55 protein-coding genes are annotated in these 55,712 nt (G+C 70.2%); 24 read left to right on the top strand and 31 right to left on the bottom strand.

The annotated features are described in order from the left end of the window. Positions 1–26: 26 nt before the first annotated feature. The 15 genes from ACFYSH_RS07430 to ACFYSH_RS07360 all read right to left on the bottom strand — a co-directional run bounded on the left by ACFYSH_RS07430 (position 27) and on the right by ACFYSH_RS07360 (position 15,453). Complete coding sequence (locus ACFYSH_RS07430) at positions 27–557, bottom strand: nuclear transport factor 2 family protein (protein WP_388751327.1); 531 nt, start codon at positions 555–557, stop codon at positions 27–29. A gap of 13 nt (positions 558–570) precedes the next feature. After that, positions 571–1,158 (bottom strand): hypothetical protein, encoded by a 588-nt coding sequence (locus ACFYSH_RS07425; protein WP_388751325.1) that lies wholly within the window; start codon positions 1,156–1,158, stop codon positions 571–573. Continuing rightward, a complete protein-coding gene (locus ACFYSH_RS07420; RefSeq protein ID WP_388751323.1) occupies positions 1,155–1,676 on the bottom strand; it encodes a hypothetical protein in 522 nt (173 codons plus the stop codon). The genes ACFYSH_RS07425 and ACFYSH_RS07420 overlap by 4 nt, the downstream gene beginning before the upstream one ends. Then, complete coding sequence (locus tag ACFYSH_RS07415) at positions 1,673–2,908, bottom strand: MCE family protein (protein WP_388751321.1); 1,236 nt, start codon at positions 2,906–2,908, stop codon at positions 1,673–1,675. Before ACFYSH_RS07415 ends, ACFYSH_RS07420 begins: the two co-directional genes overlap by 4 nt. Next, positions 2,908–4,062, bottom strand: a complete 1,155-nt coding sequence (locus ACFYSH_RS07410; protein WP_359464844.1) for an MCE family protein — start codon at positions 4,060–4,062, stop codon at positions 2,908–2,910. Before ACFYSH_RS07410 ends, ACFYSH_RS07415 begins: the two co-directional genes overlap by 1 nt. Further along, a complete protein-coding gene (locus ACFYSH_RS07405) occupies positions 4,059–5,186 on the bottom strand; it encodes an MCE family protein (RefSeq protein ID WP_388751318.1) in 1,128 nt (375 codons plus the stop codon). Before ACFYSH_RS07405 ends, ACFYSH_RS07410 begins: the two co-directional genes overlap by 4 nt. A 1-nt stretch (position 5,187) precedes the next feature. Next, a complete protein-coding gene (locus tag ACFYSH_RS07400) occupies positions 5,188–6,204 on the bottom strand; it encodes an MCE family protein (RefSeq protein ID WP_359464839.1) in 1,017 nt (338 codons plus the stop codon). Continuing rightward, entirely contained in the window at positions 6,201–7,232 is a 1,032-nt protein-coding gene (locus ACFYSH_RS07395) for an MCE family protein (protein WP_388751316.1), read from the bottom strand. Before ACFYSH_RS07395 ends, ACFYSH_RS07400 begins: the two co-directional genes overlap by 4 nt. Further along, complete coding sequence (locus ACFYSH_RS07390; protein ID WP_359464834.1) at positions 7,229–8,527, bottom strand: MCE family protein; 1,299 nt, start codon at positions 8,525–8,527, stop codon at positions 7,229–7,231. Before ACFYSH_RS07390 ends, ACFYSH_RS07395 begins: the two co-directional genes overlap by 4 nt. Then, positions 8,527–9,330 (bottom strand): ABC transporter permease, encoded by an 804-nt coding sequence (locus ACFYSH_RS07385; RefSeq protein ID WP_031094766.1) that lies wholly within the window; start codon positions 9,328–9,330, stop codon positions 8,527–8,529. Before ACFYSH_RS07385 ends, ACFYSH_RS07390 begins: the two co-directional genes overlap by 1 nt. A 3-nt stretch (positions 9,331–9,333) precedes the next feature. Beyond that, positions 9,334–10,182: an MlaE family ABC transporter permease gene (locus tag ACFYSH_RS07380; RefSeq protein ID WP_388751313.1), complete on the bottom strand. Its 849-nt coding sequence runs from the start codon at positions 10,180–10,182 to the stop codon at positions 9,334–9,336. After that, positions 10,179–11,162 carry an ATP-binding cassette domain-containing protein gene (locus tag ACFYSH_RS07375; RefSeq protein ID WP_359464827.1) on the bottom strand — a complete coding sequence of 328 codons (984 nt, stop codon included), beginning with the start codon at positions 11,160–11,162 and terminating at the stop codon, positions 10,179–10,181. The genes ACFYSH_RS07380 and ACFYSH_RS07375 overlap by 4 nt, the downstream gene beginning before the upstream one ends. Before the next feature lie 712 nt (positions 11,163–11,874). Continuing rightward, positions 11,875–12,831: a hypothetical protein gene (locus ACFYSH_RS07370; protein WP_359464825.1), complete on the bottom strand. Its 957-nt coding sequence runs from the start codon at positions 12,829–12,831 to the stop codon at positions 11,875–11,877. Positions 12,832–12,901: 70 nt separating this feature from the next. Then, a complete protein-coding gene (locus ACFYSH_RS07365) occupies positions 12,902–14,374 on the bottom strand; it encodes a DUF6801 domain-containing protein (protein WP_388751310.1) in 1,473 nt (490 codons plus the stop codon). A 440-nt stretch (positions 14,375–14,814) separates the two neighbouring features. Beyond that, on the bottom strand, positions 14,815–15,453 hold the full coding sequence (locus ACFYSH_RS07360) for a hypothetical protein (protein ID WP_359464819.1): 639 nt from the start codon (positions 15,451–15,453) through the stop codon (positions 14,815–14,817). A gap of 577 nt (positions 15,454–16,030) precedes the next feature. Here ACFYSH_RS07360 and ACFYSH_RS07355 point away from each other — a divergent pair. The 11 genes from ACFYSH_RS07355 (at position 16,031) to ACFYSH_RS07305 (ending at position 28,107) form a co-directional block, all read left to right on the top strand. Further along, complete coding sequence (locus tag ACFYSH_RS07355; RefSeq protein WP_359464816.1) at positions 16,031–17,245, top strand: helix-turn-helix domain-containing protein; 1,215 nt, start codon at positions 16,031–16,033, stop codon at positions 17,243–17,245. A 198-nt stretch (positions 17,246–17,443) separates the two neighbouring features. Next, positions 17,444–17,707, top strand: a complete 264-nt coding sequence (locus ACFYSH_RS07350) for a hypothetical protein (protein ID WP_359464814.1) — start codon at positions 17,444–17,446, stop codon at positions 17,705–17,707. A gap of 73 nt (positions 17,708–17,780) precedes the next feature. Beyond that, entirely contained in the window at positions 17,781–18,254 is a 474-nt protein-coding gene (locus ACFYSH_RS07345) for an SCP2 sterol-binding domain-containing protein (protein ID WP_359464812.1), read from the top strand. 4 nt (positions 18,255–18,258) lie between these two features. Then, on the top strand, positions 18,259–19,473 hold the full coding sequence (locus ACFYSH_RS07340; RefSeq protein WP_359464809.1) for an acyl-CoA dehydrogenase family protein: 1,215 nt from the start codon (positions 18,259–18,261) through the stop codon (positions 19,471–19,473). Positions 19,474–19,599: 126 nt separating this feature from the next. Then, positions 19,600–20,400 (top strand): hypothetical protein, encoded by an 801-nt coding sequence (locus ACFYSH_RS07335; RefSeq protein WP_388751307.1) that lies wholly within the window; start codon positions 19,600–19,602, stop codon positions 20,398–20,400. Continuing rightward, positions 20,397–22,688 (top strand): hypothetical protein, encoded by a 2,292-nt coding sequence (locus ACFYSH_RS07330; protein WP_388751305.1) that lies wholly within the window; start codon positions 20,397–20,399, stop codon positions 22,686–22,688. The genes ACFYSH_RS07335 and ACFYSH_RS07330 overlap by 4 nt, the downstream gene beginning before the upstream one ends. Before the next feature lies 1 nt (position 22,689). Beyond that, the gene (locus ACFYSH_RS07325) at positions 22,690–24,462 is read left to right on the top strand and encodes a hypothetical protein (RefSeq protein WP_388751303.1); all 1,773 of its coding nucleotides are present in this window, start codon (positions 22,690–22,692) and stop codon (positions 24,460–24,462) included. Positions 24,463–24,477: 15 nt separating this feature from the next. After that, positions 24,478–25,155 carry a hypothetical protein gene (locus ACFYSH_RS07320; RefSeq protein WP_359478125.1) on the top strand — a complete coding sequence of 226 codons (678 nt, stop codon included), beginning with the start codon at positions 24,478–24,480 and terminating at the stop codon, positions 25,153–25,155. 2 nt (positions 25,156–25,157) lie between these two features. After that, positions 25,158–26,459 (top strand): protein phosphatase 2C domain-containing protein, encoded by a 1,302-nt coding sequence (locus ACFYSH_RS07315; RefSeq protein WP_388751301.1) that lies wholly within the window; start codon positions 25,158–25,160, stop codon positions 26,457–26,459. Next, a complete protein-coding gene (locus tag ACFYSH_RS07310; RefSeq protein WP_388751299.1) occupies positions 26,456–27,511 on the top strand; it encodes a hypothetical protein in 1,056 nt (351 codons plus the stop codon). Before ACFYSH_RS07315 ends, ACFYSH_RS07310 begins: the two co-directional genes overlap by 4 nt. Next, on the top strand, positions 27,403–28,107 hold the full coding sequence (locus tag ACFYSH_RS07305; protein WP_388751297.1) for a hypothetical protein: 705 nt from the start codon (positions 27,403–27,405) through the stop codon (positions 28,105–28,107). The genes ACFYSH_RS07310 and ACFYSH_RS07305 overlap by 109 nt, the downstream gene beginning before the upstream one ends. A gap of 26 nt (positions 28,108–28,133) precedes the next feature. On the opposite strand, the gene ACFYSH_RS07300 is transcribed toward ACFYSH_RS07305, so the two are convergent. Further along, positions 28,134–28,832, bottom strand: coding sequence for a Crp/Fnr family transcriptional regulator (locus ACFYSH_RS07300; RefSeq protein ID WP_359478116.1), 699 nt, complete (start codon positions 28,830–28,832; stop codon positions 28,134–28,136). A 7-nt stretch (positions 28,833–28,839) separates the two neighbouring features. Continuing rightward, a complete protein-coding gene (locus tag ACFYSH_RS07295) occupies positions 28,840–29,349 on the bottom strand; it encodes a Pycsar system effector family protein (RefSeq protein ID WP_388751295.1) in 510 nt (169 codons plus the stop codon). Positions 29,350–29,662: 313 nt separating this feature from the next. Here ACFYSH_RS07295 and ACFYSH_RS07290 point away from each other — a divergent pair, with 313 nt between their 5' ends. After that, positions 29,663–30,499, top strand: coding sequence for a hypothetical protein (locus ACFYSH_RS07290; RefSeq protein ID WP_388751293.1), 837 nt, complete (start codon positions 29,663–29,665; stop codon positions 30,497–30,499). A gap of 55 nt (positions 30,500–30,554) precedes the next feature. After that, the gene (locus tag ACFYSH_RS07285; RefSeq protein ID WP_359478107.1) at positions 30,555–32,627 is read left to right on the top strand and encodes an MDR family MFS transporter; all 2,073 of its coding nucleotides are present in this window, start codon (positions 30,555–30,557) and stop codon (positions 32,625–32,627) included. A gap of 15 nt (positions 32,628–32,642) precedes the next feature. Here the strand turns inward: ACFYSH_RS07285 and ACFYSH_RS07280 are convergent, their stop codons facing one another. The 4 genes from ACFYSH_RS07280 to ACFYSH_RS07265 form a co-directional block, all read right to left on the bottom strand. Next, positions 32,643–33,092 carry a YchJ family metal-binding protein gene (locus ACFYSH_RS07280; protein ID WP_359478104.1) on the bottom strand — a complete coding sequence of 150 codons (450 nt, stop codon included), beginning with the start codon at positions 33,090–33,092 and terminating at the stop codon, positions 32,643–32,645. Between the two features lie 53 nt (positions 33,093–33,145). Continuing rightward, positions 33,146–33,955: an SAM-dependent methyltransferase gene (locus ACFYSH_RS07275; protein ID WP_359478101.1), complete on the bottom strand. Its 810-nt coding sequence runs from the start codon at positions 33,953–33,955 to the stop codon at positions 33,146–33,148. 62 nt (positions 33,956–34,017) lie between these two features. After that, complete coding sequence (locus tag ACFYSH_RS07270) at positions 34,018–34,254, bottom strand: DUF397 domain-containing protein (protein ID WP_030573999.1); 237 nt, start codon at positions 34,252–34,254, stop codon at positions 34,018–34,020. After that, entirely contained in the window at positions 34,254–35,114 is an 861-nt protein-coding gene (locus ACFYSH_RS07265) for a helix-turn-helix transcriptional regulator (protein ID WP_359478097.1), read from the bottom strand. The genes ACFYSH_RS07270 and ACFYSH_RS07265 overlap by 1 nt, the downstream gene beginning before the upstream one ends. Before the next feature lie 205 nt (positions 35,115–35,319). Between ACFYSH_RS07265 and ACFYSH_RS07260 the strand changes: the two genes are divergently transcribed. Together ACFYSH_RS07260 and ACFYSH_RS07255 are read left to right on the top strand one after the other, a co-directional pair. Further along, on the top strand, positions 35,320–35,778 hold the full coding sequence (locus ACFYSH_RS07260; RefSeq protein ID WP_359478094.1) for an ATP-binding protein: 459 nt from the start codon (positions 35,320–35,322) through the stop codon (positions 35,776–35,778). Then, positions 35,772–36,212 (top strand): hypothetical protein, encoded by a 441-nt coding sequence (locus ACFYSH_RS07255; RefSeq protein WP_359478091.1) that lies wholly within the window; start codon positions 35,772–35,774, stop codon positions 36,210–36,212. Before ACFYSH_RS07260 ends, ACFYSH_RS07255 begins: the two co-directional genes overlap by 7 nt. 143 nt (positions 36,213–36,355) lie before the next feature. Here the strand turns inward: ACFYSH_RS07255 and ACFYSH_RS07250 are convergent, their stop codons facing one another. The 9 genes from ACFYSH_RS07250 to ACFYSH_RS07210 form a co-directional block, all read right to left on the bottom strand. Then, entirely contained in the window at positions 36,356–37,702 is a 1,347-nt protein-coding gene (locus ACFYSH_RS07250) for a 6-phospho-beta-glucosidase (RefSeq protein WP_359478088.1), read from the bottom strand. 82 nt (positions 37,703–37,784) lie between these two features. Further along, positions 37,785–39,284 carry a cytochrome P450 gene (locus ACFYSH_RS07245; RefSeq protein WP_359478085.1) on the bottom strand — a complete coding sequence of 500 codons (1,500 nt, stop codon included), beginning with the start codon at positions 39,282–39,284 and terminating at the stop codon, positions 37,785–37,787. A 79-nt stretch (positions 39,285–39,363) separates the two neighbouring features. Next, complete coding sequence (locus ACFYSH_RS07240; RefSeq protein ID WP_359478082.1) at positions 39,364–39,978, bottom strand: ATP/GTP-binding protein; 615 nt, start codon at positions 39,976–39,978, stop codon at positions 39,364–39,366. Then, positions 39,959–40,327, bottom strand: coding sequence for a DUF742 domain-containing protein (locus tag ACFYSH_RS07235; RefSeq protein ID WP_351280604.1), 369 nt, complete (start codon positions 40,325–40,327; stop codon positions 39,959–39,961). The genes ACFYSH_RS07240 and ACFYSH_RS07235 overlap by 20 nt, the downstream gene beginning before the upstream one ends. Next, a complete protein-coding gene (locus tag ACFYSH_RS07230) occupies positions 40,324–40,731 on the bottom strand; it encodes a roadblock/LC7 domain-containing protein (protein WP_359478079.1) in 408 nt (135 codons plus the stop codon). The genes ACFYSH_RS07235 and ACFYSH_RS07230 overlap by 4 nt, the downstream gene beginning before the upstream one ends. Beyond that, a complete protein-coding gene (locus ACFYSH_RS07225) occupies positions 40,728–42,347 on the bottom strand; it encodes an ATP-binding protein (RefSeq protein ID WP_359478076.1) in 1,620 nt (539 codons plus the stop codon). Before ACFYSH_RS07225 ends, ACFYSH_RS07230 begins: the two co-directional genes overlap by 4 nt. 611 nt (positions 42,348–42,958) lie before the next feature. Then, positions 42,959–43,462: a MarR family winged helix-turn-helix transcriptional regulator gene (locus tag ACFYSH_RS07220; protein ID WP_388751287.1), complete on the bottom strand. Its 504-nt coding sequence runs from the start codon at positions 43,460–43,462 to the stop codon at positions 42,959–42,961. Then, positions 43,459–45,147, bottom strand: a complete 1,689-nt coding sequence (locus tag ACFYSH_RS07215; protein WP_388751648.1) for an FUSC family protein — start codon at positions 45,145–45,147, stop codon at positions 43,459–43,461. Before ACFYSH_RS07215 ends, ACFYSH_RS07220 begins: the two co-directional genes overlap by 4 nt. A gap of 287 nt (positions 45,148–45,434) precedes the next feature. Next, the gene (locus ACFYSH_RS07210; protein ID WP_359478070.1) at positions 45,435–45,902 is read right to left on the bottom strand and encodes a MarR family transcriptional regulator; all 468 of its coding nucleotides are present in this window, start codon (positions 45,900–45,902) and stop codon (positions 45,435–45,437) included. 175 nt (positions 45,903–46,077) lie between these two features. Here ACFYSH_RS07210 and pcaH point away from each other — a divergent pair, with 175 nt between their 5' ends. From pcaH to pcaD, 4 genes are read left to right on the top strand one after another with little or no spacing between them, the layout of a single operon-like run. Further along, a complete protein-coding gene (gene pcaH, locus ACFYSH_RS07205) occupies positions 46,078–46,863 on the top strand; it encodes a protocatechuate 3,4-dioxygenase subunit beta (protein ID WP_388751285.1) in 786 nt (261 codons plus the stop codon). Continuing rightward, positions 46,863–47,441, top strand: a complete 579-nt coding sequence (pcaG, locus tag ACFYSH_RS07200; RefSeq protein WP_359478067.1) for a protocatechuate 3,4-dioxygenase subunit alpha — start codon at positions 46,863–46,865, stop codon at positions 47,439–47,441. The genes pcaH and pcaG overlap by 1 nt, the downstream gene beginning before the upstream one ends. Then, a complete protein-coding gene (gene pcaB, locus ACFYSH_RS07195; RefSeq protein WP_359478064.1) occupies positions 47,441–48,814 on the top strand; it encodes a 3-carboxy-cis,cis-muconate cycloisomerase in 1,374 nt (457 codons plus the stop codon). Before pcaG ends, pcaB begins: the two co-directional genes overlap by 1 nt. Continuing rightward, positions 48,811–49,953 carry a 3-oxoadipate enol-lactonase gene (gene pcaD / locus ACFYSH_RS07190; RefSeq protein ID WP_359478061.1) on the top strand — a complete coding sequence of 381 codons (1,143 nt, stop codon included), beginning with the start codon at positions 48,811–48,813 and terminating at the stop codon, positions 49,951–49,953. The genes pcaB and pcaD overlap by 4 nt, the downstream gene beginning before the upstream one ends. Positions 49,954–50,012: 59 nt before the next feature. On the opposite strand, the gene ACFYSH_RS07185 is transcribed toward pcaD, so the two are convergent. After that, positions 50,013–50,900 carry a phospholipid scramblase-related protein gene (locus ACFYSH_RS07185; RefSeq protein WP_359478059.1) on the bottom strand — a complete coding sequence of 296 codons (888 nt, stop codon included), beginning with the start codon at positions 50,898–50,900 and terminating at the stop codon, positions 50,013–50,015. A gap of 71 nt (positions 50,901–50,971) precedes the next feature. Here ACFYSH_RS07185 and ACFYSH_RS07180 point away from each other — a divergent pair, with 71 nt between their 5' ends. From ACFYSH_RS07180 to ACFYSH_RS07160, 5 genes are all read left to right on the top strand, one after another. After that, positions 50,972–51,391: a hypothetical protein gene (locus ACFYSH_RS07180; RefSeq protein WP_359478056.1), complete on the top strand. Its 420-nt coding sequence runs from the start codon at positions 50,972–50,974 to the stop codon at positions 51,389–51,391. Positions 51,392–51,511: 120 nt separating this feature from the next. Continuing rightward, a complete protein-coding gene (locus ACFYSH_RS07175; protein ID WP_359478053.1) occupies positions 51,512–52,159 on the top strand; it encodes a DUF3105 domain-containing protein in 648 nt (215 codons plus the stop codon). 80 nt (positions 52,160–52,239) lie between these two features. Further along, complete coding sequence (locus ACFYSH_RS07170) at positions 52,240–52,803, top strand: DUF305 domain-containing protein (RefSeq protein ID WP_388751646.1); 564 nt, start codon at positions 52,240–52,242, stop codon at positions 52,801–52,803. Positions 52,804–52,985: 182 nt separating this feature from the next. Then, a complete protein-coding gene (locus ACFYSH_RS07165) occupies positions 52,986–54,284 on the top strand; it encodes a phytase (protein WP_388751281.1) in 1,299 nt (432 codons plus the stop codon). Positions 54,285–54,339: 55 nt separating this feature from the next. Beyond that, complete coding sequence (locus tag ACFYSH_RS07160; protein ID WP_359478047.1) at positions 54,340–55,596, top strand: ROK family protein; 1,257 nt, start codon at positions 54,340–54,342, stop codon at positions 55,594–55,596. Positions 55,597–55,712 lie beyond the last annotated feature (116 nt).

The raw sequence follows: 55,712 nt of genomic DNA, 5'->3' as shown, positions 1-55,712 counted from the left end.
CTCGAAGGCGGGGCGGTCGGGCGGAGTCAGCCGGCGGTGTTGCCGACGGGAGCCTGGCCGAGGGCACTGAGCTTCCACCCCTCGGAGGTGCGGGTGAGCTGCCCGAGCATCCGGCTCTCCTTGACCGCGGGCTTGCCCTCGGGGGCGGTCACGGTGACCCGCAGCGCCACCATCACTCCGGCCTTGCCTGCCCGGTCGTCCAGCTCCGTCACCGCCCCCGACAGGACCTCGGCGGTGCTGACCGTCCTGGCCGCCTCGATCTGCTTGACGAACGCGCCCCGGCCGTCCACGAGTTGCTTGTGCAGATCGCCGGTGGTGGAGTCCTCCCAGCTGTCGAGCCCTTCGGCGAGCCGGCCGTGGTCGAGCGTGTTCATGTTCTGCACGGCCTGCTCCCCCGCAGCCAGTGCGTCGTCGCGGGCCTGCGCGTAGGCCGCCGAGTCGTCGTGCGCGGCGTCGTAGCGGGACCAGCCTCCCCAGCCCGCGGCCACGGCGGCCGCGACCGTCAGCGCGACCGCCACCGCCACCAGCGGATTGGTTGTCATGGGTACCCGTGCCATGTGGTGCTCTCCCCTACCTGGAGGTGATGTCGACGATCCGCCAGTGCCCGCCCCGCAGTTCCGCGGTGACGGACAGCTGGGCCGCTGCCGTGGTGGCGGCCTTCCCCTCGCGCTCGTAGACCTGGTCGAGGAAGACCAGGAGGTGGGCGCTGCTCCCGGTGAGCCGGGTGACCCCGGCGCGTACGACCTGGCTGGTGAGCGTCAGCTTCTGGTCCGCGGTCTGCTTCTCGACCTGGCCGAACAGGGCCGCGTACTGCTTCAGCGCCCTGCCCCCGAGCAGTTGCTTCGCCGACTCCTTGGTGGCGGCGGTGGCCTGCGGGCTGTACGAGAAGACCTTGCCCAGCGCGCTGCTCACATCACCGGCGACGCGGCTGGTCGCTGCGGAGTCCGTCAGCGCGCGGTTGGACGTGGCAGGGGTGTCGCGCAGCCGCTGTCCCTGGACGAACAGGGTTCCGCCCACCCCCAGCAGGGCGAGGGCCAGTACCGCGGCGGCTGCGCGGTGCCACCGTCGGCGGGCAGGAGGAGCGTCCGTCCCGGGGCCCGTGTCCGGTACGGCTTCGAGGTCCGACGGGATCGTCGCTGTTCCCGTGCTCTGCTTCATGAGCCGCTCCCGACCGGTAGCGCGTCCAGGGCCTTGATCTTCCAGCCGTCCCCGGTCCGGGCGAGCGTCGCCTCGAAGCGTTTGCGCTCCGTACCGCCCTTGCCGGTGCGCGGGGTGACCTGGACGTCGACGGCCGCGATGAGCGCCGCCGTGCCGGCCCGGTCGTCGAGCGCGGTGAGCGCCGCGTCGGTGACCTTTCCGCGTGCGGTGGTGCCGGATTCGGTGAGTTCACCGGCGTCCTTCTTCCGGGTGCTCTCCAGCCGGTCGTGCAGGGGTCCGGTCGAGGCGGTGAGCCAGGCGGTGAGGCCGGACTTCACGCTCGCGGCGTTCCTGCCGTCCATGCTGGTCAGCCGGGCGAGCTGTCTCTTGCCGTCCGCGAGGGCGGCGTCGCGGCTCTTCGCGTACGCGAGTGTGTCGTCACCCCGCGCCTGGGCGTACGACCAGGTGCCGAGAGCGCAGAGCAGTACGGCGGCGAGCAGTGCCGCCCATCCGAGCCCCGTCCTCGTCCGGCCGCTCATGAGCCGCCTCCCAGGCCGAGCAGCCCGGCCATACCGCCGGACCGGGGCGCCGAGGTGTCCCCGATGGCGCCGGGCGCGTCCGGGAGGAGGCCGGTGCCCGGGGTGAACGGTTCCGGTACGGCGCCGCCCTTCGGGGCGTTGGCGCTGCCGCGGACGTTGATGCCGCTGCTGGGCGGGGAGGCGCAGCGGGTCCTGGTGTCTGTGGCGGGGGCCGCCGAGAGGTCGGTGCCGGGGCGGTAGGTGGTCGAGCCGTATCCGGCGGTGCAGGGCAGCGGTTCGAAGAAGGTGACCGACATGCCGAACCTGGCCCCCTCCTGGTCGATGGCGCTCGCACCGGCTGCCGCGACCGCGGGTACCTTCACCAGCAGTTCCTCCAGGCCGCGCTGTCGTGTGACGGCGACCTCGGAGGTGGTGAGGAGGTTGGCGACGACCACTCCGAAGGCGGGGTCGAGGTCGCGCAGAAGTCCGCTGATCTGTTCGGTGGCGTCGGGCGCCGCGGCGATGAGCCGACGCAGGTCGGTGTCGGACCCCTTGAGTTCGGCGGCGAGTTCCTCGGCGCCGGAGGCGAAGCCCTTGAGTGCTTCACCCTGTTCGTTCTGGGTGCGCAGCACGGTCTCGCCGTCGGCCATCAGCTTCGTGGTGGTGGGCAGGGCCTCGTCGGCGGCCTCGACGAACTCGCTGCTGGTGTCCAGCAGTACCTGGAGGTCGTCGCCCCGGCCGCTGAACGCGGCACCGAATTCGTCGACGACCGTGCGCAGGGCTTCCGCGTCGACGGAGGCCGTCAGGTCGTTGAGGCTGGTGAGTACGTTGGTGACGGGTGCGGGAATGGTGGTGTCGGCCTGGTCGATGACCGAGCCGTTCTCCAGGAAGGGGCCGTCCCCGCGGGTGGGCCGGAGGTCGATGTACTGCTCGCCGACCGCGGAGAGGCTGGCGACGACCGCCTGCAGGCTGTCGGGGATGCGTGGCGCGTCGTTCTCGATGCGCAGTTCGGCCTCGACTCCGTCGTCGGTGAGCTCGATCGGGCCGACCCTGCCCACGGACACGCCTCGGTAACTGACGTTGGAGTGGGTGAACAGGCCCCCGGTCTGCGGCAGTTGGACCGTGACGGTGTAGTGGTCGCGCAGCCCGACGTAGTGACCGAGGTCGGCGTAGCGCACCCCCAGGAAGCCGAGGACGAGCACGGCGATGACGAGGAAGGCGATGTTCTTCAGCCGGATGGCCAGGGTGATCATCAGCGGGTGCCCTCCGTTTCCGGCGTGGTGACCGAGGGGAGCGGCAGGGGAAGGGCCGCACCCGGATCCTGCCGGGCGCCGGATGCCGTGGGTGGCGTGGTGGGCGGGGTGAGTGCGGGGATGATCTGGGTGCCGGGCATGGCCGTCACGTCCAGGTAGACGTTGAGGTAGTCACCCTTCACCCCGCGGAGCACCTCGTCGGTGAACGGGTAGGTGAGCAGCACCTGGAGGGAGTCGGGCAGGTCGTCGCCGGAGTCGGCGAGCGCGGCGAGCGTGGGTGCGAGGGCCTTGAGGTCGGCGATCATGTCGGCCTTGCTCTTGTTGATCGTGTCCACGGCCACGGTGGAGAGCGTGTCGAGCGAACGCAGCATGGTGAGGAGCGAGCCGCGCTGCTTCTCCAGGACCTTGAGGCCGGGGGTGAGCCCGGTGAGGACCGTACCGACGTCCTGCTTACGGGTGGCGAGGGTGGCGGCGAGCCGGTTGACGCCGTCAAGTGCCTGGGTGATGTCCTCCTTGTGGGTGTCCAGGTTCGTGACGAGTGTGTCGACGCGCTTCAGCATCGACCGGATCTGCGGTTCCTGTCCGGCGAGCGCCTTGTTGAGTTCGGTGGTGATGGTCTTGAGCTGGCTGACCCCTCCCCCGTTGAGCAGCATCGACAGGGCGCCGAAGACCTCTTCGACCTCCGGGTTTCGATTCGTACGGGTGAGCGGGATCCGGTCGCCGTCCGCGAGCGTGCCGTGGGCGGTACCGGTGCTCGGGGGCGAGAGCTGGACGAATTTCTCGCCGAGGAGACTGGACTGCTCGAGATGGGCGTAGGAGTTGGCGGGCAGGTCGATCTTCCCGTTGACGCGCATGGTGACCTTGGCCGTCCAGCTGCCCGGGGTGAGGGCTATCCCGGTGACCCGGCCGACGGCTACGTCGTTGACCTTGACGGATGACTGCGGGGCGAGGCTGAGGACGTCCCCGAACTCGGCGGTGATCTCGTACGGGTGGTCGCCGAGGTCCGCTCCGCCGGGCAGGGGCACCTGTTCGATGCCGGTGAACGACGGCAGGCCGACGGTCGTGGCGACGAGCGCGATGCCGACGCCGGCGGCGACCAGGGCGCCGAGGCCCGTGACCGTGCGGGTGCCGGGTCTGCGCCGGGCGGCGCTCATGGGGTCGCCTCCTTCTTCTTCTGCGTCCCGGACTTCTCCGGCGTGCCGTAGACGGTGCCGACGGCGGGCAGCGGCAGCGTGGGAAGGGCCTTCTGCCGGGTGGCGTCCACCGGTGCCAGCCCCTCCAGGCCGGTGGCGCCGGCCTCGGGTTCGGTGAGCGGCCCGCCCATCGACAGCTCGTTGAGGTTGGTACGCCCGTTGATGGTGCGGTTCGCCGGGTCGTAGGCGTTGAGTACGTTGCCTGCTGCGAGGGGCAGTGTGTCGAGGGACTCGGCGAGCGAGGCACGCTGATCGACCAGGGTCTGGGTGAGCGGCACCAGGAGGTCCACGTTCTCCTTGAGGGCGCCGCGGTTCTTCTGGATGAAGCCCTTGACCTGGCCGAGCGCCTTGCCCAGTTCCTTCAGGGCCGCGCTGAGGTTCTTCTTGTCGTCGGCGAGGAAACCGGTGACGGAGTTCAGCTGCTGCTCGGCCGCCCGTACGCTGCCGTCGTTGTCCTTCAGCATCGTGGTGAAGGTCTGCAGGTAGAACAGCGTGTCGAAGAGGTTGCCGCTGCTCCTGTCGAGGGTCTTCGTGGCCTTGCCGAACTGTTCGACGGAGTCCCCGATGGCCTTACCGTTGCCGTCCAGGTTCTTCGCCCCGGTCTCGAGGAGTCGCGAGAGCGCCCCGTCCGTGTTGGCTCCGTCCGGGCCCAGGGCCGTGGAGAGCTCGGTGATCGACTCGTACAGCTGGTCGACCTCGATGGGGGTGGCGTTGTCCGCGGCCGGGAGTACGGCGTCGTCCTCGAGCCGCGCTCCCCCGGTGTAGGCCGGAGCGAGCTGTACGTACCGGTCGGCGACCAGGCTGGGGGCCACGACGACGGCGTGTGCCTCCTTGGGGACCTTGACGCCCTCGTCGATCCGCAGGGTGACCCTGACCTCCTCTCCGCGTGGCTCCACGGACTGGACGGTTCCGGCCTTCACTCCGAGGATCCGCAGATCCGATCCGGCGTACACGCCGGTGGCCCGGTCGAAGTAGGCGGTGACGGTGGTCTTCCCCCGGTCGTCCGTCGCCATCACCCCCGAGGTGGCGGCGACCGCCACGACGGCGAGTCCGGCGCCGATGCCGATGACGCGTGTGCGTCTCATGTCAGCGCCCTCCCTGCTTCGGTGGCATGCAGTCGTTCTTCGGCGGCGTGCCGGCGGGCAGGTAGTTCTTCGGGACAACACCGCAGACGTAGTTGTCGAACCAGCGTCCGTTGCCGAGGGTGTTGCCGATGAGCCGGTTGTAGGAGCCGGCCAGCGAGAGCACCTTGTCGAGGCTCTTGCGGTTCTTCACCAGGACGGTGGTGACCCGACCGAGCGCTTCCAGGGTCGGCCCCAGTTGCTTGTCGTTGTCCGTGACGAGCCCGGTGAGCTGGGTCCCGAGGCTCCGGGTGCCGGTGAGCAGCAGGTGGATGGAGTCGCGGCGCGCCTGGATCTCGCCGAGGAGCAGATTGCCGTCCTCCAGGAGGGTCTCGAAACTGCTCTTCCTACTCGCGAGCGTCTTGGTGAGCTGTTTGCTGCCCTTGAGGAGGGTGGCGAGCTGGGCGTCCCGTTCGGACACCGTCTTCGACAGCGCGGACAGCCCGTTCGCCGCGCTGCGCACGTCGGGCGGCGAGTCCTTGAAGGTCTCGGAGATCGTCTCGAAGCTCTGGGCGAGCTGGGCGGTGTCGATCTCGTCGATCGTCTCGCCGAGTCCGTTGAACGCCTGGGTGACGTCGTACGGGGAGGTGGTGCGGCCCGCGGTGATGCGGGAGTCCGGGTCCTGCGGAGCGTTGCCCAGCGGGTCGACGGCGAGGTACTTCTCGCCCAGCAGTGTCTTGATGGCGATGCCGACGGTGGAGGAGTCGCCGATCCAGGCGTCCTTGACCTGGAAGTCCACCTTCACCTTGGCGCCGTCGAGCGACACGGCGGTGACCTCGCCGACCTTGACGCCGGCGATCCGCACCTCGTCGCCCTCGCCGAGGCCGGCCGACTCGGTGAAGTCGGCGCTGTAGGTGGTGCCGCCGCCGATGAAGGGCAGTGCGTCGGCGCGGTAGGCGGCGAGGCCGAGGAGGGTCAGGACGAGGAGTCCGACGATGCTGACGGCGACGGGGTTGCGTTCCCGTACGGGCTTGATTCTCATGCCTGGCACCTCGGTCGGCCGATGGTGATGCCGGTGGGCGGTGCGCTGCCGTCCTCGGTCGTCACACCGCTGACCTTCGCTTCGCAGAGGTAGAGGTTGAGCCATGACCCGTAGGAGGTGAGGCGGGTGATCGCCTCCATCTTGGCCGGGGTCTTCTGCAGGAAGCTCTCGATCGTGGGGGCGTTCCTTTCCAGCTGGCCGGTGAGACGTCCGAGCTGGGCGATGTCGTCCTTGAGCGGCTCACGTCCGTCCTGGAGGAGGTCGGCGGTGACGGTGGTCAGCGCCCCCATCGCCGTGACCGCCTCGCCGAGCGGTTGACGGTCGCCGGAGAAGCCCGTGACGAGCTTCTGCAGGGTGACGACCAGGTCGTTGAAACCCGCCTCCCGGTCGTTGACGGTCTTCAGGACCGTGTTGAGGTTCTTGATCACCTCGCCGATCACCTTGTCCTTGGCCGCGACGGTGCCGGTCAGCGATCCGACGTGGGAGAGGATGCTGTCGACGGTTCCGCCCTCCCCTTGGAGGACCTGGACGATCGATCCGGCGAGCTGGTTGACATCCGGTGGCGACAGCCCCTCGAAGAGCGGCTGGAAGCCGTTGAAGAGCTGGGTGAGGTCCAGCGCGGGTGTGGTGCGCGCGAGCGGAATGGTCGCTCCTGATCTGAAGCTCTCGCCGACGGGTCCGGCGCCCTGGTCGAGGTCGATGTAGCGTTGGCCGACCATGTTGAGGTATTTGATCGAGGCGGTCACCGAGGCCGGCAGCGCGCGGCCCTTGCGGACCGCGAAGCCGACCTCGGCCAGCCGCTTGTCGGCGACCTCGATCGACTCGACCTGGCCGACCTTCACTCCGGCGATCCGGACGCTGTCACCGACGACGAGTCCGGTCGCGTCGGTGAACCTCGCCTTGTACGACGTGGTGTCGCCGACACCCGTGTTGGCGATGGACAGCCCCAGCACGGTGGTGGCCAGGGCGGTCACCACGACGAAGACGATCGACTTCACGAGGGGGCCCGCGAGGGAGCGGCGCTTCACTTGAGCTTCACCTCCGCACCGCGGAAGGCCGGACCGATGAGCACACTGCTCCAGTCGGGCAGGTTCTGCGGCTGGACTTTCAGGGCGGGAGCCACCAGCTCGTTGACGAGCCGGCTCTCCTCGGGAGAGTTGGGCATGCCGAGGGCGGTGTCGGCGGCTTCGGTTTCCTGGAGTTCCGCGGCGGGGTCGCTCCCTGTGTGGGAGGCGGTCCGGGCGTCGGCGGTCGGCACGGGCCTGCCGGTGTACGGCACGGAGTAGCAGTGCGGGCCGCCGGTCGCGCGGTAGGTGGGGGTGTCCTTGCCTGCGACGTACCTGCCCTTGGACTCCACGGCCTTGACGGTGACGTGAAGCCCCGGCTTGTCGGTGCCCTTGCCGAGCGCCTTGTCCATGGCGGGCACGAAGCCCGCCATCGTGCGCAGGGTGCAGGGGAAGGCGTCCGAGTACTCCGCGAGGAGCTCCAGCGTCGGCCGGCCCGAGGCGGACAGGTGGATGAGGTTGTCCTTGTTCTTGCGCAGGAAGGAGGTGACGTCGTGGGCGGAGGCGGTGGTGGAGCCGTACAGATCGGCGAGCTCCGCCTGCTGTTCGGCGATGGTGCCACTGGTGGTGGTGAAGTCGGTGAGTGCGTCCAGGACGTCGGGGGCGGCGTCCGCGTAGAGATGACTCACCTTGACGAGTTCCTTGATGTCCGCGTTGAGCGTGGGGAGTTGCGGGTTGAACTCCTTGAGGTGGGCGTCGAGGGTGACCAGGGTGTCCCCGAGCTTGTCGCCGCGTCCTTCGAGCGCCTGGGACACGGCGTTGAGGGTGGCGGCGAGCTTCTGCGGTTCGACCGCGGTCAGCATCGGCAGGACGTTGTCGAGGACCTCCTCCAGCTCGATGGCGTTGCTGGAGCGGTCCTGCGGGATGACGGCACCGGCCTTGAGGGCCTGCGCGGACGGGACGGACGGTGGCACGAGGGCGACGAACCGCTCGCCGAAGAGGGTGGTGGGCAGCATCTGGGCGGAGACGTCGGCGGGAATCCGCCCGAGCCGGTCGGGCCGGATGGCGAGCGTCAGGCGCGCCCCGTCCCCGTCCGCCTCGATGTCGCGCACCTCTCCGATGACGACACCGCGCAGCTTGACCTCGGCGTTGTCGTGCATCTCGTTGCCGACGCTTCCGGTGCGTACGGTCACGGTGACGTCGTCCGTGAAGTCCTTCTCGTACACGGAGACCGACAGCCATACGAGCACGGCGGGCACGAGCACGAACGCCACACCGGCGAGTCTGCGGCGCACCGTCTGCGCCATGGAGGAATGCATCAGCCGGCCACCTTCACCGTTGTCGTCGCGCCCCAGATGGCGAGCGAGAGGAAGAAGTCGGTGACGCTGATGAGCACGATGGCGTTGCGCACCGACCGGCCCACGGCCACACCGACGCCGGCCGGGCCGCCGGTGGCGTGGAAGCCGTAGTAGCAGTGGGCGAGGATCACCAGCACGCTGAAGATCAGCACCTTGAGCACCGACAGCAGCACGTCGTCCGGGGAGAGGAAGAGATTGAAGTAGTGGTCGTAGGTACCCGCCGACTGCCCGTTGAACAGGACGGTGATGTAGCGGGAGGCCAGGTAGGAGGAGAGCAGCCCGATGGCGTACAGCGGGATGATGGCGACGACGCCGGCGATGATCCGCGTGGTGACGAGGTAGGGCATGGAGCGCACGCCCATCGCTTCGAGGGCGTCCACCTCCTCGTTGATCCGCATCGCGCCGAGCTGAGCGGTGAAGCCCGCGCCGACGGTCGCGGAGAGAGCGAGCCCGGCGACGAGCGGGGCGATCTCCCGGGTGTTGAAGTACGCGGAGATGAAACCGGTGAAGGCGGAGGTGCCGATCTGGTCGAGGGCGGCGTACCCCTGGAGGCCTACGACCGAGCCGGTGGCTAGGGTCATCGCGATCATCACGCCGATGGTTCCGCCGATGACCCCGAGGCCGCCGCTGCCGAAGGCGACCTCGGCCAGCAGCCGCTGCACCTCCTTGAGGTAGCGGCGCAGGGTGCGGGGAATCCAGATGAGCGCCCGTACGTAGAAGGTGAGTTGTTCACCCGAGCGGTCGAGCCAGCCGAGCATGGACATCGGTCATCCCCCCTTCGGAGGGACGATCTGGAGGTAGATCGCCGTGAGGATCATGTTCACCGCGAACAGGAGCATGAAGGTGATGACGACGGACTGGTTGACCGCGTCGCCCACCCCCTTGGGCCCGCCGCGCGGGTTGAGCCCTCGGTAGGCGGCGACGATGCCGGCGATGAAGCCGAAGATCAGCGCCTTCAGTTCACCGATGTAGAGGTCGGGGAGCTGGGCGAGGGCGGAGAAGCTGGCGAGGTACGCGCCCGGCGTGCCGTCCTGCATGATCACGTTGAAGAAGTACCCGCCGAGGGTGCCGACCACGGACACCAGCCCGTTGAGCAGGACGGCGACGAACATGGTGGCCAGCACGCGGGGGACGACGAGACGCTGGATGGGCGAGACGCCCATGACCTCCATGGCGTCGAGTTCCTCGCGGATCTTGCGGGAGCCGAGGTCGGCGCAGATGGCGGACCCCGCGGCCCCGGCGATCAGCAGCGCCACGATGAGCGGGCTGGCCTGCTGGATGACCGCGAGGACGCTGGCGCCACCGGTGAAGGACTGGGCGCCGAGCTGTTCGGTGAGGGAGCCGACCTGGAGGGCGATGACCGCGCCGAACGGGATGGAGACGAGGGCGGCGGGCAGGATGGTGACGCTGGCGACGAACCAGAACTGCTCGATGAACTCCCGTACCTGGAACGGGCGGCGGAAGACGGCCCGGCCGACGGCCAGCGCGAGGGCGAACAGCTGGCCGGTCTGGCGCAACGGGGCGAGGAGCCGCGAGGGCTGTCCTGGCCGCGGTGTCTTCCCCGGGGCCGCGTCGGTGGCCGGCTCGGGCGGGCGTACGGGCAGTGGTGCCGTCATCGGCGCCCACCGTCCAAGGTCGGCGTGTAGCTGTTCATGATCGCCGTACGGGCGGCCTCCGGCAGCTGGCCCATCATGGAGATGACCCGTTCCCGGCGGCGCAGGGCCGCCTGCCGTACGGGCAGCCCGGGCGACGGCTCCAGTTGCGGTACGACGGTGCGGGGCCCGGACGAGTGGGTGGAGCTGTTGGTCCGCTCCGCTGCGAGGGTGGCCGCGTCCTTCTCCTCGGACATGCCGATGGGGCCTTCGCGTCGCCCGGCGAGGAACTGCGACACGACGGGCATGTCACTGGTGAGCAGCACCTCGCGCGGTCCGAAGGTGACGAGGTTGCGGCAGAACAGCATCCCCATGTTGTCGGGGACGGTGGCCGCGATGTCGAGGTTGTGGGTGACGATGAGCATCGTCGCGTCGATCTGCGCGTTGAGATCGATGAGGAGCTGCGAGAGGTAGGCGGTGCGCACCGGGTCGAGCCCGGAGTCCGGCTCGTCGCAGAGGATGATCTGCGGATCCAGGACGAGGGCGCGGGCGAGGCCGGCGCGCTTGCGCATCCCGCCGGATATCTCGCCCGGCAGCTTTCCCTCCGCGCCGAGCAGTCCGACGATGTCGATCCGCTCCATGACGATGCGGCGGATCTCGGACTCCTTCTTGCGGGTGTGTTCACGTAAGGGGAAGGCGATGTTGTCGAAGAGTGACATCGAACCGAAGAGGGCGCCGTCCTGAAACATGAGCCCGAACAGCTTGCGGGTCTCCATGATCTCTCGCTCGGGGCTGTTCACCATGTCGACGCCGTTGATGAGCACACGGCCCTTTTCCGGCTTCAGCAGTCCGATGATGGATTTCAGGAACACGGTCTTCCCGGTGCCGGAAGGACCGAGCATGACGCTCACCTCACCGGCCGGCAGCGTGAGGCTGACGTCCTGCCAGATGTTCTGCTTGCCGAAGGATTTCGTCAGGCCTTCGACGACTACTTCGATTCCCATCGGCCCTCCCTCGAAGTGGTGGTGAACGACGTCATCTGTCAGCGCTCCGGCTCCGGTAAATGCAAGGACGGCTCGTCACACATGCACCAGGAGGCGCACGGTATGTCCGTCGAATCCGCCAGGACAAGCCGTTGAACAGCGGAGATCGTCGGACTTCGATCTCTGGGAGGAGCGCTTGTCACCGAGTGACAAACCCGCCCGGCGGCTTTGTCGGAATCTGCGCAAGCTCTCCGGGTGCACCGGGGTCCCGCGGCCCGGGGGCCGGGCCGTGGGACCCCGGCGGCCGGGAGACGCCGCCCCGGTTGGAGGGTTCGGGCCGGCGGAACTCCCGGAGGAATCCCGGGTCAAGGGGGCGCGACCAGGACTCCACGTGCGTCGGACGAGCAGGTACGGATACGTTCCGATCCGCTCAAGCGGGACGCTACGGGCCGGTAACCTGAGTTCGCAATAGCGTTTCACGAACTTTCTCCGTGGTAATCGCGCGGCGGCTTTTTCTTGTGCCCCGATGAGTAATCGGCGCGCGAAACCTATCGAAAGGTGAGGGAATGGAAGCCGGGGCGGCGGGCCCCGGAGCCTCCCTCCGGACACGCCGAAGCCCGCCCCGACCAGGGTCCATTCGGTCGGGACGGGCTCAGGGGCGATCGATCGGCAGGCGCATGAAGTGACAAGAAGCGGAGTGCGGCGCCCGCCTGCCGGTCTCCGGTCACTTCACCTACTTCACCGCGGAGTGCCAGGCCTCGGCGAGCTGCTTGCCGGCGTCGGGCACCGACAGGCCCGGGGCCGTGAGTCCCACCGTGGAGGTCTTGGCGTCGTTCAGGACGAGGTTGCTGGTCCCCGCCGCCGCGGGCAGTCCGACCTTGAGGTCGATCGCCCAGCTGAGGATGCCACCGAGACCGCAGCCGTTGGCCTTCGGCACGGAGAACTGGTTGTCGCCCTGGCCGGCACCGGACAGGGCGAACTGGATCAGCGAGCCCTCGTCCGCGTTGTCCGTGCCGTCACCGTTGAACCTGGAGACGGCCAGCGACGGCATGCTCAGGTTGCCGGGGTGCAGGACCACGGGGTCACTGTTGCTGCCTATGTAGCACTTGGAGCCGAGCAGCGGGTTGTCCAGCCGGATCTTGATGGGCAGCGTGACGATCGGCCCGGAGGAGATGCCCGCGACCAGGCTGAAGTCGGTCGGCGCACCGGCCGACTCGACCGTCGCGGTCACCTTGTTGAGGGTCGCGTTCGTGATCTGACCGCATAGGGTGGAGACGACCGGCACACCGCTCGGGCACATGATGCCGAGCAGACCACCGGGGATCGTCGTCTTGCCGCTGATGATGGAGCCCTCCGGCGGCGGAACGACCGTATAGGTGCCCTCGGCCGGGTGCTGGATGACACCGAACTGCAGGTTCGTCGAGCCCGTCGTCGCCTCGGTGTTGCCCAGCTTGATCGATCCGTTGGGCGAGGTGGACGTCACGCACAGGGGGACGTCGGTGTCGCCGTCCGCCGCGAGCATGGCTGGGGCGTCCACCGGGCAGCGGTCGAACGGGGCCCAGCCACCGTTGAGCTGGGTCGCCGAGGCGGTGGCGGCACCGGCCGGCGACGCGGTCAGGGGCATGACCAGCGCGGCGGACGCCGCGACGGCGCCTGCGGCCTTGATCCAGGTCTTCGAGGCAGATCTCATCGTTCCCTCAATTCGGTTAGGGCTCGGGGGATTGCTGTGCTCGATGCGATGGTTCGTGCGACCGCGGGGGTCAGCGGATGGCCTTGGGGATGTCCAGAGGCTGGTTCTCCGGCGTGCAGCCGGCACCGGTGAAGGAGACACAGGGCGCCCCCTGTATCTGCTTGACGAATCCGGGAGATCCGGACAGGGACGCGGTGAAGAGGCTGTCCAGATCCTCGTCCACACCACACCCTGCGAAGGGCGGAATGGTCGCCGACCCCGTCAGCGGCCCTCCGCTCACCAACGTGTAGCCCTCCAGTGGCTCAGGTATCGCCCATACGCCCTTGCCGACGAGGGAGAGCCTGAAGGGGCGTTCCGTGCGGCAGTTGTCGCCCACCTCGAGCGGGGTCCCGTTGACCTTGACGTCACGCAGCCGCAGGACGAAGTCCACGTCGACGGTGGTCACCGTCGTGTTCTTGAACCCGTCCAGCCAATCGACAATCAGGTGCGAGTTCACATTCGCATCCTCTTTCGAGTTCGCCTTGGGGGGTATCTGGGTCATCTCGAGGGTCGCTGTCGTCGGCATGAATCCGAACGTCAGGAACGTGCCCGTGGTGGGTGGCAGCTGCGGTTTCCCCCCGTACTCCAACACCATGGACGCCTTGATGAACACGTGCGTCTCCGGGGGGCCGATGATCGAATCACTCTCGTACTGGTGAATCCGCGCACAGGCAACAGGAAATTTGTTCGCGCCGTTCAGTTTCGTCACATTCGCATACCCGGCCACATAGGTGACCATTTCCCATTCGTCCTTCGAGTCACCGACGCACGGAGGGGCGTCGCCCGGTGCGGGGTCCTCGGCCCTCGTCCCCACCTCGGGTACGAGGGTCCGGCCCCTGTCCTCGTCACCATCGGGCCAGGCCGCGGACACCGTCGGCTCGGGGGCGGGCTCCCCGCCCGCGTCGCCGATGTCCAGGGTCGCCAAGGTCACCTCCTGCCCCGGGTCCGGTGCACAGGTCAGGTCGGTGGTCCCCGGTTCGGTGGGGAGTCCCTCCGACGTCTTGGTCGTGAACACCCCGGAAAGGCCACCGGCCTCCATCGAGAGGCTGCCGCCCCCTCCCGGCTTGACGTAGGGCACCGACCCTGAGGTGCTCAGCGTCAGGCCGCCCTTGTCCGGTATCCGCGTGGGCTCGGCCGTCGTACCGATCCATTCGGCCTGGGCATGCTGGTCCCCCTGCGCGATGTCGACGGAGAGTCGCAACTCGGCCGCCACCGTCGCCGCTGTGGAACCGGCGTGTCCGTCGAACGCCCCCTCGGGCAGCGTCACGTCCAGGGCCATGTCTTCAGGCTGTATCGTCTGCCCGGGCTGAGCCGACTCGGGAACACTCGCCGCGATCCCGACCTTCACCGGCTGTTCCCCCCCGGGGAAGTCGCAGGTGTAGGCGAGCTCCGCGTCGATCTCCTGCATACCGGACGCGGCCTGCGCACCGGGGATCATCCCCCCGAGCAGCACAGCGGTGGCCACTGCGGCACCACGCGCGGTGCGCCTGCGCGTTCCCGTCATACGACTCCCCTTCACTGGCGATGTCCCCTTCTCGAACAGACCGGACGTGCCTCGTGCGAGGGGCGGACCCACCGCGCCCTCCTGCTCACTCGCTACCGATGCGACCGGGTCAAGGGGCGCTGCACAAGGGCCGGTTCGTCCGTACCGCCGGGCGGCATGACCACCGAGCGGCTCGTGCCGTACGCGTTGTCACCTGGGGCCGCGACACCCGGGCAACCGACAACGGCTGGTCGACGAGTCAGCTCGCGGGTGGTGCTGTCGCTGACGCGTCCAGCCGGCCGGTGGCGGTCGGTGCACGTCGCCGCGGGTCGCCCGGACAGCTTGACGGCGCCGTGGTCAGGTGAGGCACCTCCGGATGAACCGCGCACCGGAGACGAATCGCACAGCGGGCGGACCCGCCGTGCGATTCCTCATCACCCCTTACCGGACGTGTGACCGGATCAGGGGGTGTAGACGATGGACGGCTTGGTGGTCGTACCGGTCTTGACCGTGTTGTACGTAGCGGTGTAGGTCGGGTTCTGACCCACGGCCGCGATACCGGCACAGCCCGCGGAGGCGGTCGCGACGGTCAGCTTGTAGGTGGCGTTGTTGCTGATCTTGAGCTGGCCGGTGGTGTTGCTGTAGTCGGCCTTGACGTTGCCCGTCACCGTGAAGGTACAGGTGAGAACCGACAGCGTGGCCTTCACACCGGCGATGGACCCGCTGGTGGCTCCGGCACTGTAGGTGTTCGCCTTCAGCTGCCACGCCGGGGAGGTGTTGGCGGTCGGCGTCACCGGGCCGAACGGGCTGGTGCACCCGCTCCAGGTCAGTGGGGTGATGGTGCCGACCGTCACGTTCGTGGTACCCGAGGCGGTCGCCAGAACGGCTTTGGCTGCCGATGACGTACACGTCAGCGGGATGCCGTTGAGGCTGAGCACGATGGTGCCGGTGGATGTGGCCGTCACCGGCACCGGCGAGGGCGCGGGGCCGACGGTCCAGGTGGGAGCGGCCACGCCGGCGCTGGCGGTGGTGGCGCCGAGCGCGACAGCGGCGGTGGCGGCACCGGCCGCCAGCGCGATCTTTCTCAGAGAGTTGCGCACAGTGATTTCCTCCGATTCGACAGTGCGGGCGCACTGTTGCGGGGACAGCACCCGAATTCCCGCAAAGACGCAGGGAGTGCCGCGATGAATCGTGTTGCGTGGGGGCCGTGCTGCTCATTCAGCCACACACGTTCTGTGACAGGGCGTGACGTTACTTGCGGGAAACTTCGAGCACAATCCTGTGGGTCAAGATTGGTTCGGCAAGTTTTTTTCCTCGTCAACAGGTCACTAATTCACGCGGCGCACTTGTCACTTGGTGCGCAATTTCGCCGGGGAAGAGGACAGGGCGTCCGCACACACGGCCCGGTGCGACCGCCGGCCTCGCGTCGGCGGTCGCGACGCGGTCCGCGGCCGAAAACATTGTCCGGAAGTGAGTACTTCCCGCCCCACCTGCACCGAAGCCCCACAACGGGGCCCCTCTGTGTGCCCCTTGCACTTCGATCTTGTCCGGACGGTGTGCACCCCGCCCGACTTGGTCTATCTTCGGCGCCGATGTTGGTATACACCTGTCGGTCCGTGGGAGCGCTTCCCCCACACCTCCCACCCACGCCGGGCCCAGGAAAGCAAGGGGACGGTCATGCCGAGACTCATCCAGCCGCTGGACACCGGAGACCCGCTGGGGCCCCTCCCCCAGGAGTTCGCCGCGATCATGCGGCCAGAACTGCCGAGCCTGATCAAAGAGATAGGCATGGAAGTGACCCGCGCCTATCCGGAATACGCACGGCTGCTGAACGGTCCGAACGGCACATCCATCCGTATGGGTGTCGAACAGAGCCTTTCCTCCTTCGTCGACCTGGTCGCCGAGCCCTCGGCCCCCACGGTGCTGCGCGACGACATGTGCCGACGATTCGGCAGGTTCGAGGCGTACGAGGGCCGCACCATGGACGCGCTCCAGGGGGCGTACCGGCTCGGCGCACGCGTCGCGCTGCGGCGGGCCAAGAAGGTGGGCCGGAGTTACAACTTCTCGCCCGCACTCATGCTCAGTTTCGCCGACGCGCTGTTCGCCTACGTGGACGAGCTCGAGTCGCTGTCACGTGAAGGCTTCATGGAAGTGCAGGCCCAGTCCGACCAGCAGAGCGAGGCGGTACGCCGCCGGCTGCTGCATCTGATCCTCACGGGCCGACCGGTGCCCCGCAGTGCGATCGCCGAGCTGTGCGAGCAGACCGGCTGGACGCTTCCCGAACAGGTCACACTCGTCGCCGTACGCGCCCCCGCCGGCCTCGACCGGATCAGCGCGGACCCCGACGTCCTGATCGATCCCGGTGATCCGCAGCCGCACCTGCTCATCCCCGGCCCGATGGACGACGCGCGGAGGGAGATGCTCGGGCGGACGGCCCCCGGCGGTGGTGCGGCGATCGGTCTGACCGTGCCGACCGCGCTCGCCGCCGACTCGATCCGCTGGGCCCGCCGCGTCCTCGAACTCGTCGACGCGGGAGTCATCGACGACGCGCCCGTCATCCACTGCGAGGACCACCTCGTCACCTTGTGGCTGCTGTCCGACCTCGCCCTCCTCGACCAGCTCGCCGAGCGTGAACTGGCCGCCGTCGCGGGCATCAGCGCCACCCGGCGCGAGCGGTTGATCGAGACACTGCGGATCTGGCTCGACACCCGTGGCACCGCTGCCCAGATGGGCGCACTGCTGGATGTCCATCCTCAGACGGTCCGTTACCGCATGCGCAGCCTGGAGGCCATCTTCGGCGACCAGCTCACCGATCCCGAGAGCCGCTTCGCGACGGAAGCCGTGCTGCGCGCCACGCAGTTACGGGCTCGCAGCGGTCAAGCCCTCAACTGAGTCGCTTCACACGCTGCGATCCGAGTCAACTTACCCTCAGGTAACGCGAAATAGACGGTCAGTCCCAAACGGTTGCGACACGGAGACGTTCTCAACAAGAAACCCGGAACTGCGTCCCGTTACATAGGGAGGAGCGGTGGCCCACCGGTCACCGCGGAGCACCACCTCCTGGCCGACCATCCGAGAGGGAACCCCCGCATGACCGCTTCGCATCTCCTCGTCCCCGTGCCGATCCCCGACCGGGTCGCCGCACTGATCGGCTCCTGCACCCCGCCGCACATCCTCCAGGCGGAGTTCGACGCCGACTGCGCCGCCCGCGAGGTGCGCAGGTTCAGGGGACCGAGGCTCGGCATCGAGGACCAGGCCGACCGCGAGCAGGCACTGTCCGAGCTCGCGTGGGCCAACAAACTGCTCTCCGCCCACCACCCGTACCTCGCGGTGCATCCGGACGACGCCTGGTGACACCTGCTTGCGGAGCGGCAGCCGCCGACTTACCTTACTCAAAAGTAAGTTTACTCTCGAGTAAGGATCTGGCGTGGCCGACAACAGCAGCGGCGACCTGACGGAAGAACTGGCAGGGCTCGACTTCGCCGCGGTCTCCCCCGAGGAGTTCGCACGCATCGTCAAGGGCCTGTCTGTCAAGCAGCTCGGCGAGGTCATGCACGGCGACCTGCGCGCGCGGGTCCTGAGCGAGGTCTTCGGCCGGATGCGGCAGCAGTTCCGGCCGGCGGCGGCCGGCTCGCTGAAGGCCCTGATCCGCTGGAAGATCACCGGCGAGAGCGAGGAGGTCTACGAGACCTCCATAGCCGACGGCGCCTGCACGGTGAGCGCGGGCCGCTCCGAAGCCGAGCCCCGTACGACGCTGGTGATGAGCGACGCCGAATTCCTCAAGCTGGTCTCCGGCAACGGCAACCCCGTGACGATGTTCATGATGCGCAAACTGAAGGTCGCCGGTGACGTCGGCCTGGCCTCGGGCCTGACCCGCTACTTCGACATCCCGAAGGCCTGAGCCCATGAGCTACTTCTCCCTCGCCCTGACCGAGGAACAGCAGGACCTGCGTAACTGGGTGCACGGCTTCGCCGCCCAGGTGGTACGCCCCGCGGCGGCCGAGTGGGACGCCCGGGAGGAAACCCCGTGGCCGGTCATCCAGGAGGCCGCCAAGATCGGTCTCTACGGCTTCGAATCGCTCGCCGACATGTACGGGGACCCCAGCGGCCTGTCCCTCCAGATCGCCAACGAGGAACTCTTCTGGGGCGACGCCGGGATCGGCATGGCCCTCTTCGGCACCTCTCTCGCGGTCGCCGGTATCTTCGCCTCCGGCACACCCGACCAGCTCGCCGAGTGGGTCCCGCAGTGCTACGGCGACGAGGACGACCCGAAGGTGGCCGCCTTCTGCGTGTCCGAGCCCCAGGCAGGATCCGACGTCTCCGCGATGGCGACGAGGGCCCGGTACGACGGAGCCAGGGACGAGTGGGTGCTCTCCGGCCAGAAGGCGTGGATCACCAACGGCGGGATCGCCGGGATACACGTGGTGGTGGCCTCCGTCGAACCGGCGCTCGGCGCCCGCGGCCAGGCCGCGTTCATCGTCCCACCGGGAACCACGGGTCTGGCGGCGAGCCGCACCATCAAGAAGCTCGGACTGCGCGCCTCGCACACGGCGGACGTCTTCCTGGACGACGTGCGCGTGCCGGGCCACTGCCTGCTCGGCGGAAAGGAGAAGCTGGACGCCCGCCTCGCCCGAGCCCGCGAAGGCACCACCGCCAAGGGCCAAGCCGCGCTGGCCACCTTCGAGGTCAGCCGCCCCACCGTGGGCGCGCAGGCGCTGGGCATCGCCCGCGCCGCGTACGAGTACGCGCTGGAGTACGCCGGAGAGCGCGAGGCGTTCGGCAGGCCGATCATCGAGAACCAGTCGATCGCGTTCGCCCTCGCCGACATCCGTACGGAGATCGAGGCCGTGCGCCTGCTGATCTGGCAGGCCGCCTGGATGGCCCGCAACGACCGGACCTTCGACGCCGGCCAGGGCTCCATGTCCAAGCTCCGCGCGGGTGAACTCGCGGTATCCGCGACGTCGAAGGCGGTCCAGATCCTCGGCGGCGCGGGTTACAGCAGGGAGCACCCGGTGGAGCGGATGTACCGCGACGCCAAGATCTACACGATCTTCGAGGGCACGAGTGAGATCCAGCGGCTGGTCATCGCCCGCGCCATCTCGGGCCGCCACATCCGCTGACGCGCCACCACGGCGGCCTCTGTTTCTCCTTGTGTGTCAAGTGGCGTAGACCGGGGGCGCGTCCGTGTCATACAACTGAGGCCACTGATCGAGCCGTTGTCGTCGAGATCCCGTGGGGAGACCGCCATGTCCGGTGAGGCCACGCACTGCTGGATTGTGGTGCTGGACATCGAGAACTTCAGTTCCCGGTCCGATCCGATCCAGCGTTCCCTGCGGGCCGGGATGTACGAGGTGCTTCGTGCAGCGCTCCTGACGGCCGGGCTGTCGGACGATGACGTCGTCACCGAGGACCGTGGCGACGGCGTCCTGATGATCGTCTCCGCGACCGTCTCGCCGATCGTCCTCGCCGGGCCGTTCGTACGCGCCCTCGACGAAGAACTGCGGCAGAAGGCCGACGTCTACAGCCTCGCCCACGCGATGCGGTTCCGGGTCGCAATGCACCAAGGGCTCGCCGCTCGGGACGGTGAGGGATGGTCCGGGGACGCGGTGAACACCGCTTGCCGGCTGGTGGACGCGGGTCCGTTGCGCGAGGTCCTGGCCGCCGCGTCCTCGTCGCGGATGGTCTTCGTCGTGTCCGACGAGATCTACCGGGCCGTCGTTCGGCACGGGCACCGCTCGGTGGACCCGGCCGCGTACCTGCCCATGCCGTTCCGGACCAAGCACGGCGAGCTCATCGAAAGCTGGGTGACCGTTCCTGGATCCCCCGCGCCCCCGGGTCTCCCGGCCGCGTCACCCGGGCAGCACGGACAGGAGTTACCGGGCGAATCGTCCGGGCACGTCGGAGCCGAGCCCGGTGGCGTCCGCACCGACACGGGCAGCCGTCGTCCTGCGGGCGGAGGCGGCATCAGCGTCGGGACCGTGCACGGAGACGTGTTCCAGGGCGACAAGACCGTCAACGTCAATACCACGGGGCCGGTCAGACCATGACCACACCGACGGGGGGAGCGCCGGCTGCGGGTGCCGTGGGAACGGCACCCGCAGCCGGTACGGGGGGCGGGCCGGGCGGGGCTGCGGCGGGCAACACCGCAGCGCCGTCCGGCCCGGCACAGCCCGCCGGTCCGGCCGCCGGAACGCCGGCCCCGTCCCCGGACGGCGCGGCCGGCGGAGCCGGCGCGCAGGGCGGCGATCCTCCCCGGTCCGGCCCGGGTGCCGAGTCCTTCGAGGCGACGGGCCGGATGGGAGAAGGGTCCCTGCGCCACGACCGGGTGCGCGACGCCTTCGCCAACGTCGAGGGCGATGTCGTCGGCGGCGACAAGTACGTCCTGCTCCTCGGCGGTGCTCGGCGGCGCCTGCGGACCATCTCACCGTTCATGGACGAGCGGGTCCGTTTCGCCTACCAGGAGCCTCCCGGCCTGCCCGCCGCCCGCGAGGCACTGGCGGGCCGGCATCTGCTGATCCTGCGCGGCGCCCCCGGCTACGGGAAGACAGCCATGGCCGTGCGCCTGCTCCAGGGCATGGGGGCCACCACCAAGTACCACCTGGACAGTGATGTCGACTTCGGCTCCCTCGCCGATCTCCTGGAGCGCGGCACGGAGTCCATCGAGCGCGGTGCGGCCTTCCTCCTCGACCAGCCGTCCGCCATCACCGGACTGCGCGGAGAGGTGTACGAGAAGGTCCAGGGCGCGCTCGCCGTGGCGGGTGCCTGGCTGGTCATCACCGTCTCCAGCGCCGAGGTCGCGGACAGCGAGCTCCTGACGGCCGTGGTCGACGTCACCGAGGCGCCCGACCAGCGCGGCATCGTCTCCACACATCTGCGCTGGCGGCTGGGCGACGCCGTCCGGGACCGGCTGGTCGCCGACGCCGACATCGCAAGACTGCTGGACGAACTGCTCACCGGCGACCCCGCGTGCAAACAGGCGGCCGACCTGGCGTCCGCCATCGTGGAGGAGTGGGACACCGGCCGGCTGGATCCCGAGAACATCAAGAAGCGCCGCGCCCGGCAGGCCGACGAGGACTTCGACATCTGGGTCGAGAGTCTGCGGGAGCCAGCGGTCCGGAGCCTCGCCCTGGCCCTCGCCGTCCTCAACGGCCTCCCCCAGGAGTACATAGCCACTGCCGCCAGGTCCCTTCGCGAGCGACTGGAGGGGGACGGCCCACAGGTGCTGATACCCCGCCCCGACGGTGACCTGCCGCTCGTGAAGAACCCCTTCGCCGCACCACGCCGCACCCAGCTGACTCGGCTGCGCGCACGGGACACGGCGAAGAAGGACGGCGAGCCGGGCCGCGCGCTGGAGTACAAGGACCCCTCGTACGCACGACGGGTCATCCGGCACGCCTGGAGCCAGTACGAGATCCAGGGCGAATTGCTCGGCTGGCTGTCCGACCTCGTCGTGGACCTGGCGGAAGAGGTGCGGGTCTACGCGGCCGTGGCGCTCGGAGCGATCGCGGCCGAGTCCTACACCTACCTCCGCGGCGAGCTCCTCCACGGCTGGGCCCTGAGCGAGAACTGGATGTACCGCGACGCCGCCGCGTACGCGCTCCAGGTCGCCTCGCGCGACCCCTGGATCGCGGAGAAGGCGGACGAACTGGTGCAGGGCTGGTTCGCCGACCGCAGTCTGCCGTTCGCACAGGCCACGGCGGCACGGGTGTACGGCATGCGTAAGGACGCCGCGCCTGCCGTCTCGGCGCTGGTTCGCCTCGCCGTCGTCGACCACGCTGCCGTGGCCGTGGCCATCGGCCGCAGCCTGACCGATCTGCTCGCACGCAAACGAGACCCGGAGGATCCGGCGGACAGGGTTGACTCGGTGGGCACGACGGGAATGGTGCTCCACATTCTCCACGAGCGGTCCGCCGACCACCGGAGCAGGCCGACGGCCCTGATCTCGTTCCTGATCGTTGCGGCCCAAGTGGTCGTGGACAAGGAGGAGTGGCAGACCGGCGGCGAAGTGGAGCAGTGGCCCGCCCTCCTCTACCTGGCCCACCACAACGAGGAGTTGCGCACACCGTTCATCGCCCTGTGGCGTGAGTCCCTCAACCAGGCGGACTTCGGCGAGGAGGCGCAGCAGGTGCTGCGCAACTGGGCCGCGCTCGCCGAACGCGACAGGATCCTGCGGGAGATGTTCCGGCTGATGGTGGGCGCGATGGCGTACGGGGACCCGAGGACGGGACGGATCTTACGACGGTGTGCGGCCGACTGGGTCGACCGGGACGAGCTGGCACCACTGCCCCTGGTCTCCGCCGTCGTCCATGCGCAGCTCGATCTGGAAAGGGTGTGACATGTCAGTCTCACTGATCCTGAACAACAAGCCGGTGCCTCGTTCACAGCTCGCCACCCTGCCCGGGCTGCCGCCGAACTTCGCGGTCGTGTACGCGTTGAAGACAGGTGGCTGGGAGATCGAGTCGCCCAGGCATCTGACGGTCGCCGGACGGCTGCAGAACAGGTACAAGCTCTGCTACGTCGTGGACCTGGGTGACCACCGGCGCACGGCCAAACTCACCAGGACTCCGCTGACCTGCAAGGACCAGGCACACCGCTTCGAAGCGACCATCGACGTCGGATTCCGGGTGCACGACCCGGTGGCGGTGGTGCGGGGCAATCTCCCCGATGTGCTGAGCGCCGTCTATCCGTATCTGATCAGCAGGATCCGGCCGATTGCGGCGCGGTTCGCGATCGACGAGGCCTTCGAGGCACAGGCCAGGATCAACGGCACCCTGGTGCTTCCCATGGCGCTGGCCGAGGGTATGACGATCTTCTACTGCGATGTGCAGCTCGAACCCGACGAGGCGGCACGGAAGTTCGTCCGCGGTCGCACCGAGGCGGGCCGCTCCTCGGAGATGGGCCGACTGCAGCACCACGCGGTCCTCGGGAACACCCGCCATCAGGAGGCGGTCAAGGACATCGAGCAGGAAGCCCGGACAGCGCGGGAACAGCGGGAGCGTGCCGCGCTCTCCTCCGTACAGTTCGACTTCCGCGGTCTCATCCTGGAGCACCTGGCGAAGCATCCGGGTGACACCGAGAAGTCCATGGAGCTGCTGTTGCGCTGGGACGAGGGGCGACAGGCACGAGCCCTGGACCAGGAGCAGCGTCAGGTCGAGATGGTCCGGTACATGATCGACAAGGGCATCGTGCGGGAGGTGGACGTGCCCGGCCTGCGGGATGGTGTGCTCGGGACGTCGGCCGTCGCGTTCGGTGGGATGCTGCCGCCGGGCGCCGGGGCGTCCGCGCAGCCGGCTCCGGCAGCGGCGCACGTGTTCCCGCCTGCGGCGCCGCGATCGCCTTCCGCGAGCAGGCCCCCTACGCCTCCGCCGTCGGCCCCTCCGTGGGGCGGCACCCGTCCTGACGGCGCGCAGGTGCCGGGCGGCTCCCCGTCCGGCGCGCCACCGGACGATCCGGCGGTGGCCGGTCTGGCTCCGGTCTACGTGGTGCTGGACACCTCTCCGGCCGCAGCCGGCTGTGTCACCGAACTGCGTGACGCGTTGCGGTCGTTGCAGACCGTGCTCGCCAACAGCCCGGACGTGACCTCGGCGGTGCGGCTGTCCGTGCTGACCTTCTCCGACACTGCCGACGTCCGGCTGCCGCTGACGCAGATCTCGTGGCAGACCGGCGTTCCCGATCTCCAGACCGGGGACGGCTGCCGGTACGAACCCGTTTTCCGCCGACTGCTGGAGCTCGTGCCCCTGGAGACGGAACGGCTCAAGCAGCAGGCGCGGGTCAACCGCCCTACCGTCTTCTTCCTCGCGGTGGGCGACCCGGAGGACGGCGGCGAGTGGCAGGCCGCACAGCAGGAGTTGATGCGGCACCACTACCGGCCGAACATCGTCGCCTGCGGCATCGGCACGACCGACCGGCGGACGGTGGCGCGGATCGCCAGCCCCGCCGAATTCGCCGTCGCGGCCCACGCTCAGGCGGGCCTCCGGGAGTCGGTCGCGCAGTTCTCGATGCTTCTCCAGAACACCGTTCTCCACCTGGGGCGAAGTGCGGTCGCGGGTTCCTCGGAGCTCGACCTCGAACGCCCCCAGGGCCTGAGCCCCATCGAAGATGTCGAATAGAGAGACTTCGAAGACATGGCCGAAAACCAAGGGCAGTTACTGCCGGTGTACGTCCTGGCGGACGAGTCCGGCTCCATGCATCCGTACGTCGGTGACCTCAATGCCGGACTCGCCTCGCTCCACCGGTCCCTGCTCGGCGAACCGATGGCCGCGGCGAAGGTCCGGTTCTCCGTGCTGGGGTTCGCCAACAGTGTGACCGAGCGGCTGATACTGGCCGATCTGCGGGCGGAGAACGAACTGCCCCGCCTGACGGCGAGCGGCGGTACGAGTTACGAGGCGGCCTTCGACGCACTACTGCGACGGATTCCGCAGGATGTGGACACGCTCAAGAGCCAGGGCTACCGCGTGCACCGGCCCGCGGTGTTCTTCCTCAGTGACGGCCAGCCCAACTCCGGTGAGGGATGGCAGGACAGGCACCGGGAGCTCACCGACCGCTCGGTGACCAAGGCCGCGCCCAACATCATCGCCTGCGGCATCGGACAGGCTGAGGCGGAGACGATGCTGAGCGTCGCCACCCAGTCGGACTTCGCCTTCATCTCGGTGCCGGGGGCCCAACTGGGCGCTTCCATCGCCGGGTTCTTCACCGCGCTGACCAAGAGTGTGGTGGAGTCCGGCAACGCGATGGCATCGGGACGTCCCGAGCTGGTGGTCGAGCGGCCGGAAGGCTTCCGGCTCGCGATTGACGAGGTGTGAGCGTGGCGCGACTTTTCGGGCGCCGGTGGGAGGGCGAGGAGGAGCCCCAGGGCCCCTCCGGACCGTCCGGTGCCGCGAGCCCGCCCGGTGCGCCCGGTACCCCGGGGCAGGGCCGGACGCCGGACGACCGGGCCCCGGCCGACGGGCCGTATCCCGTACGGCGTGGGCCCGGGGACGGGCTCTCGCCCGCCGAGCGTCTCTCGCCCGTACCCGGTCACGGCGCGTCCACCGGCCACGGGCCGTCGGCCGGCCACCGGGCCCCGGCGGGCGAGGGACAACGGGCGCCGTCCTCACCGTCGCACCAGCGGCAGGCCCGGGGTCCCGTTCCCGCGCAGGAGACGCGGGAGCCCCGGCTCCCCGGGGCTGGGCTCCCGCTCTGGGCACGAATCATCCTGGGCCGGCCGGCTGCCCGGTTCGAGCCGAAGCCACCTCCGGCAGACCCCTACCGCCCGGACACCCTCTTCGACGGCTGGTCCACACCGGAGCTCACCGTCCGGCTCGCCTCCGTACGCGGCGATGCGCACCGGTTCGGCGGGCAGCCGCGCCAGGACGACATCGTGGTGGCGTCGCACGAGCCGACCGGATCCGTGGTGTTCGCGGTGGCGGACGGGGTCTCGTCCGCCCCTCAGTCACATGTGGGCGCGGCGCTGGTCTGTCGTACCGCCGTCGCCGACGTGCTGCAGCAGCTCGACGAGGAGCGTCCGCAGGTCGACTGGAAGCGCACCGTGACCGCGGCGGCGTACCAGCTCCTCATGCGGGTGACCCGCGGCTCGGACCCGACCCCCGAGCAGCAGCGCGAGGCCCAGGTCCTGCTGGCCACGACGCTGGTGACGGGTGTCGTGCGGCTGACCGGGAGCGGCTTGCTCGAGGTCAATCTGGTGCATGTGGGCGACAGTGGCGCCTGGATGCTCCACAAGAAGCGATTCCACCCCTTGCTCGGCGGCAAGGAGGAGCGTGCGGACGGGGTCTTCTCCTCCGCGGTGTCCGCGCTGCCGTGGCTTCCGCCACAGATCGAGGGAACCTGGTACACGGTTCCCGAGGACGGGGTGCTGCTGGTCGGGACGGACGGGTTCGGCGATCCGCTGGGAGACGGTACGGGCATCATCGGATCGATGGTGGCGTACGAGTTGGGCCGCCCGCCACGAGAGCCCCAGGCCCTCGCGCAGCTGCTCGACTTCTCGCGCGAGACGTTCGACGACGACCGCACCCTGCTCGCCGTCTGGCCGCGTCACCGGCTCGACGAGAGCGGCAGCCCGGGAGCCGCGACCGCCTGGCCGCACGAAGCGGGCGGGGCAACGGGATGACCGGGGCCGGTCCGCAGGCCATGGACATCGGCCGTGTGACGAAGGGGCGGAAGTTCAACGCGGGCGGGCAGGGCTCGGTGTGGGCGGTCGAGGACCGGACCATCAACGGATCCTGGCCGGTGGCCTACAAGGAGTACCACGCCAGGATGCGCCCTGCGCTGAAGGCGGACGTCCTCTCCGAGATGGCCGGCTTCATCGCGTCCCTGCCACCCGACACCGGCCGTTGGCTCGCCGAGCGCACCGCCTGGCCGGCCATGCTGGTGACGGACTCCGCCGGGGTGAGCGGCTTCCTGATGCGGCAGATCCCCGAGCGGTTCTTCCGCCGGTTCGCCTTCGATCCGGAGAAGCCGCAGCCGGCCGGCTTCCAGTACCTGCTGAACCCTCCGGCCTATTTCGCGCGGGCGGGCTTCGCCATCACGCCTCGCCAGCGGTTCGAGCTGCTACTGGATCTCGCCGGTACGCTGGTGCGGCTGCATTCCCTCGGCGTCGTCGTGGGCGATGTGTCACCGAACAACGTGCTCTTCTGTCTCGACGGAACGCCCAGTTGCTTCCTCATCGACTGCGATGCCATGGCGCTGCACGGCAAGTGGGCGCTGCCGGCCGTGGAGACCCCCAACTGGGGGCTGCCCTCGGGCGAACGCATGGGCGCTGCCACCGGCGACACGTACAAGTTCGCCCTGCTCGCGGCGCGTCTCTTCGCGGGGGAGCAGGACGGCCGGGACGTGACGGTCCTCCGGGCCGCGGACGAGGCAGTGGGACGGCTCGCCGAACAGAGTCTGTCCGTTGCCCCTGCCCGGCGGCCGGTCCTGGAGCATTGGCTGGGCGCACTGGCCGCGGCGGTCGCCACCGCGCCGGCTACGCTGCCGCAGCCCTCCGCCGGGCCGCCGGCGGGCGCGCCGCACCGACGGGGAACGCCGGGCGGCCCCACCAGCCACCGCCCCCCGTGCCCAACGCTCCTCCGCCCGCACCTCTCGGCTCCTGGACGCCGCGGCCGGTCGGGACCGGAACGGGCAGGTCGAAGGCCGGCCGGCGGTTCGCCGCTCTGGTACTGATCGTCCTGGCCGTCGTCTACGGTCCGGATCTCTACGACACGTTGGCGCAGGAGGACCGGGCCGCCGGTTCCACCGGATCCGGCAGCACCGGTCTCTCGGAGGAGAGCTCCGGGTCGAGCGGTCCGGACTCATCCGACGAGGAGGCGACGGATGGTCAGCTCCGGTCCCTGGAAAGCCTGCTGGAACGCAACGAGGGCAACCGCAGCGAGGTGGGCGATGCGGTGAGCCGCATGACCACCTGTCCGGGCCGCTCCGGGCTCCGCGAGGTCAAGGGGGTGTTCGAGGACGCCGCGATCGAGCGGGGCGAGCTCGTGCGAGATCTGGAGGTCCTCGATGCGGACCTGCTGCCCTCCTCCATGACGGCGGACCTGCGGACCGGCTGGCAGGCCTCCGCCGACGCCGACCACTCCTACGCCCTGCTGGCCGAGGAGGTGATGGGCGGATGCACCTCCCAGGCCGTGATGTCCTCGTCGCACTGGCGGGACGCGTCCCGCGCCAGCACACGGGCGACGCAGGCGAAGAAGGACTTCGTGGCTGCCTGGAACCTGTTGGCCGAACAGCACGGACTGACCGCGATGTCATGGGACGACGTGTGATCACCCACCATCCGGAGCGGAGCCCTCTAATAACCTGAGCCGCTCAGCCGTTTCAGCTCGTCCGGCCGGTCGATGGTCAGCCGGTTGCGTCCCGTCGTCACCCAGCCGAGACCGCGCCACTGCTCGAGGACGCGGGTGACCGTCCGCCGCGAGCTGAGGACGAGCCCGGCGAAGTCGTCCTGGGACAGCGGGAGGGTGATGAGCACTGCTCCGTTGCCCTCCGGGCGCCCGTAATCCGCGCCGAGATCCAGCAGCAGTGTCGCCAGCCGGGCCTGGACGGCTTCCGATCCGACGGCTGCTCGATGGCCGTCCGACTCGCGCAGGCGCTCGGAGAGCACCTGCTGGAGCGCGAGCGCGACGGCGGGAACGGACCGGGCGGCCGCACGGAACGGGACCGAGGGGATCATCAGGGCCTCGACCCGGGTGAGTGAGGTGAGCGAGGCGGAGCGAGGCCGACCGTCCAGTGCGGCCTGCTCGCCCAGCAGGTCGCCGGCCCTGCGGATGGCAAGCACGGCTTGGTAGCCCGCGGCGGAACTGGTGGCGACCTTGGCGCAGCCCCGCCGTATGACGAGCAGGTGGTCGGTGAGGTCGTACTGCCGCAGCAGGGTTTCCTTGGGCGGAAACTCCACCAGGGTCCCGGCCGCCAGGAGCCGGGTCCTGGCATCGTCGTCGAGCAGCGACCAGAAGGACATCCGGCGCGGACGGTGGTGGGATGCGCTGTCCACGGCGGGCTCAGCCGAACGCGATGACGGCGGCTACCAGCAGACTGCCGACGACGGCCAGCGCCAGCGACTGCTGGACACGCTTGTGCTTCGTCCAGGCGATGGCGCTCATGACGACGAGCTGACGGCTGAGGGTGGGCAGGGCGTCCGTGTCCCCGAGCCGCTGCGCGAGGTCGTCGGGGGCCCAGTGGCGTAGATGGCCGTAGAAGAGGAACTCGTCCTCGCCGGGGCGGGGCGTGCGGCCTTCGCCGTTGTGGCGGGGAACGACGACGAGCACGGCCAGGATCGCGGAGATTCCGATGAGGATTACACCCGCCCAGAGGACGAGCTCCGCGAAGCCGCTCACGCGTCCGAGCGCGCGGCCACTGCCCGACAGCGCGGCGATGCCGGCGAGGACCGCGGATTCCATGGCCAGGGCGAAGGACGCCTTGGCATCGACCGTGCGGGTCGACTCGTGGAGCGAGGCATGGATCTGCCAGGCCGTCTTCACCGCGCGGGCCCGAGACTCTTCCTGCGACACTGAGGCATCCCCCGATTTCGAAGCCTGCGCCACTATAACCTCGGCACGTGCCGGTGCGGCGCCCCGTCGACAACCTCAACCGTGCCCGTAGGGGCCGGACTTGCGGTCCGGGGTGCAGGTGCAGGGGCGCTCTCGCGCATCGTCCGGTGGACCCCGCGGGATCGGTGGCGAAGGCGGGCGGAAGAATGTCGGACGGTGACGACGTCTGGGAGACGTGTGACTTCTGTGGGCAGAGATCAGGGTGCGCAGTGAACCGGCAGCACCAGCACAGTCATCGACCGTCAGCCGCACACCGGACCCCCTGGGAGCATTCTTGACCGCCGCGTCCGACGCACCGCGTCCGTCCGTCCTGTTCGTCACCGATCTCGCCTACGAGGCGCACGGACGGCGCTACTGCGACGAGGACATCTTCCTGACGTCCCGGTTGCGCGAGACCTTCGACGTCGCGCTCTGTCATCCCCGGGACGCGGCGGCGCTGCTGGAGGGTTTCGACGCGGTCGTCGTCCGCAACAGCGGTCCGGTCCTGCACCACCAGGAGGCGTACGACGCGTTCCGGACGCGGGCGCGGGAATCGGGAGCCCGGGTCTACAACGCGCTCGACGGGCGCGGGGACATGGCCGGCAAGCAGTACCTGGTCGATCTGAGCCGCGCCGGCTTCCCGGTGATCCCCACCGTGGACCGCGCGGAGGACCTCGGGCTGCTCCCCCGGTCGGCCGCGTACGTGGTCAAGCCCAAGCTCGGCGCGGACTCGGTGGGGCTGCGGTTCACCGAGTCGCCGGAGTTCCCCGAGGGCGCCGACGGCACACTCCTCGTCCAGCCGCGGATCGACTTCCGCTACGAGGTGTCCTTCTACTTCGTGGACCACGACTTCCTGTACGCCCTCCACGCCCCGCATCCGGACCGGCGCTGGGTGCTGGAACCGTACGCGCCGAGCCCCGAGGACCTGGACTTCGCCCGCCGCTTCGTCGAGTGGAACACCCTCGCGCACGGCATCCAGCGGGTGGACGCCTGCCGGACACCGGAGGGCGACCTGCTGCTCGTCGAGCTGGAGGACCTCAATCCGTACCTGTCGCTCGACCGGGTCCCGGAGGAGATCCGCGAGGCGTTCGTGTCCCGGATGCGGGACTCCGTACGGGCGCTGCTGGCCTGACCCGTCCGGCCTGCCCCCGCATGCGGGGGGTCAGGCCGGGTGTGAGGGTGCGAGGGTGACCACTGCCAGCGAGACCGCCCCCGCCACGCAGAGCGCCGCAGCGCCACCCGTCCTCGACCGCAGACGCCGGAACGTCGTATTCGCCACGATCGTGCTGGGGATTCTGCTCGCGGCGCTGGACCAGACGATCGTGGGGACGGCGCTGCCCACGATCGTCTCGGACCTGGGCGGAGCGGAACACATGTCGTGGGTCGTGACGGCCTATCTGCTGGCGGAGACCGTGGCGACGGTGCTGGTCGGCAAGTTCGGCGACCTCTTCGGCCGGAAGCTGATCTTCCAGATCTCGGCTGTCATCTTCATCGTCGGCTCGTTCCTCTGCGGTCTCGCGTCGAACATGCTGCTGCTGATCATCTGGCGAGGTCTGCAGGGCATCGGCGCGGGCGGGCTCATGGTCACCGCCATGGCTCTGATCGCCGATGTGATCCCGCTGCGCGACCGAGGCAAGTACCAGGGGGCGATCGGTGCCGTCTTCGGCGTCGCCACGGTCGTCGGACCGCTGCTGGGCGGCCTGTTCACCGACCACCTGAGCTGGCGCTGGGCGTTCTACGTCAATGTGCCGATCGCGATCGTGGTGGTCATCGCCGCCGCCCGCACCATCCCTTCCGTGCGCGCGGCCGGTCGCCCGGTCATCGACTACCTGGGCATCGCGCTGGTCGCGCTCGGCGCGAGCGCGTTGATCCTCGCCACGAGTTGGGGCGGCAACGAGTACGCCTGGGGCTCGCCGGTCATCATCGGACTCTTCGTCGGAGGCCTCGTCGCCCTTGCGCTCTTCTGCGTCGTGGAGACACGGGCGAAGGAGCCGATGCTGCCGATGCGGCTGTTCCGCAACCCGGTGTTCACGGTGTGCTCCGTCCTGAGCTTCATCGTGGGCTTCGCCATGCTCGGTGCGATGATCTATCTGCCGACCTACCTGCAGTACGTCGACGGGGACTCGGCCACCGTGTCCGGGGTGCGGACCCTCCCCCTGGTGGTGGGCCTGCTGGCCGCCTCGATCTTCAGCGGCAACGTGGTGAGCAAGACCGGCCACTACCGCTTCTTCCCCGTCATCGGTTCGCTCGTGATGGCAGGGGGTCTCTACCTGCTGTCCAGAATGGGCCCGGGCAGCGGAATCTGGCTGGAGTCGCTGTACATGCTGGTGCTGGGCATAGGCATCGGTCTGTCGATGCAGGTGCTGACGATCGCCGTGCAGAACACGGTCGACTACTCGGACCTCGGCACGGCCACGTCCGGCGTGACGTTCTTCCGCACCCTGGGCAGCTCGTTCGGCACGGCGGTGTTCGGCACGATCTACGCCAACGCGCTGCGGCCGAATCTGGCACAGGGCGTCGAGCAGGCGGCGCGGGCCGGCGGCGATCCGGCGTTGCCGGCCCGGGCCGCGGAGAATCCGAAGGCCGTGCACGCACTGCCCGCCGACCAGACCGCGCCCCTTGCCCAGGCGTACGCGGACACCCTGCACACCGTGTTCCTCTGGACGGTGCCGGTGGCCCTGCTGGGATTCCTCGTCTCCCTCTTCCTGAAGCAGGTGAAGCTGCGCGACAGCGCGCGGGCGGGATCGACCGGCATGGGCGAGGGCTTCGCCCAGCCCAGCACCGGGGACGCGGCGAAGGTGCTCGAATCCTCCGTGGCCAGGATCCTGCACCAGGTCGGCCCGGACACAGCACGGCGGATCGTCGCGGAGTCCGACACCCGGCTCGACATGGCGGGAGCCTGGGCTGTGATGCAGGTCGACCTCTTCACCCGAATGGTCGGCCACGGGAGCCTCCGGCTGATCGCGGCGCGGCACCGCATCCCGCCGGAGGTACTGGTACCCGTCTTCGACCGGATGATCGAGGAGGGCTATCTCAGCGGGGACGGCCGGATCTTCACCCATACGGCGGCAGGACGCCGTGAAGCGGCGACGCTCTCGGACGCCTGGGGCCGCTGGCTCAACGAACGACTGGCAGAGGACGGCGCCCGGCCCGACGACCGGCAGCTCCGGGCGGCGGTCGACGTGATCGCCAAACGGCTGCTCGCTGAGGACCTCGCACACGAGCTGGCCCCGCCCGAGCGTGCGATGGCCGCGGCCTGACGAGACACGACGCCCTTACTCGACGAAGACCGCCGCCTGGTACACCCAGGCGCCCTGATCACGCACGAAGCGACTCTGTTCGTGGAGCGAGTCAGGCCTGCCGTCGTCGGTGTAGTGGGCGCGGAAGGTGACCGTTCCGGTCGTGTGGAAGGCGCTGCCCTCGGTGGTCGCCAGGATCTCCAGGCGCTCCCACCGCATCGCCGGGTCGAAGTCGATGGCCGGCGGGCGGGACTGCGGGTGCCAGGTGCGCAGCAGGTAACCGGAGTCCCGGACGACGAAGGCCGCGTACCGCGAGCGCATCAGCGCCTCGCACGTCGGAGCCGCGGCAGTGCCCGCGTGCAGCCTGCCGCAGCAGTCCCCGTAGGACGCCGGCAGGCCGCACGGGCACGGCGCCGACGGGGTGATCCGCGGGGGCCCCGCCTGCGGAGCGGCCGGCCGGCGGGGGCGTGAGGTGCGTCGTGACATGGGTCCATTGTGACCTGCCGGCCCTGGGCCCGGCCGGCCGGCCCCCGGACGGTTCAGCGCTTGAGCGCCACGCCCGCGTAACCGGGGATCGGCTCGTCGCCGGGGACCTCGATGACTTCGCCGAGCTCCGGCCGCCAGTCCGCGGAGAGGGTGACACCCGGCTCGACGAGTTCGAGGCCGTGGAAGAAGGCGGTGAGTTCCGCGCGGGAGCGGGGCCGCAGGGTCATCCCCCGTGACTTGTACATGGCGCGAGCTTCGGCCGCGCCCTCGGGGTCGAAGTCACCGGTGGTGTGCGAGAGCACGAGGTGGCTGCCGGAGGGCAGCCCCTCTACGAGCCGGTCGACGAGCTCGGCGGCGCCGTCCTCGTCGTCGACGAAGTGCAGCAGCGCGAGGAGGGAGAGCGCGATGGGCCGGTCGAAGTCGAGAACCTCGCCCGCCGCTTCCAGGATGGCTTCGGGCCGACGGGCATCGGCCTGGAGGTAATGGGTGGTGCCTTGGGGCGTGGAACGCAGCAGCGCCGCCGCGTGTGTGAGGACGATCGGGTCGTTGTCGCAGTAGACGACGCGCGCGTCCGGGGCCGTCCGCTGGGCGATCTGGTGGAGGTTCGGCTCGGTCGGTATGCCGGAACCGATGTCGAGGAACTGGCGCACGCCGTTCTCGGTGAGCCAGCGGGTGGCCCGGTGCATGAACGCACGGTTGACCCGGGCCATGTCGCGGCCCCGGGCGTCCAGGGTGAGCAGCTGCCGGGCCATCTGTTCGTCGACCGGGTAGTTGTCCTTGCCGCCGAGGAACCAGTCGTACATCCGTGCCGGATGCGGCTTGCTCGTGTCGATCTCGACTGCCTGGGATTCGTGCCCGGTCATGACGCACTCCGTCGGTCGGTGAATTCCGCGAACAGTGTGGTGCGAGCGTAGGTGACTGTGGATCAGGTGAGCAGGAAATCGGCCTGTCCGGCCTTCGCGCCCTGGATGAAGGCGGCGATCTCGCCGTTGGAGTAGATGAGGGCGGGACCGTCGGGGTCCGCGGACTGCCGCACCGCCACGCGGCCGTCGGCCAGCTTCATGGCCTCGATGCAATTGCCGCCGTTACCACCGCTCCACGGCTTGTACCAGCCTTCGGAGCCGAGGTCGGCGGCCGGCATGCCGTTGTATATATGGTTCATCACAGCTCCTTGCGGAAGTCCCTGAGGATTTCCTTCGTGCGTTGTGCAGTCGCGGCCTGCGCCGCCATGCGGTCCATGACCTCGAGGTAGGAAGCGACCTCGGGGCGCGCGTCGAAGTAGACGGCACCGGTCAGGTACTCGCTGTAGACCATGTCGGGGAGTTCGGGGACCGCGAAGCGGAAGAGGACGAACGGGCCATAGGTGCCGGGGTGATGGCCGGTCGCGAATTCCGCGATCTGCAGGGTCACATGGGGCATGTCGATCGCATCGAGCAGGCGGTCGACCTGAGCCCGCATGGCCTCGGGGCTGCCGACGGGACGGCGCAGGACCGTCTCGTCCATCACCACCCACAGCTTGGGCGCCTCCGCCTTGGTGAGCAGCGACTGCCTTTCCATCCGCAGCGCCACATGACGCTCGATGTCCGCGGGCCGGGTCTGGCCGACGGCGCCGGTGCGCAGGACGGAGCGGGCGTAGTCCTCCGTCTGCAGCAGGCCGGGGACGAAATGCGGCTCGTACGTGCGCAGGAGGCTCGCTGCGCCTTCCAGACTGACGTACATGCTGAACCAGTCGGGCAGCACGTCGTGGAAGCGCTGCCACCAGCCGGGTTTGTTGGCCTCTTCGGCGAGTTCGACGAAGGCCTCGGTCTCGGCGTCGGTGATTCCGTAGGCCTTCAGAAGGAGCTGGACGTACGGGATCTTCAGCCCGACCTCAGCGGTCTCCATCCTGCGTATGGTCCCCGGGGCGACACGGAGCACCTTCGCCGCCTGGTCGCGGCTCAGGCCGACGCGCTCCCGCAGATCCTGCAGGCGCTTGCCGAGAACGACCTGACCCACGGTCGGGGCGGACCGCGGTTCGCTCACTTCAGACCTCCCGATGCGCTGTGTGCGAGCAGTGTGCCATGTGCACGGCTCAAGGGACACAACCACTCTGAATTTTTCAGAGTGCCTCTTGCCAAGTGTTCATGTCAGGGGGAGAGTTGGTGACCGAACCAGTTCGCGTGATCGCGTCCACTCCTTTTCGGGGTGACGCGAAGCGTGACACAGCCCCCACTGTGAGGAATCGGTCGTGGCACCTGGCAGTGCGCTCATTCCCCGGCTCATGGACCTCAGCCCCGGGGCTGAAGCGCTCCGTTACTGCTTCGCGCTGCCGGCGCACCCCGAGTCGGTGGCCGGTGCCCGACGCCTCACACGAGCCCGCCTGGCGGACTGGCGGCTGACCGGGGACACCTACGACGCGGCGGTGCTGATCGTGTCCGAACTGGTCACGAACGCGGTGGTGCACACCGCCAGCGCCCGTGTCGTCTGCGAGCTCCGTCGCGACGGCGGCCGGTTGCGCATCTCCGTACAGGACCAGGGCCGTCAGCCCGGCGGTCCCCGGTTGTCGCTCACCGCCGAGGGTGAACACGGACGCGGACTGCTGCTCGTCGACTCCATGAGTGCCGCATGGGGGTCCCACGACGCGGGGAACCACTCGGGGCGCATCGTCTGGGCTGAGCTGCCGCACGGCCCGGAGCAGGCATGCTGAGGAACGCCCTGACCCAACTGCTCGGTGGGCGTCGCGCCCGTCCTGTGCGGGAGGACGGCCCACCGGGCCGGGTCCTGCTGCCGCTGCCGCCCGCGCTGTCGGCGAGTCTGGGCTGTGACGCGGTGGGTGTGCCCGCGCGGTACGGATTCCGGTTGATGTCCCATCTTCCGCGTGCCGGATGTGTGTTCGCCGATGCCGAGCAGTGGTGGTGGATCGTCCCGTCGGGTTCGGATCTCGATCTGGACTGGCCGGAGCAGGCGTCGTACGCCACCGGGGCCTACGTCCCTGCCGGGCGCCCCCGACTGATCCACGCGCCGGACAGCCGTACGCCTTATACGCCGCCCATTCCGCTTTTCCTCATGGTCTGTCAGGTCACCGGCGTCGTGCCGTCCTGGGACCCGTCTGGTCGGCCGAGGGCCGTGCCCGCTCCCTGACCCGTCGCCGCGGTCACCTCCCGGCTCCGTGTACGCCCCGGTGCTGTGCGCCGTCCGGTGTGGCCGAGCGAGGCGGACGGGGTGCGTACGGCGTTCCGGGTCGTCAGCGGCGAGCTCCTTGCCGCCGGGGAGGCTGACCTCGCTCACGTCCGGTCGAGGTAGGCGAGCCCCGGGTGGACTGCGGTGTAACCCTCGACCAGACGGCGGGCCACGGAGACGGAGTCGACCAGCGGATGCAGGGCGAAGGCCCGCACGGCCGCCGCCCGTGATCCGCTCTCCGCGGCTTCGAGCACCGCCCGCTCCACGGCCTTGACGGCTGTGACCAGGCCGACCGCGTGGTAAGGAAGCGGGTCGACAGCGACAGGACGCGCACCGTTGGCATCGACGAGGCACGGCACCTCGATGACGGCCTCGTCGTCGAGCACCGAGAGGGTCCCCCGGTTACGGACGTCGAGGATCAGCGAGGTGCGTTCGTCGCGGGCCACGGCGCGCATCAGGGCGAGGGCCACCTGCTCGTAGCCCCCGGACTCCAGATCGCTCTCCTCACGCTCACCGGCCCCGGCCACGTCCCGGTTCTCCGCCATGTACGTCGCCTCGCGTTCGGCACGCGTACGGTCCCAGGTGGCCAGTGGTGGGGCGGCCGGGTCCTTCATCCGGGCGTAGAAGCCCTCCTGCTGGTCGCGGAGGAAGGCACCACGGGTCTGCTCGGCGTCCTGGTAGGCGCGGACCGCTTCCCGGTTGAAGTAGTAGTAGTGCAGGTACTCGTTGGGGATCGCGCCCAGCGAGGTCAGCCAGTCGGGGCCGAAGAGCCTGCCCTCCTCGAAGGAACCCAGCAGCGCGGGGTCCGCGAGCAGGCGTGGGAGTTCGTCGCGGCCGTCGACCCACAGACCGCGGACCCAGCCGAGATGGTTGAGTCCGACGTAGTCGATCCGGGCCCGGTCCGGGTCCGCGCCCAGGACCCGGGCGATCCGGCGGCCGAGTCCCACCGGCGAGTCACAGATGCCGATGACCCGGTCACCGAGGTGCCGGGCCATGGCCTCGGTGACCAGGCCCGCCGGGTTGGTGAAATTGATGACCCACGCGTCGGGCGCGAGCCGGGCGATGCGCCGGGCGAGGTCCGTCGCGACGGGAACGGTGCGCAGCCCGTAGGCGATGCCGCCGGCGCCGACCGTCTCCTGGCCCAGGACGCCTTCGTCGAGCGCGACGCGTTCGTCGGCCGCGCGGCCCGCCAGGCCGCCGACCCGGATCGCGGAGAAGACGAAGTCCGCGCCCCGCAGGGCCTCGTCGAGATCGCCGGTGGCGAGGACGGCGGGCGCGTCGTCGACGCCTGCCGCCTGGTCGGCCAGGACCCGGGCCACGGCGGTGAGCCGGTCCGCGTCCGTGTCGTACAGGGTCACCCGCGAGACGCGGCCTTCGGCGTGATCGGCGAGCAGCGCCCCGTACACGAGAGGGACCCGGAATCCGCCGCCGCCAAGAATTGTCAGCTTCACGCTGCTCGATGGTACGGGGCGCGCGGCCCGGTGCCCCGGAGCCGAAGACCCGGGGCACGCGGAGCGGCGGACGGTGCCGGTGTCAGTGTCCGTTCCACCACCGCATGACGGCATGCCAGACCTTCGTCGGACCGCTCCGCTGTTCCGGGACGGCGGCTCCCTCTCCGGGGGATCCGTGCGGTTCGGCGGCGGGCGTTCCGGCGGGGGCCTGCCGGGGGACGGCGGGCGACGACACCTCCCAGTCGGCCTGCGCCCGGGCCCGGGAGACCGCCGGCAGCGGTTCGGCGTCGATCTCCTGCTCCGCGGTGGGTGCGAAGCGGGCCGGCAGATCCACCAGGTGCCGCGACACGAAGTTCCCGACCCAGCGCAACTTGTCCTCGTCCACGCTGAGTTCAAGGTCTGGAAGGCGCATCAGGAGGGCGTCGACGCCGACGTCGGCGATGGCGCGTCCGATGTCCTGGCCGGGGCACTCATGGGGGCCGCTGCTGAAGGCCATGTGGGCGCGGTTGCCCTCCATGCTGGCGGAGAGGTCAGGTCGCACGACGGGGTCGGTGTTGGCCGGCGCGATGCCGACGATGAGGGCGTCGCCGGCCTTGATCTGCTGCCCGCCGAGCTCGGTGTCCCCCACCGCCCAACGGCCCAGGATCGAGGTGAACGGAGGCTCGTCCCACAGGGTCTGCTCGACTGCCTCGGGTACGGTCATGTGCCCGCCGCTGAGCCTGGCGCGGAACCTCGGGTCCGTGAGAACCATGCGCAGCACGTTGGCGATCAGGTTGGTGGTCGTCTCGTAGGCGACGACGAGAACCACCCGCAGGTGCTCGCTGACCTCCTTGTCGGTGAGTGCGGCGGGGTGTTCGACCAGCCAGGTGGCGAAGTCCTCGGCGGGCGCCTCCCGGCGGCGTCGGACCAGCCGGTCCAGCGCCTCGATCACGTAGGCGTTGCTCGCGACGGCGGTCTCCGAGCCTCGCGTCATGTCACGGGCGGCCTGCACCAGGCGGTCGTTGTACTCCTCCGGCATGCCGATGATCGCGCACATCACCATCATCGGCAGCCGCTCGGCGAACTGACTGATCAGCTCGGTCCGGCCTTCCTGGCAGAAGTCGTTGACGAGCCGGTTGCTGTAACGGTTGATGTGGCGGCGCACGCCACGGGTGTCGATGCGCGCCATGCTGTCGGTGACCGCGCCGCGCAGCCGTTCGTGGGTGGCGCCTTCGGCGAACGAACAGACCGGCTGCCAGGTGAAGACCGGGGCGAGCGGGTGGTCCTGGGCCACGCTGCCGTCCTGCAGGGCATGCCAGCGGCGCGAGTCGCGGGAGAACTGCGAGGGGGTGCGGGTCATGTGGAGGTTCTCGCTGTGTCCGAGCACCAGCCAGGCAGGGACGTCCCCGTGCATCAGGACGGGTGCGACCGTGCCGTGTTCGGCACGCAGCTTCTCGTACAGACCAGCCGGGTCCGCCTCGGCCTCGGGGCCGTACAGCCGGCGCAGGCCGCCTGGCCCGATGCCCATGCCGTGCGCGGGGCACTCAGGGGGCGGCACCGGACCTGTGGCCGATCCGGGTTCGTGCTGGAAGGGGGTTGTCACAGTGGCTCCAGGAATAAGGCGTTCCGAGACCGGGCGGAGTGGGGACAGGCCCGGTCAGGGGCAGGGGTGCGGGCCGTCGTCAGGCGAGCGGCACCGCGAGGCTGTGCAGGTAGCGCATCAGGGTCATGAGCACATCGCGGCTGGAGGCGCGCAGCCGGGCGTCGCAGTCGATCATCGGGACCTCGTCCGGCAGGTCCAGGGCGCGGCGCAGGGTCTCGACGGGGTGGTGCGGTGCGCCGGGGAAGGTGTTGACGGCGACGACGAACGGCACGCCGCGCTCCTCCAGCCTGCCGATGACGTCGAAACTGACCTGGAGCCGCCGGGTGTCGATGAGGACGACGGCTCCCAGTGCTCCCTCGAAGAGTCCGTTCCACAGGAACCAGAAGCGTTCCTGGCCCGGGGTACCGAACAGATAGAGGATCAGTTCGTCGCTGAGGCTGATCCGCCCGAAGTCCATGGCGACGGTGGTGGCGGTCTTGGTCTCCACACCCACGTTGTCGTCCACGCCGACACCGGCCTGGGTCATGGTCTCTTCGGTCGTCAGGGGCCGGATCTCGCTCACGGAGCCGACCATGGTCGTCTTGCCGACCCCGAACCCACCGACGACGACGACCTTCACCGCGGCCGAGGCCGTGCTGGGAAGGACGTCCTCGCTGCGGGGGCCCGTGATCGTGTCAGAGCTTCTGAAGTCCATGCATCACCGCTTCGAGGAGGGACCGGTCCGGGAGCGCGGCGCGGACGATGGGCGCGCGCGATTCGATCAGCTCGGTCGCCAGGAGTTCTGTCAGGAGGGAGGTGACCACGCTGAAGGGGAGACTCAGGTAGGCCGAGATCTCGGCGACGGACAGCGGCGCCTTGCAGAGCCGCATGATCGCGGCCTGCTCGGGCTGCACCGTCGGCGACGGCTCGGCCTGAGCCACCACCATGGTGACGAGGTCGAGCGCCGCTCTCTCACCGTCCGGGGCACCTGTGATCACGTACAGCCGTTCCGGGTCGCTCACCTCCGGGTCGGCCTTTCGGCGTTCTCGTCGGGGAGGACTCATCCGGCCTGCCCCTCATGGCGCGGCGGGCTCGTCAGGTGCGCCCCGATGCGGACGACCATGTCGCGCATGCGTGCGCCCACCAGTCCGGCGTCGACCGTCTCGCCGGCCAGGACCGCTAGGTAGGCCCCGGTGCCCGCTGCCATCAGGTAGAAGAACCCACCGGTGACCTCGATGACGACGAGCTTCATCAGGCCGTCGCTGTAGGGGATTTCCGTCGCGACGGCCGCGGCCAGGCTCTGCAGACCGGCGCAGGCGGCGGCGAGGCGGTCGGCGACGTCGGGGTCGCCGCCGTGCCGTGCGATCCGGAGGCCGTCGGCGGAGAGCACCACGATCTGGTGGATGCTCGGTACGTCGTCGGCCAGCTCCTTGAGCATCCAGTCCATGTTTCCCCGCTGCTGGATCACTTCTCGTCTCCCTTGTCCCACACGTCGTCAGGGTCTCTGTCGTTCTTCGGCTCCTGGGGCACACCGTTGACGGCCTGGGTGAAGGCCTCCAGCCAGAGGCCGGGCGGTGCCGAGCCGCCGCCGTTCCCGGCGTGCCCGTTCCGTGCGACCGGCTCTGCGGCCGGTGCGGACTGCTGCGGGAGGTTGTGCGATCCGAGCGGTGCGCGCCCTCGGCTGCGGCGCTGCGGGAGGCCGCCTTCGGTCCACTCGGTCACGACGATCTCGTCGTCGTCCATGGCTGCCGGGGCGGATGCCGACCGTGCGGTGGAGGCCGCCGGGGCCGGAGCCGGGGTCGCGAGCGACGGGACGGGCCCGGTCGTGGCCGGACGCGCCTTGTGCTTGCCTCGCGGAGGGACGACGTGCTGCATCTGCGACATGTCGAGCGAGCTCTGGGGCCGTGAGGTGGCGCCGATGCCGTGGGCGATGCCGGGCGCGGGACCGGTGGTGATCATGTCGCGCGGCACGATGAGTACGGCGCGTACCCCTCCGTACGCGGACTGCCGCAGGGAGACCTGGAGTTGGTACATGCGGGCGAGACGGCCGACCACGGCCATACCGAGGCGCGGGGACTCCCCCAGGTCGTTCATGTTGATGCCGGCCTGGGCCTGGGCGAGCATGTTCTCGGCCCTCCCGCGGGCCTCCTCGCTGAGGCTGACGCCGCCGTCCTCGATCTCGATGGCGATGCCGGTCTGCACCTCGACCGCGGTCACGTGCACCCGGGTCTGGGGCGGCGAGTAGCGCGTCGCGTTGTCCAGGAGTTCGGCGCAGGCGTGGATGAGCGGTTCGACCGCGGTGCCGACGATGGCGACCTTGGCGATCGAGTGCAGATCGACGCGCTGGTACTCCAGGATGCGGGACATCGCGCCACGCAGCACGCTGAACAGCGGTACGGCCTTGGGCCACTGGCGGCTGGGGCGGGCGCCGCCGAGCACGGCGATGGAGTCGGCGAGCCGCCCGATCAGTGCGGTGCCGTGGTCGATGCGGAGCAGGTCGTCGAAGACGTCGGGGTTGCGCCCGTGGTGGTCCTCCATCTCCCGGAGTTCACTGGCCTGTCGGTGCACGATGGCCTGAACACGGCGGGCGACACTGACGAACGCGCGCTGCGCGGAGTCACGCATCGCCTCTTCGTTGTCGATGATGTCGAGGACCTGCAGGACCAGGGCGCGTTGCGCCTTGGGGAGGTTGCGGTACGACTCGTCCGCGTCGACGACGTCGCGCATCACCTCCTGCGGCGAGTTGCTCGCGCGCAGTCGGCGGATCGCTGCGGGCAGGAGCTCCTTGGTGAGCCGTTCGGTCTCCTGGTCGTACGAGGCGATGCGCTGTTCCAGGAAGGCGATGCGCTGTTCGTACGCGGCGCGCTGGACGCGCATCGCCCGGCGGCGGCGCTTCAGTACGACGGTGAGCGCGGCGACCACGACTGTGGCGATCGCCCCGCACCAGACGACTGCCACCCGCGCGGCCCCGGTGACCGGCAACGCTCCGGCGGCCGTGGCGCCGGCCATCAGCACGACCGGCAGGAGCACGGCGCGGACTACGGGGATGTCTCTGTTGGTCGGCGGTGATTCAACACGGACCATCTAAAACCCTCTGGCGGTTGATTCGGGAGGTATACACACTTGCGCGGACAGTTGTGAGCAAGTGCTCGATTCCATAGCAACTCGACTTCACTGCGCGTGAGCCTAGCCAGATGAGAACAGTGCTTCGGCATATTCACCCAACCCCCTGCGCGAGCACGCCGTCGGTAATACACTCACCAGTTTTCGCACTCAGCGCCGTCAAGCGTGCGCGGTGAGTGACGTGACGTAGGAATGGGGAGAAAGCGGACCCATCTGTCCCTCTCTGCGGGACAGCAGGTCGCCGAGTAGGTGGGAGGGGGTGACAATCCTCCCGCGTAGCCACGATGAAACGTGTACACGTGCGCGAATTGACTCGACGCATGCGAATACTGTGCACCTCAGAGCAGGACAAGGGCACAGGTGCTCGAATCGGACCGAAAGGAGCAGATCCCTGAGCGACGGACGCTTGTACGAGTTCCCGGACGGGGAACGCGGGGGGCACGTGGCCGCATCGCCGGGCACCGGCCGCCAGGTGACGCGTCGCGGCTCGACGCATGACGCCCCTCACCGTCGGTGAGGGGCGTCATCGGAGAACGGCTCACCCCCTACCCGTCCAGCGGGAGGGGCGGCGCTCAGCGGCGGCCGCCGAGCCGGCCCTCCAACTGCACCAGCAGCTCGCCGAGCTGCCCGCTGAGACCGCTGCGGGTCTCCTCGTCGAGCCCGGAGAGCACCGAGCGCTCATAGGCGAGCTGTTCCGGCAGCAGGCGGTCGACCAGGTCCCGCCCCGCGTCCGTCAGCCCGACATGGGCGACCCTGCGGTCCCTGGCATCACTGCGGCGGCCGATCAGGCCGGACTCCTGCAGGACGCGCAGCCGCTTGGTGACGGCGGCTCCGGACGAGAAGGTCTCCCGGGCCAGCTCGCCAGGGGTGAGTTCGCGGTCGGTGCGCCGCATGGCGCCGAGCAGATCGAATTCGGCACGCGTCAGTCCGGCGGCCCGCAGGGGGGCGTCCTCGGCCTGCTGGAGAAGGGCCGCGCAGCGGTTGATGCGGCCGATGAGTTCCATCGGGCCGGTGTCCAGCTCCGGATTGACGGCCTGCCACTGCCGCACCACCGAGGCCACGATGTCGTCGGTCACACCGCTCCGTTCGCCGGGGGCAGGGTGATCAGCCCCTGCCGTTGTGCTGTCGCCGCGAGCGTACGGTGTCCTGCCTGCTCAGCGGCCAGCAGCTCTTCCTCGGGCAGGGCGCGCTGCCACCATTCGCCCGACGCGACGTCGCCGGCGTCGCGCAGTTCGACGAGGGAGGCGGTCAGCCTCCTGCGCGCCGTTTCGAGCGTCAGGGCGTCGGCCGCCGGGTCGGCGACCGCCCGCTCGGCCCGGTTCCGCGCCTCCTCCGTCGCGGTGAGAGCCAGCTCCACACGGCCGGAGGCGCGGCGGTTGGTGACGGCGACCGCGGCCAGGAAGCCGGTCGCGACGCCCACGAGGGTGTCCAGGGCGCGGTCGGCGATGAGCTCACCCGCCGGCTGGGACCCACCGAATTCCAGGATCAGCAGGGCCATCGGGGTGACGGCGACGGAGCCGAGCCAGTAGTTGCGGGTGATCAGAGCCTCGGCGGCGAAGTTGCAGATCAGGACGCACAGGACGAGGACGAGCGGGCTGATCCGGGCGAGCGGGACGACGGCCGCGAAGACCAGCACACCGAGGAGGTTGCCGACGGTCCGTTGCACTGCCCTGCTCCAGGAGAGCGTGAGGTTGGGCTGATAGACGGACGCCGCGGTGACGATGGCCCAGTACGGGTGGCCCACCCCGAGCGCCGAGGAGGCACAGCCGGCCAGGGCGCATCCGACGAGGGTACGGAAGGCGACGGGCAGCACCGGGGAGCCCGGGCCGAGCGCGAGCAGCATCCGGCGCCGGGCCTCGCGCCGTCCCCGGCGCATCCGCAGTCCGGCCCGTTCGGCGTCGATACCGAAGAGCTGCTCGACGGTGCCGGGCGCAGGCGGCGGGCCGGGGACGGGGCCACGGCCCCGGGTGGCCGTCGCCCATGCGCGCAGTGTGACGGGGTCTTCTCCAGGGGCGTGGCCGCCGGCCGCGGTGGTCGCGAGGGCCCGCTCGGCGTGGACGACGAGCCGCTCCAGTTCCCGGCGTACGGGGGTGGGGCGTCCGGCGGCAAGCAGTGACTGCCAGGCCGCCTGGACGGCCGCGGCCGCGGCGTGCCGGGTCCGGGCGTCGGGATCCGCCGCGTGGGCCGCGGCGGCGTCGAGTGCGCGAGCGGTGGCGAGGCGCTCGGGCCCCTCCCGGTGCCACAGGGCCGGGCCGGCGGTGACCAGCCATGAGAAGGCGCCCGCGGCCAGCATCAGGGCCATGTGCCCCGGCACCTGTCCCAGCTCCTGTGGGGCGAAGATCGCGGCCGAGGTGACGAAGGCGAAGATCACGTTGCCGGGCGGGCCGATGCGGGTCGCGTCGCAGAAGGTCTTCTGTACGGCCGCGAGCAGCGCGCCGACAGCGATCAGTACGGCGGTCGAGTCGGTGAGCGAGGCGACGACGAGGGCGACGACGAGTCCTGCGGCCATCCCGAGGATCACCCGCAGGACGGTGTGGGCCCTGCGGGCGTACGGCAGGTTGTGCCCGTAGAGCGCGCAGAGCGATCCGGCCATCGTGTACATGACGAGGTCGAGGCGGTCGAGGGAGTACAGCAGCAGATTGGGGACGGCCGACGCGACCACGACACTCAGGGCGGGCTTGTACCAGATCTCCGCGGGGCTCTTCAGCCGCAGGACACCGACGACCGGCAGTTTGCGGACGGATGGCTTCCGGGGTCGCATGGCTGTATCACTCACCCATTTACCTTAACAGGTATTACACACGTAAAACATTTCGTCCGGCGTCCTCCGGTAGCCGCCGCTTCCGGGCGGTCATAGCGTGCTGCACATCAGCGTAGGAACGCGACCGGTGGCGCGCCTCGGGAGGAGCCAGATGGAGCTCACGGAACCGGTACCCGGCGCCCCTTGCCGGGTCGAGCCGGGCACTGCTGGACCGAGCTCCGCACCCCCGATCCGCAGGCCCGCCGGCCTTCTACCGGGCCGTGTTCGGCTGGACGGAGAACCGGCCCTCACCGGTCCGCCGGTGACCTGGCCCCGTCCGGCACACGGAACGCCTCGGCGGCGTCGGCCACCCTGTGCATCAGGGCGAGGAGCGTCTGCTGCTCGTCCCCGGAGAGCGGGCCGAGGAAGACATGGTTCATCCGGACCGTGAGCGTTGCGAGCCGCCGGTGGGTGTCGACGCCGTCGTCGGTGAGGCGCAGCAGGGAGCGCCGCCGGTCGTTCGGGTCGCGCACCTTGTCCAGCAGTTCCCGGCGGAGCAAGCGGGTGATCACCTCGGCGACGGTGGACCGGTCGAGGCCGACCCGCTCCCCCACCGTCCGCTGGTCGAGGCCCGGTTCGGCGGTCAGGGCGTTGAGGACGGCGAACTGGGGCGAGGTGATCTCCTGGGAGACCATCGCGTTCCAGAGCAGGTGGTGTGCCTGCTGAAGACGCCGGGCCAGATGCCCGGGGTGGGTGCTCAGGTCGACCGCCTGCACGGCACCGCCCTCTCTGTGTCGGCCGTCGGCCGGGACGTCCGCCGGAATGTGCTGGGACGTCGAAGATACGCAGTGTACTGAGGGTCTTGACCGCGACGGCAAGGCGTGGATAGCTTCACAGGCATCACATTTACTCAGTGTACTGAGCATTTTCAGCGATTCACGGAGCCGTGACATGACCGCACGTGACCTTCCCACGTATCCGCTGCCCGACGGGATGAGCCAGCAGGAGATCGACTCCGAGGTGGCCCGCGCCCAGGCGGCGGCCGAGCCGGGCGCCCCCCATCCGCCGCGCGACTACCCCCCGTACCGCAGCAGCCACTTCCGTCACCCGCATCACTCCCTCATCCCCGTGCGCGACCCGGAGGCGGTCGAACTGTCCGGCCCGGCCTTCGGCGTCACCGACGTGACCGCGCTGGACCGGGACCTCACCGCCCAGCACCACGGCGAGCCGCTCGGAGAGCGGATCACCGTTTCCGGCCGGGTCCTTGACCGGGCCGGACGCCCGGTGCGGGGACAGCTCGTCGAGGTGTGGCAGGCCAACGCCTCCGGGCGGTACGCCCACCAGCTCGACCAGCACCCCGCCCCGCTGGACCCGAACTTCACCGGCTTCGGACGCTGCCTGACCGACGACGACGGCGGCTACTCGTTCACGACCGTCAAGCCGGGTGCCTACCCGTGGCGCAACCACACCAACGCCTGGCGCCCCGCACACATCCACTTCTCGCTGTTCGGCACGTCGTTCAGTCAGCGGCTGGTCACCCAGATGTACTTCCCCGGCGATCCACTCCTCCCCTACGACCCGGTGATCCGCTCGGTCACGGACCGGGCCGCGCGTGAGCGGCTCATATCGACGTACGACCACGATCTGTCCGTTCCCGAGTGGTCCCTCGGCTACCGCTGGGACATCGTCCTCGACGGACCGTGCGCCACCTGGACCGAGGAAGAAGGCGACGCCTGATGTCCCACGCTCCGACTCCCTCCCAGACCGTCGGCCCCTTCTACGGCTACGCGCTGCCCTTCCCCGGCGGCAGCGAGGTCGCCCCGGCCGGGCACCCCGACACCATCACGGTGCACGGCCGTGTGCTCGACGGGCAGGGCGACCCCGTGCCCGACGCGATCGTCGAGACCTGGCAGCCCGCACCCGACGGATCGCGCACCGGCCTCCCCGGGTCACTGCGCCACGACCCCGCATCGGGCAAGGTGATCGGACGCGACGGCGTGGACTTCACCGGCTTCGGCCGGGCGCCCACGGACGCTGCCGGGCGCTGGTTCGTGCGTACGCTCCCGCCTGGCGGCGTCCCGTACCTCTGCGCGGCCGTGTTCGCCCGCGGCGTGGTCCACCACCTCTACACCCGTGTGTACCTCCCCGATCTGCTCGGCGAAGGCGAGGGCGCGGAGGCGGGCGATCCACTGCTGAGGTCGCTCGCCGCGGAGCGGCGCGCGACACTGATCGCGACACGCACGGGCCCCCGCACCTACCGCTTCGACGTCCGTCTCCAGGGCGACGACGAGACGGTCTTCCTGGAGTTCAGCTGATGCACGAGAGCGACGCCGGCCTCCTCGCCCCGGGGCGGGCCGGCTCCGCCGCCGAGACCGCCACCGGCGACCACGCCTTCCTGCGGGCGCTGCTGGACGCCGAGGCGGCGCTCACCCGGGCCCAGTCCTCCTCCGGGCTCGCCCCCGCCGAGGCGGGGCGGGCGGTCACCGCGGCGGCGGACGCCGGCCGGTTCGACGTTCGGGAGCTGGCGCTGCTGGCTCGGTCGGGCGGTAATCCGGTCATCCCGTTGGTCGCCGCCTTGTCTGCGGCGGTCGACCAGGACCTACGGCCCTTCGTCCACCGGGGAGCGACCAGCCAGGACATCCTCGACACGGCGGCGATGCTGGTGGCGTCCCGGACCCTGGCGCTCGTCCTCGGCGACCTGGCCCGGACCGCCGACGCGCTGGAGCGGCTGGCGGCCGAGCACCGTGACACGCCGATGCCCGGCCGCACCCTGACCCAGCACGCCGTGCCGACGACCTTCGGGCTCAAGGCCGCGGGCTGGCGGTCGCTGGTGCTCGACGCGCGGGACCGGCTGCGGGCGGCACACAGCGCGCTCCCCGTCCAGCTCGGCGGTGCGGCGGGCACGCTGGCCGCCTTCACCGCTTTCACCGAAGACGCGGGAGACATCGCAGAGGCTGGAGACACCGGGTACACCGCGGACTCGGCGGAGCTCGGTCCCGTCGCCGCCTACGCGCGTGAACTCGGCCTGGCCGCACCGGCGTTGCCCTGGCACACCCTACGCACGCCTGTCGCCGACCTGGCCGGTTCGCTGGCCTTCACGGCGGGTGCGCTCGGCAAGATGGCGGTCGATGTGCTCACCCTGTCCCGCACGGAGATCGCCGAGCTCGCCGAGGGGTCCGGCGGCGGCTCCTCCGCGATGCCGCACAAGGCCAATCCGGTCCAGGCCACGCTGATCGCCGCCGCGGCCCGCCGCGCGCCCGGCACGGCGGCCACGCTCTACGGCTCGCTCGCCGCCGAGGACGAACGGCCCGCCGGGGCCTGGCACGCCGAATGGGAGCCGCTGCGCGACCTGTTGCGCCTGGTCGGCGGGGCGGCGCGGGACGCGGTGGAACTCACCGAGGGCCTCAAGGTGTTCCCGTCAGCCATGCGGAGCCACCTGGGGCTGACCCGCGGGCTGATCGTCTCGGAGCGGCTCACCGCCGTCGCCACCGGCCGGGTGGGCAGGGCCCGCGCCAAGGAGATCCTCACCGAGGCCGCCGGCCGGGTCCGTGACGAGGACAGACCTCTCGCGGAGATCCTCGCCGGGGAGCCCGCCTTCGACGGCCTGGATCTCGCCGAACTGACCGACCCCGCCCGGTACACCGGCTGCGCCGGGTTCCTCACCGACCGCGCTCTGGAGCGCCGATGACCACGACACCCATCCGACTCCTCCACCACCGCGTCGAAGGGCCGGCGAACGCCTCCCCCCTCCTGCTCGGCCCTTCGCTCGGTACCTCCACCGCGCTCTGGGACGGTGTCGCCCCCGACCTCTCCACCGTCCACCGGGTCGTCCGGTGGGACCTGCCGGGGCACGGCGGCTCGTCCGCCGGACTGATCGGGCCGGGGGCCGGCATCGCCGATCTCGGCACGCTGGTCCTGGCACTCGCCGACTCGCTGTCCCTGGAGCGGTTCTCGTACGCCGGGGTCTCGCTGGGCGGCGCGGTGGGCCTCTGGCTCGCCGTCCACCACCCGGAGCGCGTCGACCGCCTGGCCGTCGTCTGTTCGTCCGCGCATTTCGGCGATCCGGGGCCGTGGCGGGAGCGGGCCGCCCTCGTGCGCGCCGAGGGCCTCGGCAAGGTCGCGGAGGGCGCGGCGTCCCGCTGGTTCACGCCCGGCTTCACCGAGCCCCGGCTGCTCGACGACCTGCTGGGCACGGATGCCGCCGCGTACGCTGCGTGCTGCGACGCCCTCGCCGACTGCGATCTGCGGGGCGGTCTGTCCGGCGTACGCGCGCCGACGCTGGTCGTCGCGGGCCGCGAGGACCCGGCGACGCCGCCGGCGCACGCCCGGGAGATCGCCGACGGAATCCCGGGGGCCGCGCTGACCGAACTGCCGCACGCCTCCCACCTGGCGCCCGCCGAACGTCCGGCGGCCGTACGGGAGGCTCTGCGGGCCCACTTCGCTCCCCGGGAACGCGGGAGCGGGACGGTGGTGCGCCGCGAGGTCCTGGGCGATGCCCACGTGGACCGGGCACAGGCGGCGACCACGGAGTTCACCGCACCCTTCCAGGACCTCATCTCCCGCTACGCCTGGGGCGAGATCTGGACCGACCCGACCCTGTCCCGGCGGGAGCGCAGCCTGATCACACTGACCGCCCTGGTCGCGCACGGCCACTACGGCGAGTTGGCGATGCATGTCCGGGCGGCGGTACGCAACGGCCTCAGCCCGCGGGAGATCGGCGCAGCCCTGCTGCAGACGGGGGTCTACTGCGGGGTCCCGGCGGCGAACTCGGCGTTCGCCGTGGCCGAGCGGGTACTGGCGGAGATGGAGACGGAGGGCGGGGAGTAGGGACGACTGAGGGACGGTGCCCGGTCCCGCCGGGCGCCGCCCTCCGGCCTCGCGGCGGCTCAGCCGAAGCCGCGGGCGTCCTGCTTGAGTGCGGTGTCCACCGTCAGGGCCGTCGCCACGACGAGGCTCAGCAGCGGCTCGGGCAACTGGTAGTGGATCTGCAGCACGTAGTTGTCGGCCGTGGTGAACATGGTCTTCGCCAGGCCTTCCCAGGTCTTGGTGATCCTGGCGATCTCGGCGTCGTTGTGGTCGACGACGGCGAAGTTCCACGCGCGCCAGTTCTCGGCCTTGATCGCTCCGATCTGCTGCCCGTCGGCCATGACGGCGAAGTTGATCTTACCGATGGCGTTCTGCTGGACGATCTCGCCCACGGGCTGTCCGTCCGGGCGCTGCACGACGACCCGGGACTTGATGAACTTCGCCGGGCGCGTCAGGAGCAGTTGCGGCTGCCCGTAGGCGTCGCGGATCTCCAGGCGGTGCGTGAGGTACTGGTCGACGCTGGAGACGAACCTGAGCGCCTTGCGCAGGCCGCTCTGGCCGACCTGGGCGACCGAGCCGACGGTGTTGCCCTGCTGGTCGAAGACGCTGTACTCGTTGGTCAGCTCGATCAGCTTGGCCTTCTGGTTCACGACCAGGACCTGCTGGTTGAAGAGCGAAGCGGCACCGGGTGCGCCCTGCTGCGGGGCGGCCTGCTGCTGCGGCGTGGCGGCCTGTGGCCGGCCGGAATGCGACTGCGCGGCGTAGGGGTGCGCGGCCTGCGGCTGTCCGGCGTAGGGCTGAGCGACCTGCGGCTGGACGGGCTGGGCCTGGGCGGGCTGGGCCTGGGCGGGCGCCTGGGCCGGGTGCGTGTGCTCGGTCCACCGGGAACCGTCCCAGTAGCGCAGCAGCTGGGGCGCGCCGTGAGGATCCGGATGCCAGCCCGCAGGTACGTTCGATTGCGTCGTCACTGGGGCACAGTATCGCGCCAAACCGTGGACCTAACTCATTGAAAATTCACACACCATCTACGATAGCGGCCATGACCGGAGCGAGAAGGTGGACGGAGCGGCGCAGCGGCGGCAGCCTGCCCGTCGCGCCGGTCTGGGCGCTGATGCTCCTGGCCGTGTTCTTCTGCTGCTCGCCCGCCGCAACGGCCTCGCCCCGGACCGAGGCCCCTTCCGGGACCGCCGCCGAGGGCTTCACGCCGGTCCCCGCGGCCCTCGCGTCCGTCGTCACGGCCGACGCCCCGGACGAAGGCGGCATCGGCAGTTCCTGTCACGGTACGTCGGACCACTCCACGGCCGTCGTGCTGCCCGGCCACCCCTCTCCCGTCGCCCTCCCCTGTCCCTCGGCGACGCTCAGGGCGGCCCCGCTCACCGGCGCCGCGGCCATCCGCGGCCCCTCCAACGACAGCGTGGGCGCCGTCGACCAACTGCGTCTGCAGGTCCAGCGGATCTAGGGCGTGTTTCGAAAGTCCCGCCCTCCGCGCCGCCGATGCGCCGGAGGCCGCCTTCCGTGTGCCCTTTCCCCGCGTCGCGCGCCTGCCGCGCACGCGATCCGCCGAACCCGAGGACCTGACATGGCTTCCACCAAGAACCAGAACAGCTCTGCCGCGCGCCGTGCCAAGCTCGAGGAGGCCCGCCGCAAGGAGCGGGCCCGCGAGCGCCGCAGCCGCGTCGTCACCATCACCGCGGCCGTCGTCGTGCTCGCCGGCCTCGTCGCCGGGGGCGGCTACCTGATGTCGGCCGCCGACGAGCAGGACAAGGCCGACGAGCAGGCCAGGACCTCGCCCGTCACCGGTGAGAAGACCTGGGACGACCTGGCCCAGGACCACGTCCAGACGCCCGTCGACTACCCGATGAACCCGCCCGTCGGCGGCAACCACGACCCGGTCTGGATGAACTGCGACGCCGACGTCTACACCGAGGCGATACCGAACGAGAACGCCGTCCACTCCCTGGAGCACGGCGCCGTCTGGGTCACGTACAACGACAAGGCGAAGGAGGCCGACGTCGAGGCGCTCTCGGAGCGTGTAGCCAAGACGCCCTACTCCCTGATGAGCCCCGTGGCCGACCAGAAGGACCCGCTGATGCTCAGCGCCTGGGGCAAGCAGCTCACCGTGAAGAGCGCCACCGACGCCCGCGTCGCCCAGTTCTTCACCAAGTACGTCCAGGGCGCGCAGACCCCGGAACCGGGCGCCGCCTGCTCCGGCGGGGTCACCAAGTGACCTCGTCCGCACGCGTCCCCCGTTCACTGGTGTGGGCGGGGGCCGCGGTGTTCGCCGTGGCCGTGGGGCTCGTCCTGCTCATGGTCGTACAGCCCTCGGCGGCCTCCTCGTCCGGGTCGGGGGCACCCGTCGCCGCCCCCGCGGAGAGCTCGGCCGATGTGGGGTTCGCCCAGGACATGTCGGTCCACCACCAACAGGCGGTGGAGATGTCGTTCATCGTCCGGGACCGCACCGATGACGAGGACGTACGCCGGCTCGCGTACGACATCATCAACACCCAGGCCAACCAGCGCGGCATGATGCTGGGATGGCTGGAGTCGTGGGACAGGCCCAAGAGTGCGGACCGGCCGCCGATGGAGTGGATGGGCCACCCGGCCACCCCGTCCGACGGCTCCCTCATGCCGGGTATGGCGACGGACACGCAGCTGGACGAACTGCGCGCCGCCGAGGGCAGGGACGCGGAGGTGCTGTTCCTGCGGCTGATGACCGTCCACCACCGTGCGGGGGCCGACATGGCACGGGCCGCGGCCGACGCTGCGGGCACGGACGAGATCAGAAGTCTGGCAGCGGGCATGGACCGCGCCCAGGAGTCGGAGATCTCGCTGATGGCCGACATGCTGGAGGCCCGGGGCGCACGGCCCTGAGCCCCCGGGGCGGGCGACGGGCAGGGCCCCGCGACCAGCGTCGCCGGACCTGCCCGCCCCCGCGAATTCACCTGGCTCCCCCGTCCTTCTCATGGACACGACACCAGTGCACCCCTCCGTCGTCCGACACTTCCTGACGAGTCATGGACATGTCCCTCTCACGACAGGAAGCATCCGTGCGCATGCACCGCTCCCCTCGCCTGGCGGCCACCGCCCTCCTCGGTACGGCACTGATCACCCTCGTCCCGTTGTCCCCCGCGCACGCCCGGTCGCTGCCGTCCGTCGGCGCGACGGCCGAGACGGCCGCGCTGTACGACGACGAGGCGGGCGGCAACGCCAACGCCGACGACCCGGCGATCTGGCGCGACGACGCCGATCCCGGGCGCAGCCTGGTCGTCGCCACCGCCAAGGAGGGCGGTCTGCGGGTCTACGGTCTGGACGCGTCCCTCGTCCAGTCGATCCCGGCACCGTCACCCGCCACGGAGGACGACGCGCCGGGCAGGTTCAACAACGTCGACCTCGTGAGCGGGCTCCGCACCCCGGGCGGACCCGCCGATGTGGCCGTGGTCAGCGACCGCGGCAACGACCGTCTCCGCGTCTACCGCGTCGATCCCTCGCAGCCGGGCGGCCCGCTGAAGGACGTCACCGATCCCGCCGCCGCCCCGGTCTTCTCGTCCGGCCAGGCCGAGGTCAACGAGCAGCGGACCGCGTACGGGCTCGCCACCTGGCAGGACCGTTCCAGCGGGCGTTCGTACGCACTCGTGAGCCGGCGCAACACCACGGACCTCGCGCTGCTGGAGCTGCGGCCCACGGCGGCGGGCACGGTGGGCTACCGCCTGGTGCGCACCCTCTCGCTCCCGTCGTCCTTCCGGCTCCCGAACGGCACCTCGTGGACGCCCTGCGGAGAGCCGGGTGAGCTGCCGCAGGTCGAAGGCATGGTCGTCGACCCGGCGAACGGCACCCTCTACGCGGGCCAGGAGGACGTCGGCGTCTGGCGGCTCCCGGCCGCTCTGAACGGGCGCCCTGTCCTGGTGGACAAGGTGAAGGAGTACGGCGTACCGGGGACGTACGACCCGGAGACCGAGGAGTGCGCACCGGGTGCCGACCCGGGCTTCGGTGGCGAGCGGCTGGCGGCGGACGTGGAGGGCCTGACCCTCTTCCGGGAGCGCGACGGCGACGGCTATCTCATGGCGTCCGGCCAGGGTGACAACACCTTCGCCCTGTACGACCGCGAGGTGTCGGAGGACAACGAGTACGAGGGCGGCTTCCGCGTCGGCGCCGTATCGGCCGACCTCGACGGCAGCGAGGAGTGCGACGGCGCCGCCGTGCTCAACGAGCCGCTGGGTTCCCGCTATCCGCACGGGCTGCTCGTGGTGCAGGACGGGCACGAGACCTCGGCGTCGGGCAGCGAGGAGGGCCGGGAGGCCACCGGTTTCAAGTTCGTCGACCTGGGCGCGGTGACGGACGCGGCGGACATGTAGCCCGCTCGTACCGCGAGCGGGGCCCGGGGGGGCATCGCATAGGCTCGTCGACGATATGAAGAGCTACCTCACGCCCCTGGGGTCCAAGGCCGACAAGGACACCGTACGACGCCACAACCTGAGCCTCGTGCTGCGCGCCGTACGGGACGAGGGCGAGACCGGTGAGGCGACCCGGGCCGGAGTGTCGGCCCGGGTCGGACTCACCCGGGCCGCGGTGTCCTCACTGGTCGAGCAGTTGCTGGACAGCGGCTTCGTCACCGAGTCGGGCAAGACCTTCAGCGGTCAGGCGGGACGCCCCGGTACGGCCCTGAAGGTGGCGCGCACCGGGCCCGCCGGGCTCGGCGTGGAGATCAACATCGACTACGTGTCGGTCTGCGTCGTGGATCTGGCGGGCACCGGCCGGGTGCGGCAGACCGAGCACCTGGACAATCGCGGTTCCCGGCCCGAGGAGGTCCTGGCCCGTGCGGCGGGGATCGCCGCCCGCACCCTGGACTCGGCGCGGGAGCAGGATCTGTACCCGGTCGGTACGGCGCTCGCGCTGCCCGGGCTGGTCTCCGGCGGTTCGGTGCGCCAGGCGCCGAACCTGGGCTGGAACCAGGTCGCGGCCGAGGAGCTGTTCGCGGACGCGCTCGCCGGCCTGCGGCCCGGCACGGCGCCGCTGGCCGTGCGCTCGGAGAACGAGGCGAATCTGGCGGCGCTGGCCGAGCTGTGGTTCGGCGGGCTCGACACGGTCCGTAGTTTCCTCTATCTGACGGGCGAGATCGGTGTCGGCGGCGCCTTGGTGCTGGACGGCGAACTGCTGCGTGGCGCCCACGGTTTCGCCGGCGAGATCGGGCATGTGGTGGTGGACCCGGCGGGCCCGGAGTGCCGGTGCGGCTCGCGTGGCTGCCTGGAGCAGTACGCCGGTCAGTCGGCCCTGCTGCGTGCGGCCGGCATCGAGGAGTCCGCGGGCGGGGCGGCGGGAGTGATGGAGCTGGAGCGGCGGGCACAGGCGGGTGACCCCGTGACGCTGGCCGCCGTGGCCGACGCGGGCCGGATGCTGGGACAGGTGTTGTCCGGCGCGGTGAATCTCTTCGACCCGGACGCGGTGGTGCTCGGCGGCATATACCGCGGCCTGATGCCGTGGCTCTCGCCCCCAGCCGACGCGGAGCTGACGGGCCGCGTGGTGTCGGGCCTCTGGTCCCGGGGCGGCGACAGGCTGCGTGCCTCGTCCGTCGCGGGTGACGCGGCGCGGGGCGCGGCGGCGTTGGTGGTGCAGGACGTGCTGGCCGACCCGGTCGCGTACGCCCGGCCGGCACCGGCGGACACCTGAGACGGCGGGTCCGCCCGCGCCGGGGCGCCCGGTGGTTCGCCGGGCGCCGTGTGGGTGGGTCAGCGGACGTTGAGGAGGTGTTCCATGGCGAGCTGGTCGAGGGCTTCGAAGGCCAT

Origin of the sequence: Streptomyces sp. NPDC005791, assembly GCF_042871485.1 — a bacterium.
Taxonomy (GTDB): Bacteria; Actinomycetota; Actinomycetes; order Streptomycetales; family Streptomycetaceae; genus Streptomyces.
Note: the sequence above shows the minus strand (reverse complement) of the source record. Positions and strands in the feature narration are given on the sequence as shown.

What these genes read in the sequence shown, in the direction of transcription:
- ACFYSH_RS07365 (WP_388751310.1), bottom strand. Translation starts at nt 14,374, where the DNA reads ATGACGGGAACGCGCAGGCGCACCGCGCGTGGTGCCGCAGTGGCCACC.
- ACFYSH_RS07335 (WP_388751307.1), top strand. Translation starts at nt 19,600, where the DNA reads ATGTCCGGTGAGGCCACGCACTGCTGGATTGTGGTGCTGGACATCGAG.
- ACFYSH_RS07170 (WP_388751646.1), top strand. Translation starts at nt 52,240, where the DNA reads ATGGTCGTACAGCCCTCGGCGGCCTCCTCGTCCGGGTCGGGGGCACCC.
- pcaB (WP_359478064.1), top strand. Translation starts at nt 47,441, where the DNA reads ATGCACGAGAGCGACGCCGGCCTCCTCGCCCCGGGGCGGGCCGGCTCC.
- ACFYSH_RS07215 (WP_388751648.1), bottom strand. Translation starts at nt 45,147, where the DNA reads ATGCGACCCCGGAAGCCATCCGTCCGCAAACTGCCGGTCGTCGGTGTC.
- ACFYSH_RS07225 (WP_359478076.1), bottom strand. Translation starts at nt 42,347, where the DNA reads ATGGTCCGTGTTGAATCACCGCCGACCAACAGAGACATCCCCGTAGTC.
- ACFYSH_RS07390 (WP_359464834.1), bottom strand. Translation starts at nt 8,527, where the DNA reads ATGCATTCCTCCATGGCGCAGACGGTGCGCCGCAGACTCGCCGGTGTG.
- ACFYSH_RS07180 (WP_359478056.1), top strand. Translation starts at nt 50,972, where the DNA reads ATGACCGGAGCGAGAAGGTGGACGGAGCGGCGCAGCGGCGGCAGCCTG.
- ACFYSH_RS07380 (WP_388751313.1), bottom strand. Translation starts at nt 10,182, where the DNA reads ATGACGGCACCACTGCCCGTACGCCCGCCCGAGCCGGCCACCGACGCG.
- ACFYSH_RS07240 (WP_359478082.1), bottom strand. Translation starts at nt 39,978, where the DNA reads ATGGACTTCAGAAGCTCTGACACGATCACGGGCCCCCGCAGCGAGGAC.
- pcaG (WP_359478067.1), top strand. Translation starts at nt 46,863, where the DNA reads ATGTCCCACGCTCCGACTCCCTCCCAGACCGTCGGCCCCTTCTACGGC.
- ACFYSH_RS07350 (WP_359464814.1), top strand. Translation starts at nt 17,444, where the DNA reads ATGACCGCTTCGCATCTCCTCGTCCCCGTGCCGATCCCCGACCGGGTC.
- ACFYSH_RS07400 (WP_359464839.1), bottom strand. Translation starts at nt 6,204, where the DNA reads ATGAGAATCAAGCCCGTACGGGAACGCAACCCCGTCGCCGTCAGCATC.
- ACFYSH_RS07405 (WP_388751318.1), bottom strand. Translation starts at nt 5,186, where the DNA reads ATGAGACGCACACGCGTCATCGGCATCGGCGCCGGACTCGCCGTCGTG.
- pcaH (WP_388751285.1), top strand. Translation starts at nt 46,078, where the DNA reads ATGACCGCACGTGACCTTCCCACGTATCCGCTGCCCGACGGGATGAGC.
- ACFYSH_RS07340 (WP_359464809.1), top strand. Translation starts at nt 18,259, where the DNA reads ATGAGCTACTTCTCCCTCGCCCTGACCGAGGAACAGCAGGACCTGCGT.
- ACFYSH_RS07175 (WP_359478053.1), top strand. Translation starts at nt 51,512, where the DNA reads ATGGCTTCCACCAAGAACCAGAACAGCTCTGCCGCGCGCCGTGCCAAG.
- ACFYSH_RS07410 (WP_359464844.1), bottom strand. Translation starts at nt 4,062, where the DNA reads ATGAGCGCCGCCCGGCGCAGACCCGGCACCCGCACGGTCACGGGCCTC.
- ACFYSH_RS07165 (WP_388751281.1), top strand. Translation starts at nt 52,986, where the DNA reads ATGCACCGCTCCCCTCGCCTGGCGGCCACCGCCCTCCTCGGTACGGCA.
- ACFYSH_RS07325 (WP_388751303.1), top strand. Translation starts at nt 22,690, where the DNA reads ATGTCAGTCTCACTGATCCTGAACAACAAGCCGGTGCCTCGTTCACAG.
- ACFYSH_RS07370 (WP_359464825.1), bottom strand. Translation starts at nt 12,831, where the DNA reads ATGAGATCTGCCTCGAAGACCTGGATCAAGGCCGCAGGCGCCGTCGCG.
- ACFYSH_RS07310 (WP_388751299.1), top strand. Translation starts at nt 26,456, where the DNA reads ATGACCGGGGCCGGTCCGCAGGCCATGGACATCGGCCGTGTGACGAAG.
- ACFYSH_RS07330 (WP_388751305.1), top strand. Translation starts at nt 20,397, where the DNA reads ATGACCACACCGACGGGGGGAGCGCCGGCTGCGGGTGCCGTGGGAACG.
- ACFYSH_RS07430 (WP_388751327.1), bottom strand. Translation starts at nt 557, where the DNA reads ATGGCACGGGTACCCATGACAACCAATCCGCTGGTGGCGGTGGCGGTC.
- ACFYSH_RS07385 (WP_031094766.1), bottom strand. Translation starts at nt 9,330, where the DNA reads ATGTCCATGCTCGGCTGGCTCGACCGCTCGGGTGAACAACTCACCTTC.
- ACFYSH_RS07415 (WP_388751321.1), bottom strand. Translation starts at nt 2,908, where the DNA reads ATGATCACCCTGGCCATCCGGCTGAAGAACATCGCCTTCCTCGTCATC.
- ACFYSH_RS07255 (WP_359478091.1), top strand. Translation starts at nt 35,772, where the DNA reads ATGCTGAGGAACGCCCTGACCCAACTGCTCGGTGGGCGTCGCGCCCGT.
- ACFYSH_RS07375 (WP_359464827.1), bottom strand. Translation starts at nt 11,162, where the DNA reads ATGGGAATCGAAGTAGTCGTCGAAGGCCTGACGAAATCCTTCGGCAAG.
- ACFYSH_RS07320 (WP_359478125.1), top strand. Translation starts at nt 24,478, where the DNA reads ATGGCCGAAAACCAAGGGCAGTTACTGCCGGTGTACGTCCTGGCGGAC.
- ACFYSH_RS07235 (WP_351280604.1), bottom strand. Translation starts at nt 40,327, where the DNA reads ATGAGTCCTCCCCGACGAGAACGCCGAAAGGCCGACCCGGAGGTGAGC.
- ACFYSH_RS07420 (WP_388751323.1), bottom strand. Translation starts at nt 1,676, where the DNA reads ATGAGCGGCCGGACGAGGACGGGGCTCGGATGGGCGGCACTGCTCGCC.
- ACFYSH_RS07355 (WP_359464816.1), top strand. Translation starts at nt 16,031, where the DNA reads ATGCCGAGACTCATCCAGCCGCTGGACACCGGAGACCCGCTGGGGCCC.
- pcaD (WP_359478061.1), top strand. Translation starts at nt 48,811, where the DNA reads ATGACCACGACACCCATCCGACTCCTCCACCACCGCGTCGAAGGGCCG.
- ACFYSH_RS07280 (WP_359478104.1), bottom strand. Translation starts at nt 33,092, where the DNA reads ATGTCACGACGCACCTCACGCCCCCGCCGGCCGGCCGCTCCGCAGGCG.
- ACFYSH_RS07275 (WP_359478101.1), bottom strand. Translation starts at nt 33,955, where the DNA reads ATGACCGGGCACGAATCCCAGGCAGTCGAGATCGACACGAGCAAGCCG.
- ACFYSH_RS07160 (WP_359478047.1), top strand. Translation starts at nt 54,340, where the DNA reads ATGAAGAGCTACCTCACGCCCCTGGGGTCCAAGGCCGACAAGGACACC.
- ACFYSH_RS07425 (WP_388751325.1), bottom strand. Translation starts at nt 1,158, where the DNA reads ATGAAGCAGAGCACGGGAACAGCGACGATCCCGTCGGACCTCGAAGCC.
- ACFYSH_RS07270 (WP_030573999.1), bottom strand. Translation starts at nt 34,254, where the DNA reads ATGAACCATATATACAACGGCATGCCGGCCGCCGACCTCGGCTCCGAA.